We start from the raw sequence: 51,107 nt of genomic DNA, 5'->3' as shown, positions 1-51,107 counted from the left end.
AATCCACCAGCTTGCGGTCATCGGCCTGCTCGCCCACGTTCAGGGGCAGGGCGCCGAAGACGCTGCCGGCGGATACCCGCTGCAGGCCGTTGACGCGAATATCGGAGATGGTGAAGGACTCGGCGTGAACTTCGGTGATCATCAGTGCGGACAGCACCGCAGTAAGCAGCAGACGTTTCATGAAGTCCTTTCTTATTCCAACGGGCAATAAACAAACTGCCGCATAGGCGGCAGGTTCGCAATTGTGCGACTCATTACAACCGACCCAGGTCGTTTATCAGGGCGAGCAGCATAACGCCGACTACCAGACTGATACCGATCTGAACCCCCCAGCCCTGTACCCGATCGGAGACCGGACGACCCCTGACCCATTCGATCAGGTAAAACAGCAGATGCCCCCCATCCAGGACGGGAATGGGTAGCAGATTGAGAACCCCGAGGCTGATGCTGAGATAAGCCAGGAAATTCAGGAAATCCCCAAGGCCCGACTGGGCCGAAGCGCCCGCCACTTTAGCAATGGTTATCGGTCCACTCAAGTTTTTTACCGAGAGCTCGCCAAAGAGCATTTTCTTCAGCGAATCAAGGGTCAACACGCTCATCTCCCAGGTTCGCCGAGCGCCCTCCACCAGCCCATCGAGCGGCCCGAAGCTGATCTCGCGCAGCATTTCCGGGGGCCACGCTACGGGCGCTACGCCCGCGCCCAGGTAACCCGCGGCGGCTTCACCCTTGCCCTTGCGGGCCAGGGTAACCGGAACATCCAGGCGCTGGCCGTCGCGCTGTACTTGCAAGGTCACCTGGCGGTTGGCCCGCTGACGCACGGCGTCTACTACTTGCTGCCAGTCCGCAAGCGCTACCCCATCCAACGCCAGCAGGCGATCGCCAGACTTCAGACCGGCGGCGCCGGCCGGCCCTTCCGGATCGATTTCGGCCAGCACCGGCTCAAGCACCGGCCGCCATGGCCGAATGCCCAACGAACGTACGGGATCCGGCTCGTCGCTACCTTTGAGCCAGGCCACCAGGTCAACGGTGTGAGCACTGGTGCCGCCCTCCCCTGTCACCCGAATGTTCAGGCTACCGGTTTCACCCAGGCGGCGGACCAGTTCCATGTTGACACCTGACCACCCCGACACAGGCTCGTCGTCAATCTCGATGATTTCCTGCCCCGGCTGCAGACCGGCGCTTGCCGCCAGGCTGCCGCTTTCGACCGCACCAATCACCGGCCGGACCTGTTCGCTGCCAAGCATGGCCAGCACCCAGAAAAAGGCGATTGCAAGCAGGAAGTTGGCCACAGGGCCGGCAGCAACGATCGCGATGCGCTGACGAACGGGCTTGCGGTTGAAGGCCTGATCAAGCTGCTCGACCGGAACCTCGGCTTCCCGTTCGTCGAGCATCTTCACGTAACCGCCCAGCGGAATTGCCGCCACAACGTATTCCGTGCCCTGCTTATCGCTCCAGCGCAGCAAGGGTGTGCCGAAACCTACCGAGAAACGCAGCACCTTTACCCCGCACCGGCGGGCAACCCAGAAGTGGCCGAATTCGTGGAAGGTCACCAGCACCCCGAGTGCGACAAGGGTGCCGACCAGCATATAAAGTGCGCTCATAGGTTTCTCCGCAGCACCCGGGAGCAATTATCCAGACCCGGGGCGCACCAATCGGAACTCATCGGCCCCACCGAGTCAACCACTGCCCGGCAAGGTGACGGGCGCTGGTATCGGCGGCAAAGACCGCGTCGAGGTTTTCCAGCGGGCCTGCCGGGGACTTGCCCAGCACGGCTTCGATCATACTCGCGATCTCGGTATAGCGGATGCGCCGCTCGAGAAACGCCGCGACCGCCACTTCATTCGCCGCATTGAGCGTGGCCGGGGCACTGCCACCGGCTTCGGCGGCCTGACGCGCCAGCCTCAGGCAAGGGAAGCGCTGCTCATCCGGCGCCTGGAAATCCAGCCGTGCCACGGCGAAGAGGTCCAGAGGTGCCACGCCGGAGTCGATCCGTTCGGGCCATGCCAGCGCGTTGGCGATGGGCGTGCGCATGTCGGGATTTCCCAGCTGCGCCAGCACCGAACCGTCGACGTAGTCGACCAGCGAATGGATGACACTCTGGGGATGAACCACGACTTCGACCTGCGACGGCCGCGCGTCGAACAGCCAGCAGGCTTCGATCAGTTCCAGGCCTTTGTTGGCCATTGTGGCTGAATCCACCGAGATCTTGCGCCCCATGGACCAGTTGGGATGGGCACAAGCCTGCTCTGGCGTGACGGTTGCCAGTTCCGCCAAGGGGGTTTCCCGGAAGGGCCCACCGGAAGCGGTGAGCAGGATACGCCGTACGCCCACCTGAGCGAGCCCCTGCGCGTAGTTGCCCGGCAAGCACTGGAATATGGCGTTGTGCTCGCTGTCGATGGGCAACAGCACGGCGCCACTGTCCCGCACTGCCTGCATGAACAAGCCCCCGGACATGACCAGGGCTTCCTTGTTGGCAAGCAATACCTTTTTGCCAGCACGTACCGCTGCCAATGTAGGAGGCAGGCCAGCCGCGCCGACGATGGCCGCCATCACGGCGTCCACTTCGCTGGCCCGGGAGACCTCGCACAGCCCCTCCTCCCCATGCAGCACATCGGTCGCCAGCCCCGCGTCGCGTAACCGCTGGGCGAACTCACCCGCCTCGGCCGCGGTGGCGACCACAGCCAGCTTCGGGCGGTGCTGCTCGCAAAGGGTGAGCAGATCGCCCAGGCGGGAATGGCCGGTAAGTGCGTGTACTTCGTAGCGATCAGGGTGGCGCGCCACCACATCCAGGGTGCTACGCCCTATGGAGCCAGTGGCGCCCAGTACGGTTATACGCTGGCGCCCGCTCACATCAGGCTCCAGTTGGCGAGCCACAGCAGCACGGCGAACACAGGAATGGCCGCGGTAAGGCTGTCGATGCGATCGAGCACGCCGCCATGGCCTGGCAACAGCTGGCTGCTGTCCTTGATCCCGGCCTGGCGCTTGAACATGCTTTCGGTAAGGTCACCCACCACCGACACCAGCACCACGATTGCCGCGATCACCAGCGCACCGATCAGTTGCCCCGCAGCCCAGCCGCGAGCCAGCCCGGTGATCAACGTAACCAGCAAGGCGATACCCAGGCCGCCGTAGAGGCCCGCCCAGCTTTTGCCCGGGCTGACCGCAGGGGCCAGCTTGCGCTTGCCAAAGGCCCGGCCTGAGAAATAAGCGCCGATATCGGCCACCCAAACCAGCACCATGACCGAGAGGATCAGCCAGTTGCCCAGGCCCGATGGCCACTGCTTGAGTACCAGCAAGCCCTCCCAGGCTGGAAGCAATACCACCCAACCGATGATCAGTTTACGGGGAGTGCTGGACCAATGCGGCGTGGAGCCTGGGTAGGTCATGACCAGCCAGGTCGCCACGCCCCACCATACGATCGCCAGGCCGAGCAACCATGGCGCCAGGCCCGGCAAGGCATACAACACCAGTAGCGCCAGGGCCACTACCGCTGCGTAGCCCACCCTCGCCCCCTGGGCTTCCCAGCCGGCCAGCCGGGCCCACTCCCATGCACCCAAGGTAACGACTGCGCCGATGAAGAGCGCGAACCATCCGCCATTGAGGAGAAAGAACCCGATCAGAGCGACAGGCAACAGGACCAGCGCGGTCAAAATGCGTTGTTTAAGCATCAGGCACGGGCTCCGGCCTCGACCTGCTCGCTGGTTTTACCGAAGCGACGCTGGCGGGAGGCGAAATCGGCCAGCGCCGTGCGCATGGCCTCGTGTTTGAAGTCCGGCCAATACAGGTCGGAGAAGTACAGCTCGGCGTACGCCAGCTGCCATAGCAGGAAATTGCTGATCCGGTGCTCGCCGCCTGTGCGGATACACAAGTCTGGCAAGGGCAGATCACCCGTCGCAAGGCAACCCTGCAGCAGCGCCGGGGTGATGTCCTCGGGGCGCAACTTGCCGGCCTGCACCTGATAGGCCAGCTGCTGCGCGGCCTGGGCGATATCCCACTGGCCGCCATAATTGGCGGCGATCTGTAGCACGAAGCGACCAGGCCCTGCGGTCAGGGCCTCGGCTTCACGCATGGCGACCTGCAGATCGGGATGGAAACGGCTGCGGTCACCGATGATGCGAAGGCTGATGTTGTTGTCGTTCAAGCGGCGGGCTTCCCGTCGCAGCATCGTGAAGAACAGCTCCATCAGCGCACCGACCTCTTCGGCGGGCCGCTGCCAGTTCTCGCTGGAAAAGGCAAACAGGGTCAGCACTTCGACGCGCGCCTCGGCGCACACCTCGATCACCGCGCGCACGGCATCCACGCCAGCCTTGTGCCCAGCCACACCGGGCAGCAGGCGCTTCTTCGCCCAGCGGTTATTGCCGTCCATGATGATCGCCACGTGTCGCGGGACGGACACGGACGCTGCCGGCTTGATCTTTTCCATGAGCACGACGGTGTCCTTAAACGGCCATCAGGTCCTTTTCTTTTTCTTCCAGCTTCTTGTCTACTTCAGCCACGTACTTATCGGTCATTTTCTGGATATCGTCAGCGCCACGGCGTTCTTCGTCTTCGCTGATTTCCTTGTCCTTGACCAGCTTCTTGAGCTGCGCCAGGGCGTCGCGACGCACGTTGCGCACGGCAACTCGCGCGTCCTCGGCCACGGCACGGGCCTGCTTGGTGTAACCCTTGCGGGTTTCTTCGGTCAGGGCAGGCATCGGCACACGGATGGTAGTGCCGGCGCTGCTGGGGTTCAGGCCCAGGTCGGAGTTGAGGATGGCTTTCTCGATCGCCTTGCCCAGGTCTTTGTCGTGCGCAACGATCTTGAGGGTTCGAGCGTCTTCAACGGTAACCGAAGCAACCTGGTTGAGCGGCATTTCGCTGCCCCAGGCCGGCACTTTCACGCTTTCCAGAATGCTGGGGTGAGCACGGCCGGTACGGATGCCGCCCAGGTTATGGGACAGCGAGTTGATAGCGCCGTCCATGCGGCCCTTGGTGTCTTTCTTGATATCTTCGATCATTACATGCCTTCCTCGATCAGGGTGCCTTCGCCGCCGCCAACCACGATGTTGAGCAGGGCGCCAGGCTTGTTCATGTTGAAGACCCGCAGCGGCATCTTGTGGTCGCGGCACAGGCAGATGGCAGTAAGGTCCATCACGCCCAGCTTGCGGTCCAGCACTTCGTCGTAGGTCAGCCGCTCGAACTTCTCGGCATGCGGGTCCTTGAACGGGTCCGCGGTGTACACACCGTCCACCTTGGTGGCCTTGAGCACGATATCAGCGTCGATTTCGATACCGCGCAGGCAGGCGGCCGAATCGGTGGTGAAGAACGGATTCCCGGTGCCAGCGGAGAAAATTACCACATCGCCGCTGTTGAGGTGACGCACGGCCTTGCGGCGGTCGTAGTGGTCGGTCACGCCCACCATGGAAATGGCGGACATCACGATGGCCGAGATGTTGGAACGCTCGAGCGCGTCACGCATCGCCAGGCCATTCATTACCGTGGCCAGCATGCCCATGTGGTCGCCCGTCACGCGGTCCATGCCGGCCGCGCTGAGCGCCGCGCCGCGGAACAGGTTGCCCCCGCCGATGACCAGGCCTACCTGTACACCGATACCCACCAACTGGCCCACTTCCAGCGCCATGCGGTCCAGTACCTTGGGATCGATACCGAACTCTTCGGAGCCCATCAGGGCCTCGCCGCTGAGTTTGAGCAGAATGCGTTTATAGCGAGGTTGACGACCACTCACCTGCTGGGCCATTGCGTATCTCTCCTGCGGCGTTCTTGAATATTTCAGGCCTTGGCCTGTTGCAACCCGGGCGCTTCTGGCGCCCGCCGCGGGGCGCCTTGAGGCAAACCCACGGGGTATCACTTTGACAAAGAGGCTGCGCGCGTGAGCGGGCAGCCTCTTTGGGAGACAGCAGTAACCTGTCTTATTGCTTGCTGGCGGCAGCCACTTGTGCGGCAACTTCGTCAGCGAAGTTGTCGACCGGCTTCTCGATGCCCTCGCCTACCTTGAAGTAGGTGAAGGAAACGATTTCGGCGCCTGCTTTCTGAGCCAGAGCACCCACGGTAAGTTCAGGGTTCTTCACGAACGCCTGCTCTACCAGGCTTGCTTCAGCCAGGAACTTCTTGATGCGGCCAGCCACCATGTTTTCCACGATGTTGTCTGGCTTGCCCTTGATCTTCTCTTCGTTCAGCTGCAGGAATACGCCCTTCTCACGCTCGATGGCTTCGGCGGAGACTTGCGAAGGCAGCAGGAACTCAGGGTTGGTGGCTGCCACGTGCATGGCGATGTCTTTCGCCAGCTCGGTATCGCCGCCCTTGAGAACAACAACCACACCGATCTTGTTGCCGTGCAGGTAGGTACCGATCACGTCACCTTCCACGCGCGCCAGGCGGCGGATGTTGACGTTTTCGCCAGTTTTGCCAACCAGTACCAGACGGTCGGCTTCCATGGCTTCGATCAGCGGCTCGACGGTGGTCAGCTTGTCGGCGAATGCCTTCTGGACGCTGGCGGCAACGAATGCCTTGAAGTCGTCCTGCAGAGCCAGGAAGTCGGTCTGGGAGTTGACTTCGAGCAGCACGGCGGCCTTGCCGTCGTCCTGGATTGCGACCGCGCCTTCAGCAGCAACGTTGCCTGCCTTCTTGGCAGCCTTGATCGCGCCCGAGGCACGCATGTCGTCGATTGCTTTTTCGATGTCGCCGCCGGCCTTGGTCAGGGCCTTCTTGCAATCCATCATGCCTTCGCCGGTACGCTCGCGCAGTTCTTTGACCAGCGCCGCAGTAATCTCTGCCATTTCAAAATCCTCTCGAACAGGTTTTCGGCCATACCGCCCGCGTATGAACGGGCATTGAAATTCTGACCCGCGGGGCCGCTTCGGCCCCGGCGGGTGGCAAAAAGGGGGCCTAGCCCCCTTTTCGCTTACCGTGCCATTGTCAGGCGCGGTCGACTCAGCCTTCTACTGCCTCGCTGGTAGCGTCCTGGGCGAATTCGCCAGTACCGCCAGCAACGTTGTTGCGACCACGGATAACAGCGTCGGCCATCGAACCCATGTACAGCTGGATTGCGCGGATGGCGTCGTCGTTGCCCGGGATCACGTAGTCAACACCTTCAGGGCTGCTGTTGGTATCGACAACGCCGATGACCGGAATGCCCAGTTTGTTTGCTTCGGTGATCGCGATGCGCTCGTGCTCGACGTCGATGACGAACAGTGCGTCAGGCAGGCCGCCCATGTCCTTGATACCACCCAGGCTGCGATCCAGTTTTTCCAGGTCGCGGGTGCGCATCAGGGCTTCTTTCTTGGTCAGCTTGGCGAACGTACCGTCTTCGGCCTGGGTTTCCAGGTCACGCAGGCGCTTGATCGACTGACGAATGGTCTTGTAGTTGGTGAGCATGCCGCCCAACCAGCGGTGATCCACGAACGGCGAGCCGCAACGTGCTGCTTCTTCAGCAACGATCTTGCCGGCGGAACGCTTGGTGCCAACGAACAGGATCTTGTTCTTGCCCTGGGCCAGTTTCTCGACGAAGCTCAGCGCTTCGTTGAACATCGGCAGGGTTTTTTCCAGGTTGATGATGTGAATCTTGTTGCGCGCGCCGAAAATGAACTTGCCCATTTTCGGGTTCCAGTAACGGGTCTGGTGGCCGAAGTGCACACCGGCCTTCAGCATATCGCGCATATTGACTTGGGACATGATAGTTCCTTGATAAGTCGGGTTAGGCCTCCACGTATCCCAATGATCCAACCCATGGCCTTGCGGCCCGGGCACCCAGGTCATCGTGTCGATACGTGTGTGGGTTAAAGCCAAGCGGGGAAGCCCCCCGCAAAGCGGCGCACTTTATATCACACAACGCGGCAAAGAGAAACCGTGGCGCACCCCTGCCCCGGCGCACCCGCGTCGGCAAGGCCTTCCCGGGCACGGCTATGGTAGAATCGCCACTTTGTACATTTATACCCGCACCGATGGTGCCGAGAGAGCCTGTATGACCGTAACCATCAAAACCCCCGAGGACATCGAGAAGATGCGCGTCGCCGGCCGCCTGGCCGCCGAGGTGCTGGAGATGATCGAGCCGTATGTGAAGCCCGGGATCACCACCGATGAACTGGACCGCCTGTGCCACGATTATATCGTGAATGAACAGAAGGCCATCCCCGCCCCGCTCAACTACAAGGGCTTTCCCAAGTCCATCTGCACCTCGATCAACCACGTGGTGTGCCACGGCATTCCCAACGAGAAGCCGCTCAAGGATGGCGACGTCCTGAACATCGACATCACGGTGATCAAGGACGGCTATCACGGCGACACCAGCCGCATGTTCCATGTAGGCACGGTGCCCGAGTGGGCTACCCGGCTTTCCCGCGTTACCCAGGAATGCATGTACAAGGGCATCGAGGTGGTTCGGCCCGGCGCGCGGCTGGGAGACATCGGCGAAGTCATTCAGAAACACGCCGAGAAGAACGGCTTCTCCGTGGTGCGCGAATACTGCGGCCATGGCATCGGCAAGGTCTTCCACGAGGAGCCGCAGGTGCTGCATTACGGCCGCGCGGGCACCGGGATCGAGCTCAAGGAAGGCATGATCTTCACCATCGAGCCGATGATCAACCAGGGCAAGGCCGATACCCGCCTGCTGGGCGACGGCTGGACCGCGATCACCAAGGACCGCAAGCTGTCGGCCCAGTGGGAACATACCGTGCTGGTCACTGCCAACGGCTATGAGATCCTCACGCTGCGGCGCGACGACACCCTGCCGCGCACCTCAGCGAACTGACGGTTCAGTACGGCCCTATAGAAGGAAGGCGATCCGATGCCGCAGGTAGATCCGGAGTTGTTCGATCGCGGCCAGTTCCAGGCGGAACTGGCCCTCAAGGCCAGCCCCGTGGCTGCGTTCAAGAAGGCCATCCGCCAGGCCCGCGACGTGCTAAACGAGCGCTTTGCCTCGGGCCGTAACGTTCGCCGCCTGGTGGAAGACCGGGCCTGGTTTGTGGATAACATCCTGCAGCAGGCCTGGGCACAGTTCGACTGGAGCAAGGAAGCCGACATCGCCCTGGTGGCCGTGGGCGGCTATGGCCGGGGTGAGCTGCATCCCTATTCCGACATCGACCTGCTGATCCTCCTCGAGGACGCCGATCATGAAGTGTTCCGCGATTCCATCGAACGCTTTCTCACCCTGCTCTGGGACATCGGTCTGGAGGTAGGGCAAAGTGTGCGCTCGGTGGAGGAATGCGCCGAGGAAGCCCGCGCCGACCTTACCGTCATCACCAACCTGATGGAGTGCCGCACCATCGCCGGGCCGGAGCGGTTGCGCAAGCGCATGCTGGAAGTGACCGCGCCGGATCGCATGTGGCCAAGCAAGGAGTTCTTTCTGGCCAAGCGGGCCGAACAAAAAGCCAGGCACCACAAGTACAACGACACCGAATACAACCTGGAACCCAACGTGAAGGGCTCTCCGGGTGGGCTACGGGATATCCAGACCATCCTCTGGGTGGCCCGCCGCCAATACGGCACGCTCAACCTCCAGGCGCTGGCCGGCCAAGGCTTCTTGCTGGAGAACGAGGGTGACCTGCTTGCCGCTTCCCAGGAATTCCTCTGGAAGGTGCGCTATGCGCTTCACATGCTGGCCGGGCGCTCCGAGGATCGCCTGCTGTTCGATTACCAGCGGCGCATTGCCGAGCTGCTGGGCTACAAGGACAGCGATGCCAAGCTGGCCATCGAAGCGCTGATGCAGAAGTACTACCGGGTAGTGATGCGCATTGCCGAGCTGAGTGACCTGATCATCCAGCACTTCGAGGAAGAGCTGCTGGCCGATGAAACCGGCACCTGCGTCACGCCTATCAATGCGCGTTTCCAGTTGCACGACGGTTACATCGAAGCCACGGCGCCCAATGTGTTCCGCCGCTTCCCCTTCGCCATCCTCGAAATTTTCGTGCTCATGGCGCAAAGCCCGGAGATCAAGGGCGTTCGCGCCGACACCATTCGCCTGCTGCGCGAGCACCGTCACCTGATCGACGACAACTTCCGCCATGACATTCGCAACACCAGCCTGTTCATCGAGCTGTTCAAGTGCGAAATCGGCATCCACCGCAACCTGCGGCGAATGAACCGCTATGGCATTCTCGGCCGCTACCTGCCCGAGTTCGGCCATATCGTGGGCCAGATGCAACACGACCTTTTCCACATCTACACCGTGGATGCGCACACGCTGAACCTCATCAAGCACCTGCGCAAGCTGCAGTACACGCCGGTGTCGGAGATGTTCCCGCTGGCCAGCAAGGTCATGGGCAAGCTGCCCAAGCCGGAACTCATCTATATCGCCGGCCTGTACCACGATATCGGCAAAGGGCGTAATGGCGACCATTCCGAGCTCGGCGCCGTGGATGCCCAGGCGTTCTGCGAGCGGCACCAGCTACCACCGTGGGACAGCCGCCTGATCGTGTGGCTGGTGCAGAACCACCTGGTGATGTCCACTACGGCGCAGCGCAAGGACCTTTCCGACCCGCAGGTGATTCATGACTTTGCCCAACTGATGGGGGATGAAGCGCACCTGGACTACCTGTACGTGCTGACGGTGGCGGACATCAACGCCACCAACCCGAGCCTGTGGAATTCCTGGCGGGCCAGCCTGTTGCGCCAGCTGTACACGGAGACCAAGCGCGCGCTGCGCCGTGGTCTGGAAAACCCCCTGGACCGCGAAGAGCAGATTCGCCAGACCCAGGCGGCCGCGCTGGATATCCTCGTGCGCAGCGGCACGGACCCCGACGACGTGGAGCAACTCTGGAGCCAGCTGGGCGACGACTACTTCCTGCGGCATACCGCCGGGGACGTTGTCTGGCACACCGATGCGATCCTTCAGCAGCCGGCAGACGGCGGCCCGCTGGTGCTGATACGCGAAACCACCCAGCGCGATTTCGAAGGGGCGAGCCAGATCTTCATCTACGCGCCGGACCAGCACGATTTCTTCGCCGTGACCGTGGCCGCCATGGACCAGCTCAACCTGAACATCCATGACGCGCGCATCATCACCTCGAGCAGCCAGTTCACCCTCGATACGTACATCGTGCTGGACAACGACGGCGGCTCGATCGGCAATAACCCGCAGCGTATCCAGCAGATCCGCGACGGCCTTACCGAAGCCCTGCGCAACCCCGATGATTACCCGACCATCATCCAGCGGCGCGTACCGCGCCAGCTGAAGCATTTTGCCTTCGCCCCGCAGGTGACCATTCTCACCGACGCCCAGCGGCCGGTGACCATCCTGGAGCTCAGCGCGCCGGACCGCCCCGGCCTGCTGGCCCGCCTGGGGAAGATTTTTCTGGAATTCGACCTGTCGCTGCAGAACGCGAAAATCGCCACCCTTGGCGAGCGCGTGGAGGACGTGTTCTTCCTCACCGACGCCCACAACCAGCCACTGGCCGACCCGCAACTGTGCGCGCGCCTGCAGGACGCCATCGTCGAGCAGTTGAGCGTGCCCCAGGCGGGCGGCATTGAACTGTCTCGCCTTAGTATCTGACTTCGAGCTACCGATGAACCAAGCCCTGAGCCACTTGCAGCCCTACCCGTTCGAAAAGCTCCGCGCCCTGCTGGCCGGCGCCCAACCGCCGGAGGGCAAGGCACACATCGCGTTGTCCATCGGCGAACCCAAGCACGCGTCGCCGGCCTTCGTCGCCAAGGCGCTGGCCGACAACCTCGACCAGCTCGCGGTGTATCCGACCACGGCCGGCCTGCCAGCCCTTCGCGAGGCCATCGGCCATTGGTGTGCGCACCGCTTCGGTGTGCCGGCCAACTGGATCGACCCCGCACGCCATGTACTGCCCGTGAACGGCACCCGCGAGGCGCTGTTCGCCTTTGTGCAAACGGTGGCTGAACGGGACCGCGACGGCCTGATCGTGAGCCCCAACCCCTTCTATCAGATCTACGAAGGGGCGACGATTCTCGCCGGCACCCAGCCGCATTACCTGCCTTGCCTGGAAGCACACGGCTTCAATCCAGACTTCGACGCGGTCCCCGCGCAGGTATGGGACCGTTGCCAGGTGCTGTTTCTTTGCTCCCCGGGCAACCCGACTGGCGCACTGATCCCGCTGGACACGCTCAAGTCGCTGATTGCGCTGGCGGACAAGCACGACTTCATCATTGCCGCGGACGAATGCTACAGCGAGCTGTATTTCGACGAAGGCGCGCCACCGCCGGGCCTGTTGAGCGCGTGCGCGGCACTGGGCCGCTCGGACTTCAAGCGCTGCGTGGTGTTCCACAGCCTGTCCAAGCGCTCCAACCTTCCGGGGCTGCGCTCAGGGTTCGTGGCCGGCGACGCCGATGTGCTCAAGGCGTTCCTGCTGTATCGCACCTACCACGGCTGCGCCATGTCCATCCCCACCCAGCTGGCGAGCATCGCGGCCTGGAATGACGAAGACCATGTGCGCGCCAACCGTGACCTGTACCGGGAAAAGTTCGACGCCGTGCTGGAGATTCTGGGCCCGGTGCTCGATGTGCAGCGGCCCGATGGTGGGTTTTACCTGTGGGCAGGCGTACCCATGAGTGATGAAACCTTCTGCCGCGAACTCTTCTGCGAACAGCATGTAACCGTGGTGCCGGGCTCTTACTTGTCCCGTGAGGTAAACGGGGTGAACCCGGGCGCCAATCGCGTTCGTCTGGCCCTGGTTGCGCCGTTGGCCGAATGCATCGAAGCGGCCAATCGTATCCGCGCGTTCCTCGAGGCGCGGTAGCCCCCTGCCTTACGGCAGCGGCTGGAACTCGCCTTTGGCCAGCGAATGGACGTCGTTACCCAACGCGTCCTTCGCGTCCAGGTTTGCGCCCTTTGCCGCCAAGGCCGCAAGAATGTCCTGGCGCTGGAACAGCGCCGCGTACATGGCAGCGGTTTGCCCGCTGCGGTTACGTTGGTCGGGGGAGCAATCCGCCGCAACCAGCCGCCGCGCAATGGTCAGCTCTCCTTTGAAGATCGCCCCCATCAGGGCGGTATTGCCTCGCGCATCCTGAGCGCAAGGGTCGGCGCCCGCCGCCAGCAGTTGCTCCACGGCGCCCTGATGGCCGTGATAGGCCGCAAGAATCAGCCCGGTATAGCCCTTGTCGTCCTGGATATTCAGATCGAAGTGGGCCTCAATAAACGCACCCAACATGTCAGCGTTGCCTTCCCGAGCCGCTTCGAAGAACAAGGCTCGTAACTGAGCCTGGGTATCGGGTACGGCCGGCGCAGCCACCGCTGGGCCTATGAGGCCTGCAAGCAGCAGCCTCAAAAAAAATCTTCTCATGTCATTTCCCCTGCGCGAAGGCCCATGCCGCGAACGACATGGGCCTGAACGGGATCAGTCCTGCAGCTGGGCGGCGAGCGCCTTCACCTTGGCCAAGTCACCCTTGGCCACCTTGGTCACGCCGGTGCCGTACTCAGGGTCTGCCTTGTAGAGGAAGGAAAGCATGATGTTCTTGCTTTGCGCATCGGTGGTCGCGAGCGATTCACCGAAGCTCTGGATCAGGTCCTGGCGGTCCTTTTGGCTATACGAGCGGTACAGGTCACCCGCTTGTTTGAAGTTCTGCTCGCGCTGGATCTTCGCCTGCTGGGTGGTGCCGGTAAGCGGCAGCTGGCTGTAGCGGGCGCCTTCATCCGATTCGCGCGGGTTCAAGCGGCTTGGCTCGTAGTTCACGCCAGTGGTGGTATGGCCACCGTTCATGGCGCCGTCCTGGTTGCCGTTGTTCACCTCAACACGTGGGCGGTTTACCGGCAGGCTCAAGCCATTGGTGCCAACGCGATACAGCTGAGTATCGGCATAGGCGAACACCCGGCCCTGCAGCAGGCGGTCCTCGGACGGTTCGATGCCCGGTACCACGTTGGCCGGCGCCATGGCCACCTGCTCGGTTTCCTGGAAGAAGTTATCCACGTTCTTGTTCAGTACCATCTGGCCGATCTTGCGCTCGGGCACGTCAGGCCAGATCTTCGTCGCGTCAAGCGGGTCGAAGGCAAACTTTGCCAAGTCTTCCGGTTTAAGCACCTGGATATACAGGTCCCACTTCGGGAAGTCGCCCTTGCCAATGGCTTGTACCAGGTCGTGGGTCATGTGGCTGTAGTCTTTGGCCTGCACTTTCGCCACTTCGGCCGGGTCCAGGTTCTTCAAGCCTTGAAGGCTTTTCCAGTGAAACTTTACGTAGTGAACTTCACCCTTGGCATTGACCAACTTGTAGGCGTGTACGCTATTGCCGTCCATGAAGCGATAGCCCGCAGGCGTGCCTTCATTGGAGTACAACAGGGTAAGCGTACGCGTAGCCTCCGGCACATGGGAGAAGAAATCAAAGCGGCGGGAATCGTCATCCAGGTTGGTGCGCGGGTCCGGCTTGAACGCATGCACCATGTCCGGGAACTTGATCGCGTCACGGATGAAGAACGTAGGGAAATTGTTGCCTACCAGGTCCCAGTTGCCGTCGGCGGTATAGAACTTGGTGGCGAACCCACGCGGATCACGCAAGGTTTCGGGCGAGTGGTTGCCGTGTACCACCGCGGAGAACCGCACGAACACCGGCGTGTGCTCCCCGGCCTTGAATACCTTGGCACGGGTGAGGTCGCTGAGGTCTTCGGTGGCGGTGAACTCGCCCTTGGCACCCGTGCCACGAGCATGAACCACTCGCTCCGGAATGCGTTCGCGGTCAAACCGCTGCAGCTTCTGAATCAGTTGAACGTCCTGCAACACAGCAGGGCCGTTGGGGCCGGCGGTCTGGGAGTTCTGGTTATCCCCCACCGCCGCGCCGTTGTCGCGGGTCAAGGTGCTGGCAAATGCCGAAGTCATGGTCAGCGCGCCAAAGGCAACAACGCCCAGCGCCTGGCCACTCAGGCTGGTAAGTTTCATGCTATCCCTCTCGGATTTATTATGCTGAACAGCTACTGCGGTAGCTGGGGTGCAATCCTAGAGATCGAAACTTGTTAACCTGTAATTGAAAGACCCTATCGCACTAATAAATTTAAATTCAGCAACTAAACGCAGCAAAATTACTACAAGGCGCGTGCGAACTTTTGAATCACGCGCGAATACCATGCAGGCTTCTACTACATCAACTTCAAAGTGTAACCAATTCGAAATCATTTCCTGACGTCGCCGTTGTTACTTGAAGTGGTCGCACGCTTGCGACCACACAGTCATGGCGCGGACGGTAGCGATGCCGCATAATTCACGACCTTTCATTTTCCGGAGCACAGGCTGGGGCCCGCCGGGCCGCCGCTTTACCCACATGGCTTACACACTTTTCGGCATCAAGGCGTGCGACACCATGAAAAAGGCCCGCGGCTGGCTGGATGAACATGGCATCGCCTACAGCTTCCATGACTACAAGGCCCAAGGCATCGACCGCGAGCACCTGCAGCGCTGGTGCGAAGCCCACGGCTGGGAAACCGTGCTCAACCGAGCGGGTACCACTTTCCGCAAATTACCGGACACCGACAAGGCTGGCCTGGATCAGGCCAAAGCCATCGAGTTGATGCTGGCCCAGCCCTCGATGATCAAGCGTCCGGTACTCGACCTCGGCGACCGAACCCTCGTGGGTTTCAAGCCAGACCACTACGCAGCGGCCCTGAACTGATCAGCCGGCCCTGCCCTTCAAGAGGAACATCGCATGTCTAGCACACTGTTCAGCCTGGCCTTTGGCGTTGGCACCCAGAACCGCCAAGGCGCCTGGCTGGAAGTTTTCTACGCCCAGCCACTGGTTTCCCCGTCCGAAGCGCTGGTCACTGCCATCAGCGGGCCGCTGGGCTACACCGGCGGCAACCAGGCAATCACCTTCACCAGCACCCAGGCTTCGCAACTGGCCGAAGCGCTGAAAGCGATCGACCCGGCACAAGCTGCCCTGCTGACGCGCCTGGCCGAGAGCCAGAAGCCGCTGGTTGCCACGCTGCTGGCCGAGGACGCGGCGCTGACTTCCACGCCCGAGGCGTACCTCAAGCTGCACCTGCTGTCCCATCGCCTGGCACGGCCCCATGGCTTGAACCTGGCAGGTATCTTCCCCCTGCTGCCCAACGTAGCCTGGACCAGCCAGGGCGCGGTCGACCTCGCCGAACTGTCCGAGCGCCAGCTTGAAGCACGCCTGAAGGGCAAGCTGCTGGAAGTGTTCTCGGTGGACAAGTTCCCGAAGATGACCGACTACGTGGTACCGGCCGGTGTGCGCATTGCCGACTCGGCTCGGGTACGCCTGGGCGCCTACATCGGCGAAGGCACTACCATCATGCACGAAGGCTTCGTGAACTTTAACGCTGGCACCGAAGGCCCGGGCATGATCGAAGGCCGTGTATCGGCCGGCGTATTCGTGGCCAAGGGTTCGGACCTGGGCGGCGGCTGCTCCACCATGGGTACCCTCTCCGGTGGCGGCAACATCGTGATCAAGGTGGGCGAAGGCTGCCTGATCGGCGCCAACGCCGGTATCGGTATCCCGTTGGGCGACCGAAACACCGTGGAAGCTGGCCTGTACATCACCGCCGGCACCAAGGTAGCGCTGCTCGATGAAGCCAACCAGTTGGTGAAAGTGGTGAAGGCGCGCGAGCTGGCGGGCCAGAACGACCTGTTGTTCCGCCGCAATTCCGAAACCGGCGCGGTCGAATGCAAGACGCACAAGTCGGCCATCGAGCTTAACGAAGCGTTGCACGCCCACAATTGATGACTGCGACCGGGGTGGCCACATCCGCCGCCCCGGCGCCAGGGTCCCGAGCATGTCCGAGCCTTCTCCCTGGCGGGGGGATTTTCCCGCGGTCGCCGCGCTCGAGCGGCAACAGCAAACCTACCTGGACAGCGCCGCCACTTCGCAGAAGCCGCAGGCCATGCTGGATGCGCTGACCCACTATTACGCGCACGGTGCCGCCAATGTGCATCGCGCGCAACATTTGCCAGGGGCGCTCGCCACCCAGGCGTTCGAGGAATGCCGCGAGAAAGTCGCGCAGTGGCTGCATGCCGGTGCGCCTGCCCAGGTGATCTTCACCCATGGCGCTACGTCGGCACTGAACCTGCTGGCCTACGGCCTGGAACACCTGATCGGCAACGGCGACGAAATTGCCGTAAGCGCTTTGGAGCACCACGCGAACCTGCTGCCCTGGCAACAATTGGCCCTGCGTCGCAATGCCCGGCTGGTGGTGCTGCCCGCCGATGCCCAAGGGCGCATCGACCTCAACGAGGCCGGCGCGCTGATCGGGCCGCGCACGCGCATTCTGGCCGTTACCCAACTGTCCAATGTACTAGGCACCCAGCAGCCGCTGGCTCCGTTGCTCGCCCTCGCGCGGCAGCATGGGGCACTTTCGGTGGTCGATGGCGCGCAAGGCGTGGTGCACGGCCGCCAGAACGTCGCCGCGCTGGGGTGCGACTTTTATGTATTTTCCAGCCACAAGCTTTACGGACCCGACGGCGTGGGCGTGCTCTATGGCCGCAGCGACGCGCTGGGCAGGCTGCAGCACTGGCAGTTCGGCGGAGAAATGGTGCACCTGGCCGATTACGAGCAGGCCAGTTTCCACCCGGCGCCCCTGGGCTTTGAAGCGGGCACCCCACCCATTGCAGGCGTGATTGGCCTGGGGGCCACGCTGGACTGGCTTGCCTCCCTGGACACAGAAGCGGTGCTGGCCCACGAGCGTACGCTGCATCAGCAGTTGCTGCGTGGCCTGGGGGACCGTGAAGGCATTCGCGTGCTTGGCGCGCCCGACACGGCCTTGGCCAGCTTTGTGGTAAGCGACGTGCACAACGCTGACCTTGCTCACTTGCTCACTGACCAGGGCATCGCGGTACGGGTGGGGCACCATTGCGCAATGCCGCTGTTCAAGCGCCTTGGGCTCAACGGCGCGATCCGGGTGTCGCTGGCGATGTATAACGACTCAAGCGACCTGCAGCGCTTTTTCGAAGCGCTGGACCGCGCCCTGGAGTTGCTGCGATGAACCTTTCACCCGAAGCCGCCGAGGCGGCCGAACGCTTTGCCGCCTGTGCATCCTGGGAAGCCCGGGCGCGCTTGCTGATGCAGGAAGGCGACCGCTTGGCACCGCTGGCCCCGGAGGAGCGTACCGACGCCAATCGGGTTCACGGCTGCGAAAGCCAGGTGTGGCTGGTGGGCGAACGGCACGAAGGCATCTGGCAGTTTCGGGCCGCCACCGATGCGCGATTGCTGCGCGGCCTGTTGGCGCTTTTGCTGGTGCGGGCCAATGGCCTGGAGTCGCAGGCGTTGGCCGAGCTGGACCTGGCCCAATGGTTTGCGGGCCTGGGGCTGCAACGCCAGTTAACCCCTTCGCGCAGCAACGGGTTAAATGCAGTGCTGCAGCGCATCAAGGCGTTGGCTGCTTGATACCTGTTTCTGCCTTGGCCACCAGTTTGTCCACCACCCGGCTGGCGGCGACCATGCCGAAGGTGGCAGTCACCATCATCACTGCGCCAAAGCCGCCGGCGCAGTCCAGCTTCACGCCCTCCCCCACGAACGCTTTGGTGGTGCACACGCTGCCGTCCGCGCCTGGATAGCGCAGCTGCTCCGTGGAGAACACACAAGGCACGCCATAGTTGCGTGAGGTATTGCGCGAGAAGCCGTAATCCTTGCGCAACAACGAGCGCACTTTCGAGGCGAGCGGGTCGTTCCAGGTGCGGTTGAGGTCCACGATGCCAATCTGCGTAGGGTCTACCTGCCCACCGGCCCCACCCGTGGTCACGATCGGCAGCTTGCGCCGCTTGCACCAGGCAATTACCGCCGCCTTGGCGTTCACGCTGTCGATGCAGTCCACTACGTAATCAAGCCGGTCGGTCAGGTATTCGACCAGGTTTTCCTTAGTCACGAAATCCACCACCGCATGTACCGTGCACGCCGGGTTGATGGCCCGCAGCCGCTGCGCCAGCACTTCCACCTTGGGCTGGCCTACGTTGCCTTCCAGCGCATGGGACTGCCGGTTGGTGTTGCTCACGCACACGTCGTCCATATCGAACAGGGATATCTCGCCTATTCCCGTACGCGCCAGCGCTTCCGCCACCCACGACCCCACACCACCCACGCCTACCACCGCCACGTGCGCGGCCCGCAACCGGGCCAGGCCCGCCGCGCCATACAGGCGGGCTACCCCGCCGAACCTTGGATCATCACTGCTCATTGCCATACCTCGTCAAGCGAGCGGCAATTATACGGGCAGTCGCGGCCAGGCGAAGCCAAAGCCGATATTCATCACCGTAGGGCAACTTTCGGCGCCGTCTGGTTTCAGCTGTTGAGGAACTGCAAGGACGTTGTCATCAAATGCCTACCCGCAAGTTGGGCCTGAACCTGGTCACGGTGATGGCGATCGCCGCGCTGTTCATCGGATGCTGGGCCCTGATCAACCGCCCCGTTTCAGCGCCAGACTGGCCCGATCGGGTTTCGGGCTTTTCCTATTCACCGTTTCGCCTGGGCCAGAATCCTCAAGAGGACCGCTACCCTAGCGATGAAGAAATCCGCCAGGACCTGGAGCAGCTCAGCCACTACACCGAAAGCGTGCGCACGTATTCGGTGGCTGGCAGCCAGGCGGACGTGCCCCGCCTGGCTGAAGAAGCAGGAATGCAGGTCACCCTGGGAATCTGGATCGGTAACGACCTGGCGCGCAACGAACAAGAGATCGCCACCGGCATCGAGCTCGCCAATCAGTACCGCAGCGTGGTACGGGTGGTAGTGGGCAACGAGGCGCTGTTTCGTCAGGAAGTCACCCCCAAGCAATTGATCGGCTACCTGGACCGTGTGCGCGCGGCCGTGAAGGTGCCGGTCACTACCTCTGAACAATGGCATATCTGGAACCACCACCCCGAACTCGCCGGGCATGTGGACCTGATCGCCGCGCACATTCTGCCGTACTGGGAATTCGTGAAGATGGAAGATGCCGGCCGGTTCGTGCTGGACCGCGCCCAGGAGTTACGCCAGCAGTTTCCGAAAAAGCAGCTGTTGCTCTCCGAGGTAGGCTGGCCGAGCAACGGCCGCATGCGGGGCGGCGCGGATGCCAGCCAGGCGGATCAGGCGATCTACCTGCGCAAGCTGGTGAACACCCTCAACCGCCGCGGCTATGACTACTTCGTGATCGAAGCCTACGACCAGCCCTGGAAAGCCAGCGATGAAGGCGCGGTTGGCGCCTATTGGGGCGTGTTCAACGCGGCGCGGCAACCCAAGTTCAACTTTACCGGGCCAGTGGTGGCGATCCCCCAATGGCGCCTGCTGGCTACCGCTTCGGCGGTGCTCGCGCTAGTGGCCCTGGCCTTGCTGCTTATCGACGGCTCTGCCTTGCGCAACCGCGGCCGTGCCTTCCTGACATTCATCGCGTTCCTGTGCGGCTCGGTGCTGGTATGGATCGCCTACGACTACAGCCAACAGTACAGCACTTGGTTCAGCCTCACCGTAGGTTGCCTGCTGGCGCTGGGGGTGATGGGCGTGGCGACAGTGCTGCTGACCGAAGCCCATGAGCTGGCCGAGGCGGTATGGACGCGCAAGCGGCGACGCTCGTTCGAGCCGGTGACTGGCAACGACGCCTATCGCCCCAAGGTGTCGATCCACGTGCCGTGCTACAACGAGCCGCCTGCCATGGTGAACGCCACTTTGGACGCGCTGGCCGCTCAGGATTATCCCGACTTCGAAGTGCTGGTGATCGATAACAACACCGAAGACCCTGCCGTGTGGCAGCCGGTGGCCGCTCATTGCGCAGCACTCGGGCCGCGGTTCCGGTTCTTCCATGTGGCCCCGCTGGAGGGCTTCAAGGGCGGCGCGCTGAACTACCTGCTGGCCCATACCGCGAGCGACGTCGAGGTGGTGGCGGTGATCGACTCGGACTACTGCGTGGACAGTAACTGGCTCAAACACATGGTGCCGCACTTCGCAGACCCGCGAATCGCGATCGTGCAGAGCCCGCAGGATTACCGCGATCACCACGACAGCCTGTTCAAGCAGCTGTGCCATCTGGAATACCAGGGGTTCTTCCAGATCGGCATGATCACCCGCAACGATCGGGACGCGATCATCCAGCACGGCACCATGACCCTCACCCGGCGCAGCGTGCTGGAGCGCCTGGGCTGGGCCAAATGGTGCATCTGCGAGGATGCCGAGCTGGGCTTGCGGGTGTTCGAGGAGGGGTTGTCCGCTGCGTACCATCCCCACAGCTATGGCAAGGGCCTGATGCCTGACACCTTCAGCGCCTTCAAGAAGCAGCGCGTACGCTGGGCCTACGGCGCGGTGCAGATCCTCAAGCGCCACGCCCGGGCGCTGTTGCTGGGCCGTGAAGGCCATCTGAGCCGAGGCCAGCGCTACCACTTCGTGGCCGGTTGGCTACCGTGGATCGCCGACGGCATGAACATCTTCTTCACCTTCGGCGCATTGCTATGGTCCGGTGCGATGATCATCGTGCCCAACCGCGTGGAACCACCATTGCTGGTGTTCGCCATTCCGCCGCTGGCGCTGTTCGTCTTCAAGGTGGGCAAGCTGCTGTTCCTGTACCGCCGGGCAATGGGTTTGCCGCTGCGCCGGGGGCTGTGCGCGGCGGTGGCTGGGCTGGCGCTGTCGCACACCATCGGCAAGGCGGTGCTGTACGGGCTGTTCACCAAAAGCATGCCCTTCGTGCGCACCCCCAAGCTTGCCCAGGTGCATGGCGTGAGCATGGCGCTGAGTGAGGCCCGCGAAGAACTTTACGTGCTGGTTCTGCTGTGGGGCGCAGCCATCGGCATTTGCCTGGCCCAGGGCTTGCCCAACTCCGATGCCCGCTGGTGGCTGGTAATGTTGCTGGTGCAATCGCTGCCGTACCTGTCTGCGGTGGGGATGGCGGTGGTGTCAGCCGCACCACGGCTGCGGCGGGCGGCGAAGGTAGCGATGGGCGACGCCTGAGCGGGCGCGCCCCGTGGGCGTTTTTGCTTTACCATACGCAGCCTTTTTACCGCCTTGCCCGGAGTGACCCATGACGGCCGCCGCTGATCTTTCGCCCACCCTTGCCCTGGCCTGCGAGCTGATCCGGCGCCCCTCGATCACCCCGCTGGACGCCGACTGCCAGGGCCTGATGATGCAGCGGCTGGCGGCCGCCGGCTTCGCCCTCGAGCCCATGCGTATCGAAGAGGTGGATAACTTCTGGGCGCGCCACGGCCAGCAGGACGGCCCGGTACTGTGCTTCGCCGGCCATACCGACGTGGTGCCCACCGGCCCCGCCGAAGACTGGCAGCACCAACCGTTCGATGCCCTGATCGACGCCGAAGGCATGCTCTGTGGCCGCGGCGCCGCCGACATGAAGGGCAGCCTGGCTGCGATGGTAGTGGCGGCCGAGCGGTTCGTGAAGGATTACCCCGATCACCGCGGCGCGCTCACGTTCCTGATCACCAGCGACGAGGAAGGCCCGGCGCATCATGGCACCAAAGCCGTGGTAGAGCGGTTGCGCGCCCGCAATGAACGGCTGGACTGGTGCATCGTGGGCGAGCCTTCCAGCACCACGCTGGTAGGCGACGTGGTGAAGAACGGCCGCCGCGGTTCGCTCGGGGCCACCCTGAAGGTGCGCGGCAAGCAGGGCCACGTGGCCTATCCGCACCTGGCGCGCAACCCCATCCACCTGGCGGCGCCGGCACTGGCCGAACTTACCAGCGAGCACTGGGACAACGGCAACGCGTTCTTCCCACCTACCAGCTTCCAGATCTCCAACATCAACGGCGGCACCGGGGCTACCAACGTTATCCCGGGCGAGCTCACCGTGGTGTTCAACTTCCGCTTCTCCACCGAGAGCACGGTTGAAGGCCTGCAACAGCGCGTGAGCGCCATCCTCGACAAGCATGGGCTGGACTGGCACATCGACTGGGCGTTGTCCGGCTTGCCGTTCCTCACCCAGCCCGGCGACTTGCTGAGCGCGGTAGCCGGCGCAATCAAGGACGTCACCGGCCGCGATACCCAGCCGTCCACCAGCGGCGGCACCAGCGATGGTCGCTTCATCGCCACACTGGGCACTCAGGTGGTGGAGCTGGGGCCTGTGAACGCCACCATTCACCAGGTGGATGAGCGCGTGCTGGCCAGCGACCTGGACGTGCTCACTGACATCTACTACCGCACCCTTGTGAAGCTGCTCGCCTGATGCTGACCTGCCCGCTGTGCTCCGCCCCGCTTTCGGCCGCCGACAACGGTGTCGCCTGCCCTGCCGGCCACTGGTTCGACCGCGCGCGCCAGGGTTACTTGAACCTGCTGCCCGTGCAGCACAAGAACAGCCGCGCGCCAGGCGATAACCAGGCCATGGTGGACGCCCGCCGCGCGTTTCTTGATGAGGGCCACTATGCGCCCGTTGCCGCCAGGCTGGCTGAGCTAGCCCGTGAGCGGCAGCCGAAGCATTGGCTGGATATCGGCTGTGGCGAGGGCTACTACACCGCTCAGTTGGCCGAGGCCCTTCCCCGGGCCGGGGGCTATGCGCTGGATATCTCCCGTGAGGCGGTCAAGCGTGCCTGCCGCCGGGCCTCGCAGGTGACGTGGCTGGTGGCGAGCATGGCGCGCGTGCCGCTCGCCTCGGCCTCCTGTGATTTCATCGCCAGCGTGTTCAGCCCGCTGGACTGGAACGAAGCCCACCGCCTGCTGCGCCCGGGTGGCGGGCTGATGAAAGTAGGCCCCACCCGCGACCACCTGATGGAGTTGCGCGAGCAGCTGTACGATGAAGTTCGTGAGTACGTGGACGACAAGCACCTGGCCCTGGCACCAGAAGGTATGGTGCTGGCCCACTCCGAGGTATTGACCTACCGGCTGCGCTTGATCGCCGGCGACAGCCGCGCCAACCTGTTGGCAATGACGCCCCACGGCTGGCGGGCGAGCGCCGAGCGTCGCACCGCCTTGATCGAGCGCCCCGGCCCGTTCGTGGTAACGGTCGCCATGCGATACGATTATTTTGTCAATGAGCGCGGCGCTGCCCCGGCAGCCCCATGAGCCATCACACCAGCGAGCCGAGCATGCAGCAACCGGATATCGAGATTTACCTCAAGGACGCCGACGTGAACCACAAGGCAATCACCGCCTGGCTGACCGATGCGCTGGGCCCTTGCACCGCCTGGGCGCAGAAGGGCCAGGTGTGGAAGTGCCGCGCCGGCGACATTCCAGTGACCTGGGTGCCGATGGCCGTGGGCAAATGGAACAGCCTGTTCCTGGAAAGCGACCGCACCCCGTGGGCCGACGACCTGGCCTGCGCCCGCGCCGCCCATGCCGCCCTTGGGGTGGAAGTGCGCTGCGCTCCGGGTGGCTGGCTGGAAGAGGAAGGCGAGGAAGACGCGGACCGCTGGATACGCGTGAGTGCCGAGGGCGAGCAGGAAATTACCTGGCGGACCTGAATGGGTAATCCCTGAGGGAAGCGAACAAGGGCGTATAAGGCATTCCTGCCGTGATCTGTCACACTATGCGCTCGTTAACCTGAGCCTGCCCGAATGTCCTCCTCTGTATTGCACCGCGTCGTATCCAGTGCACTGCGTCGGATCCTTTACCTGTGGGTCCGCTCGGAAACCATCAATACCAATGTGGGAGCCGGCCTGGACCGCAGCCGCCCCATCGTGTACGTGCTGGAAAGCCCCGCCGCCACCGACCTCGCGGTCGTCGACCACGAGTGCAAGCGCCTCGGGTTGCCGCGGCCGGTATTGCCCGTTGCGCTTGGCACAATGGTGGAGCCCAAGGCGCATTTCTACCTTACGCCGGCCGCCGACTGGCTGGGCCGACAGGACAAGCGCGGCGCCCCACCCACACTGCAGCGGCTAGTGGCCGCCTGCGCGGGCAACCCGGGCGAAGACGCCTTGATCGTTCCGGTAAGCGTGTTCTGGGGGCTGTCGCCGGACAGCGAATCCAGCCCCTGGAAGCTCCTGTTCGCGGACAGCTGGGCCGTTACCGGGCGCCTGCGCCGGCTGGTCACGGTACTGATCCTGGGCCGTAAAACCCGCGTGCAATTCGCTCCGGCCGTCTCCCTGCGTACCCTGGTGGATGCGGGTAAAGGCCAGGAGCGGACGGTGCGCATGGCCCAGCGCCTGCTGCGGGTGCACTTCCGTCAGCAAAGAGCCGCCGTGATCGGCCCGGATATCTCCCACCGCCGCCACTTGGTCAAGGGCTTGATCCACGCGCCACTGGTGCGCGAGGCCATTGCCAAGGAAGCCGCCCGGGAGAAAATGACCCTGGAACGCGCCGAAGCCCAGGCCCTGCGCTACGGCAACGAGATCGCCTCGGATTACACCTACACCGCTATCCGCTTTCTGGAAGTGGTACTGAGCTGGTTCTGGAACAAGATCTACGACGGTATCAAGGTCAGCCAGATCCAGCAGGTGCAGGAAGTGGCGCCCGGGCACGAAGTGATCTATGTGCCTTGCCATCGCAGCCACATCGACTACCTGTTGCTTTCGTACCTGTTGTTCCGCAATGGCCTCACCCCACCGCATATCGCCGCAGGCATCAACCTGAACATGCCGGTCATCGGCAGCCTGCTGCGCCGCGGTGGCGCGTTCTTCATGCGCCGCACGTTCAAGGGCAACCCGCTTTACACCGCCGTATTCAACGAATACCTCCACACCCTGTTCACCAAAGGGTTCCCCGTAGAGTACTTCGTGGAAGGCGGACGTTCGCGCACCGGGCGGATGCTGCGCCCCAAAACGGGCATGCTGGCGATCACCCTGCGCAGCTACCTGCGCTCATCGCGCACACCCATCGTGTTCGTGCCGGTGTATATCGGCTATGAGCGTGTTCTGGAGGGCAGGACCTACCTGGGCGAGCTCCGCGGGGCCAGCAAGAAGAAAGAGTCGCTGTTCGACATCTTCAAAGTGTTGGGTGCGCTCAAGCAGCGCTTTGGCCAGGTGTCGGTGAACTTCGGGCCGCCCATAAAACTTACCGAATTCCTCGACGCTCAGCAGCCCGGGTGGCGAGCGGAACCCGCAGCCGCCGACTTCAAACCCGACTGGCTCAACCCCGTCACCAATCGCCTGGGCGAGCGGGTAGCGTGCAGCATCAACGAAGCCGCAGCCATCAACCCGGCGAACCTGGTGGCACTGGCGCTGCTATCCACCACTCGGCAGGCGTTGGACGAAACCGCGCTGGTGCGCGTGCTGAACCTGTTCCTTGGCTTGCTGCGCTCGGTGCCCTATTCGCCTTACACCACCTTGCCGGAGGGCGACGGCCAAGCGCTGATCGACCATGTGAAAGGCATGGGGCTGGTGGCCGAGCAAACCGACGCTCTGGGCCGCATCTTGTACCTCAACGAGCAGAATGCCGTGCTCATGACGTACTACCGTAACAACGTGCTGCATGTGTTCGCACTGCCCGCCCTGCTCGCCAGCCTGTTCCAGAGCTCGGCGCGGATCAGCCGCGAACAGGTGCTGCGCTTCGCCAGGGCCCTCTACCCCTACCTGCGGGCCGAGCTGTTCATACGCTGGTCGGTAGAGGAACTCGATGCAGTGATGGACCAGTGGCTGGAAGCCTTCGTCAGCCACGGCCTGCTGCGTCACGAAGCCGGCACGTACCTGCGCCCGGCACCGAGTTCGCGGCAGTTCGTGTTGCTTACCCTGCTGGCGCGTGGGATTACTCAAACGCTGCAGCGCTTTTACATGGCGATCGCACTGTTGCTCAACCATGGCCAGTACGGGCTTACCGCCGAAGCACTCGAAGACCTGGCCACGGTGATGGCGCAGCGGCTGTCGATCCTGCATGGCCTGAACGCACCCGAGTTCTTCGACAAAACGCTGTTCCGCCACTTCATCCAGGCATTGGTGGACACCGGTGTGGTTCATCGCAATGACGAAGGCAAGCTGGGCTATCAGGAAGGGCTGGGCGAGCTGGCCGAAGGCGCGGCCAAGCGCGTGTTGTCGGCAGAGGTGCGCTTGTCCATCCGCCAGGTGACCTTGCATCGCAACGAAGACCTGGCAGTGGAAGGCACAGGTGCCGTGCCTGAAGCCTTGTTGGCAGATGCCCCTGGCGAGACTGCTCCCGATCAACGGCACGCTCGCGACGATAAACTCAACGACGCGTAGGCGTGCAGCGGGCGGTGCAATGCCGCCCGGTTCGGACCCGCTTAGGACGTTCCCTCGCTGCGTATCCGGGCGGGATCCGTTACAGTGCCCCGGTACTTTTTCCGGAGCTGCCTGTGAAAACCCTCGCCGCCTTGTTCGTTTCCCTGTTGTTAGCCGGTTGCCATCATTGGCCAGCCGCCTCTGTGCTCAAGGGCGAAGCGTTTTACCTTCAGCGCATCGCCTTGCCGCCCACGGCGGTATTAAGCGTCACGCTGGCTGATGTGTCGCTGGCTGATGCGCCGGCCCGGCCATTGGCTCGCTATACCGGCGCCGCGGGGGCGCAGGTGCCCATCGCCTTTGAATTGAGCTACGATCGCGGCCTTGTTGCCCCCGGGCACCGCTATGCTTTGACTGCACGCATCGAGGCGGCCGGAGAGCTGCTATGGATCAATACCCAGGCGTACCCCGTGGCACTCGATGGCAGCGACGCGCAGCCGCTGCGCATCAAGCTCGACCCGATCCGTTGACCCTTCCACCGCCCATAAGGTGCCGCCATGTTCCGTAGATCCGCCTCCCTCGTTACCCTCTTCGCCGGCGCGCTGTTGGCTGTTCAGGCGTCGGCGCTGTCCCTCAGCGACCTGTCCCAGGCCGATGCCAGCGGCGGCTTGAAAGACGCCCTCAGCCAGGGCGCCCAGATCGCCGTGAAGCAACTGGGCACGCCCGGTGGTTTCAGCAGTAACCCGCAAGTGCGCATCGAGCTGCCGGGCAAGCTGGGCAAAGCCAGCAAAATGCTCAAGCAGTTTGGCCTTGGGCCGCAGGTGGAGGCGCTGGAAACCGGCATGAACACCGCCGCCGAAGCCGCAGTGCCACAGGCGCAGGCCATTCTGGTGGACGCGGTGAAGCAAATGACCGTCGCCGATGCCAAGGGCATTCTGGCCGGTGGCAACAATTCGGCCACCCAATACCTGGACAAAACCAGCCGCGAGCAGATCCGCGCCAAGTTCCTCCCCATCGTGAAGCAGAACACCGACCGCATCGGCCTGGCGCAGAAATTCAACGCAGTCGCCGGCCAGGCCGCAACCCTGGGCGCCGACCCCAAGGTGAGCAGCATCGAAGGCTACGTCACCGACAAGGCGCTGGATGGCCTGTTCGAGGTGATTGCCAGCCAGGAACAGAACCTGCGCAAGAACCCCGCCGGCGCGGCTACCAGCCTGGCGAAGAAGGTGTTCGGCAGCCTCTAGGGCCCGTCAGGGCTTGAGGGATTTGCGGGCATAAATGTCGTAACGGCTCGACTTGCCTTCGAGAGTAAACGAAGGCGCAGGGCCTTCGATCGGCGGCGCCTTGCGCGGGCGCTTCACCGTCACCCGGTGGGTGGCGAGGGCCAGGGCGGCTTCGAGCAGGGCCGGCGCGTCCAGGTCGTCGCCCACCAAGGGGCGGAACAGGCGCATTTCCTTCTTCACCAGCGCGCTTTTCTCCCGATGGGGGAACATCGGGTCCAGATAGACCACCTGGGGCGTATCACCTTGCCAGCTTCGCATCAGCTCGATCGCATTGCCGTGGTGCAGGTTCATGCGGGCAACGATGGCAGCCACCTCGGTATCACCACGGGCGCGCTCCAGGCCATCGCGCAGTAGCTGGGCGATGATGGGCTGGCGCTCGATCAGGTCCATGCGGCAGCCCAGGGTCGCGAGCACGAAGGCATCCTGGCCCAGCCCTGCCGTGGCATCCAGTACATGGGGGCGCACCCCCGGCTGCAAGCCTGCGGCTTTCGCGATCATTTGCCCGCTGCCGCCGCCGAACTGCCGCCGGTGCGCCGCGCCGCCCTGTAGAAAATCGACCCACACTGGCCCGGGTGCATCGGCGCCCAACTGTTGCAGCTGCACGCCGGCCGGCCCTACCTGCAGGGCAAATTCCGGATCGTCCAGGGCTAGCGGCAACCCAAGGTCGGCCGCCAGGGCCTTCGCCGCGGTAACGTAGGCCTCGCCCAATGGGGTTACCTGGATGCGGCATGCCGCCTGTCGCTCTTGCATGGGCTGTACTCGAAAGGGTTAAATCTTTGCCGCTGGCGGCCGATAGTCACTGTGTCCGGTATTTTGCCAGAGCCACGCAGCCCACTGAACGCCATGACCGATCTGATTTCCCCACCTGTTGGTTATTTGTCTCCGGTTGGCAACTACAGCCGGCGCAATACCCAGACCCTGGGCGGGGTGAGTCACCTGTGGCAGGATTTTTTCGCCAGCGCACTGAAGGCTGAAGGCGAAGCCAGCGAGGCCGTTGATAGCGAAGGTGTTCCCCTGCCGCTTCCCGCACCTGCGTCCGCCGAGAGTCAGGGAGCAGCGGCCACCGAATGGCTGGGCCAGGTGCACGAGCAACGCGAGTGCGAAATCGCCGACAACGTGATTGAACCGCCCAAGCCACTGTTCCTGCCGATCGCCGAATTCGAAACCGACCTCTTGCCGCCGGCGAACGTGCCGTACCCGCCCGAAGAAGTTCAGGCCATGCAGTACGAGCTGGACCTGGACATGGGTTGGCGGCGCCCATTGGTCATGGCCAATGGCAAGCCGGCGCCCGAGCCCGGCCCGGCGCCGAAACCGCGCGCGCTGTACCTGCCGATCGCGGAATTCGACACCGACCTGTTGCCGCCGCCGAACGTACCGTTCGACGAACAGACCGTCATTCATCAGCAACGCGAGTTCGATTTCGATACCGGCTGGGCGCGGCCGATCGTGTTGCAGAACCTGCGCGTCACCGCCTGAGCACCCGGCCGTTTCGTAAAGGGTCGGCTGTGCGACAATAACGCCACTGCTCCACGTCGCTACCGCCTCGAGATTACCCATGACGGACCCTTCCACCTGCCCCGCCTGCGGCGCGGCCAACGCTTGCGCAATGGCAACCGGTAACGCCACATCGTGCTGGTGCTTCGGCGTTACGGTCAACCCAAGTGCCGTGGCGGCGCTGCCTGAAGCGGCGCGGGGCACGGTATGTCTGTGCCAGCGTTGCGCCACGGCCTCGCCGGAAAACCGCGCAGTACTGCCTGAGGCAGGCGATGCGGATTGACCGCTTTGTCACCAACCTGCCAGGGTTCACTCGCCAGCAGGCGCGCCTTGCCCTGGCCTTTGGCGAAGTATTGGTCGACGGCCAGGCCGTTCAGGACCCTTGCCTGGATATTCGCCCGTTCAATACCGTGACGGTGCGCGGCGAGCAGGTGCAGCTGGGCTACCCCGCGCGGTACCTGATGCTGCACAAGCCGGCCGGTTGTGTGAGCGCCACCTCTGACCCTGAACATCGGACCGTGCTCGATCTGTTGCCTGGGGATGAGCGCGCTGACCTGCACCTTGCTGGCCGCCTGGACTACAACACCACAGGCTTGATGCTGCTCACCAACGACGGGCAATGGTCGCGACGGCTTACCCAGCCTGACAGTAAGCTGCCAAAGCTCTATTACGTGGAAACCGAACAGCCGATCGAAGCGCATTACTCCCAAGTGTTCGCCGCGGGCCTGTATTTCGCGTACGAAAACCTCACCACCCTGCCGGCGCAATTGACGGTGCTGGGCCCGCGCCAGGCACACCTCACATTGGTGGAGGGGCGCTATCACCAGGTGAAGCGCATGTTCGGGCATTTTCAGAACAAGGTGACGCGCCTGCATCGCCTGGCCGTGGGCCCACTCATCCTGGACCCTGCTCTCGAACCCGGCGAATCCCGGCCCTTGACGCCCGCAGAGCTGCAAAGCCTGTCAGCGTCCCCCGCCTGAAGTCACATTTGCACCCTACCGCTCGGCTGAAAACTATACCGCCGGGCTCGATTCGCTTTGCGGCACAGGGCAATGCCTGCTTGACTGCACCTCAGGCGGTCACCGGCTGACCGGCCAGTATTGGTTGTCTCTCCTAGAAATACCCACCGATTGCCATGCGCCGGCACTTCTCGCGCTATCGGTCCTGCCCTCCATAACAACAGCCGTCGGCTACTTGACCGACCTGGGCCCCTTTCAAAGGCAATTGCCTACCTGTCATGAACACCGTGCAAAGTCGATTGCGCGAGTACCCGTTTCTTTGCCAGGAGTCGACGACTATGAGGCCAGAAATCGCTGTATTGGATATCCAAGGACAGTACCGGGTTTACACGGAATTTTATCGCGCGGATGCCGACGCGCCGACGATTATCCTTATCAACGGTTCGTTGGCCACTACCGCCTCCTTCGCCCAGACCGTGCGCAGTTTGCAGCCCTACATGAACGTGGTGCTATATGACCAACCGTATGCGGGGCGCTCACAACCCCACAATACGTTTGATCGGCTGATCAGCAAGGAAGATGAAAGCCATATATTGCTCGAGCTTATTTATCACTTCCATGCCGAACACCTGATGTCGTTTTCCTGGGGTGGTGCCTGTGCCTTGTTGGCGCTGGCCCACAGGCCTGCGTCCATCGAACGCGCGGTTATCAGTTCGTTCTCGCCCCGGGTGAACGGTCCGATGCGTGATTACCTCGAACGCGGTACGCAGCATCTTCAAAGTTGCGCACGCAGCGAACTGGGCATGCTTATCAACGAAACCATCGGCAAGCACTTGCCTTCACTGTTCAAGCGCTTCAACCACAAATACGTGTGCGGCCTGGCCGAGCATGAATACCTTCAAATGGACCGGCATGTGACGGAAGTGCTGGCGCATAACCTGGGAGACGCGCTTTATCGCGCACGAGAAATCAAGGCACCGGTGATGTTCCTCAACGGCGAGCTGGATGAATACACCACGGTGGAAGATGCCAGGCTGTTCGCTGATCACGTGCCGCGCTGCAGCTTCCGCGCGATCACCGGTGCGGGGCATTTCCTTGATATGGAACACAAGCATGCCTGCGAAGCGACCCGCACCGCGCTCCTGGATTTCCTGTGCGCCAGGCCGCAACGCCAGAGCAGCTACGCCCAACCGGAAGGCCGAGTACTGGCGCTTTAGCCAGCCGCCCCGCCTTTGAAACACGCCCAAGTGCCCGCCCCGGGAGGGGCCGTGCGGGCCGTTTCGCCGCGCGGGCAAAAAAGAAGTTCTTTTTTCGAAGGCTTTCTGGTAAAAAGTACAGCCTCAAGCGGGTGTAGTTTAGTGGTAGAACGGTAGCTTCCCAAGCTCTAGGTGAGGGTTCGATTCCCTCCACCCGCTCCAGATTTTCCCTTCCTTATTTTCCTTCCGATCGTTGCGGTCATTTCGACCCATGACATTTGTTTTTAAGCTGACTGCATCTCACGAAGCTTGCGTAGTGGCTATTGTCGCCATTCGCGAGCTTACGCCCGCTTCCCACAAATTGAACGGACTGCACTGGCCCCTGTGGGAGCAAGCGAAGCCGCAGGCGGAGCTCGCGAATAAGGGCTCAAGTTCCCGGTCTTCGCATATTAAGAAAGCCGGGCGAATGCCCGGCTTCTTCATGCAAAACATTTCTGATCGCTATAAACGCGGTTACTCCTTCCCAGCCGCCTCAAGCTTGGCGAGGAATTCATCTTCCAGCATCGCGTCCACTTCTGCCGAGGAATCTTCCTGCACTTCGGGTGCGGTGATTTGGCCGGTGGACAGCACGGGCTCGTCCAGGCGGCCCATCAGGTGTTCCAGTGCGTGGCACATCTTGTCGGCTGCGCCTTGTACTGCCTGGTCGAGTGCTTCGGCCTTGTGGGTAACGGAGATAGGCGAGTGCCCCTTGGGCCGGGCTTCAATCTGGCAGCGCTTGTCCTGCGCACCCGCCTTGTCGGCGTTTTCGTCGCTGACGTGGATTTCCACTCGGGTCAGGAAATCGTCGAACCGTTCCAGGGCGTCTTCAACCGTACTGCCTACCCAATCATGCAGACCTACGCCGGCGGTGACCTGGTTGCTGTTGACCTGTACCTGCATGGGTGTTCTCCAGTGTTATTGCAAAGGCTTGTTTCCCTTAGAGGTACACCACAGGGCGATCGGTTCCCTTGGAGTGGCAGGCGTACTGCTGGAGGCCGACGGCACCAACCTGCGCGCGGGGAGTCTGTACTTCGAGGCCGAAGGAGTAATGAGCATGCCGGATTCGCTGCATCACGCACTGGAGAAAATCTACGAGAATCAGGTCGCGCTGGCTGCGGCAATCGAGGAACTGGCGCTGTGGATCGAGGTACGCGGTGACGATGCCGCCACCGCGGGAAGCGTGCGGGATGCCCTCGATACCCTCGAACGCAATGCCGAGCCGCTCGGCCGCTGGATCGCCGAACTGCACGGCATCTCGGGTCAGTAACCTTCGGCGGCTAGGATGTCCTGCACCGAGCGGTCAGCCGGGCGGCCATCGAACTTCAACAGCTCGGCGGCTCGGTTGGTGAACACACCGTCCACGCCCGCTTTTTTCACCTTTTCGAAGTCCACCGGGTCGTCCACGGTGTACACGTGCACCAGTAGCCCTTTGGCATGGGTGAGCTTGTTCATCCAGGGCTGCACCAGGTCCATGTAGCTTTGGTCGCCGCCATGTGTGAGCGCGGCGGAAGGGCCCGTGGCCACCGCGCCCTGTGCCTTGGCGAAATCCACCCACTTGGCGAACTCTTCCTTGCTGGCCGGGCGCTGGCTGGCGTAGTACGCCGCTTTATCCTTCATCCCGGAGTCGGCGAAGGCCACCTTGGATTCAGGTTCGATACTCCCCTCGCCTACCCACAACAACAGCACCTTGGGTACCTTTGGCATTTCCTTGGCCAGCAGTTCCAGGCTGGCTTTTTCGAAGGTTTGCAGCACTACGCGATGGCCAGGCGCAACGTCACCGGCAGGCGTAAGCCAGCCACGCGAGATGAGTTTGGCCTTGAGGTCTGCCTCGATCCCCGGGTAAAGATTGGGCACCTTGGTTTCGATATACAGCCCCGTGCGGTGGTTGGGGTCTGCATCGGCGATGTCGATGATTTCATCGAGGGTCATCACCTTGGCCCCTGCAAATCCCGCTCGCCCACGCTCGGGGTAGGCCACGTTGAACCAGCTGCCGGCATCCAGCTCGCGTAATTCGGAAAGGGTGAAGGCGCTGATGGGCCGCTCGCGGCGCTCCGGAAAACGCGCCGCCACGTCGGTGGTGCGCAGCAAGGTATCGTCGTGGAACGCCACAAGCTGGCCATCGCTGGTACGTTGCAGGTCCATTTCCAGGTAATCCGCGCCCAGGTCCCTGGCAGCCAGATAAGCCGGCCGGGTAGATTCTGGCGCGTCATAGCTGGCGCCGCGATGAGCGATCACGGCAGGCCAGGCAATACCCGCCTTTTTAGCCAACGCCTCGGGCGACGGCGCTGCGGCAAACGCCGACGGCGCGGCGAGCGCCAGGCATAACACTGCAGTGGTCCACTGGTGCATTGCGACCCTCTTCACAGGCTTCCCCTTTTCCACAGTTGAAGGTTGCACGCAGCATAGCTGCATACACCCCGCCAGCCAATGAGAGCAATGAATAGGGCAAACATTCCTGAACATATTTACACATTGAGATCGCCCCTTTACCTTGATTAAAAGATCCCTATAACACTCCCTGCACTTTTTGCACTTCTAATTTTCTCTGTTAAAGTCCACTAGCGTTCGGCGGACCGTCGACCCCACTGGTGCTCCACTGTTCTTTTTCGCAAACAACCAAGACGGTGAACTTATGACAAAATCTTTCTTTAATGGAGTAGCAAAAAGTGGGTGCAGACGACATTAAGACCACCCTGCAACTGGTTCAAAAGCTGCACTCGCTTGGGAAACTCACCAAAAAGATAGTTAAGCGAGGTTCACTTTCCTACAGGGTTCAGAGCGCCGGGCATGAAAATGCCGAGTATTACGGCTCCCCTGAAAAGCCTGAACAACTAGGTAGATACAATGATCGAAAGAAAGAAATCGGGATCTGGTACGGAGCTCAACACCCCAGCGGAGCACTTGCCGAGACCTTTGGAGGGCTCCGGCCAGCGGACCTAAAAGGGATAGGCATCTTCCTCAACGCCACAGACCTCGAATCACGAGACATGTGCGTGGTTGAGATGAGCCGGGACTTGAAACTCCTGGATCTGAAGCTTTGCCTGTCCAAGCTGGCCCGAACCGTGGATGAGGTCTCCGGCCCTGACTATACCCTGACCCAGGAAATTGTCGGGGCGGTGGCAAGGTTGCCGGGCAATCCATTTGACGGCATTGCTTACGAGTCGCGCCACCATCCGGACGGACACAGCTGTTACGCGCTGTGGACCAAGCCAGGTGAGGCTACAACAGTGAAGACCATTGAGATGACAAAGCTTTCGGAGTTCGAATACACAGGAGAACTTCCGGAGGGTTTTGAGGGCGACAGTATGGATGCGGAGGAGATCATGACCGAGATCCTCGGCTACAAGGTGCTTGGCTCCTGAGCTCGCTTACTACTCACACAGCGCCCCGCCCCTGGGTGCGCTGTTTTCTAGGCCGGCGTTGAAGTCATGAAAAGCGCGGCTTCGCGTTTAATAACGTCCAACTGCTTCTCACTGGCTCCATTTTTCAAGATAACGTAGGGTAGTTCCAACTTTCCATCAGTAAAAGCGATGGGGTTCAGGAAGAAAGTACATTGCGCCTCGGCGCTCACACTCTTCAGCAAACCCAGCACCTCTTCAAGATTAGCCAGTTTCTTTTCACCGATAAACTGAAATGCGGGGTACAAGTAATCGTTGCCTTCCTGTATCGCTATCAGCGTGCCTTTCCTGACATGATTATTAACTGTCTGCCGGGTAGTGCTCAGGATTTTAGAGACATCTTGGGTTTTTAAAACACCACCAAACTCTTTGAGTTGTTCAAAAAACTCGATTTTAGCGGCAACCCTTCGAGCTTGCTTCCGAGTCTCCCGGGTGCTCAGCGCTCCGGCAATAGCTCCACTGACCGCGAGTTTTTGCAAGAGCTCGGCATCTGTAAGAGCACCCAGGCTTTCGTTGTTTTTTTCCTCGGACCATCGCTCGAACACACTGGTCAGGATTTTCAACATGCGCACCGGCGCCCCTGCGGCATCCGGAACTCTCTCCATGGCAGCGGCAAGGGTATCAACGACAGCGTTCATAGGTCTGTGCGAGTCCACAAGGCACCTCCAGCATTTCCTGATTGACGATTCACTGTACCAACAGATAACTAAAATCGTCAAACACCAATACGTACCCTGACGACGGATGGGCCCGCGACATGGCCAAAACCATGAACGCAGACAGCAACGTGATACAGTCGCGCCAGCCTTGGTAACCGAATTGCTGCACCTATGGAACGAAACGACATCACCGCCGCCCTCCCCGCCTGGAAAGACACCCGCCTGGCTTCGCACTGCACCGGCTTGCTGCTGGGCAACGGGGCCAGCCGGGCAATCTGGCGAGGCTTTGCCTACGATTCACTATTTGAACTGGCGCAGAAAGTGCGCAACCGCCCCTTGGGCCAGACCGATCAGGCGCTGTTCAAGGCGATGGGTAGCGAAAGCTTCGAGCAAGCGCTCAGTGCCCTGAACACCACCACCCGGGTGAACGCGGCGCTGGCGATCGGCGCCTCCGGGCCGCTGAACCGCTATTACGCGATCAAGGAAGCGCTTATCCACGCGATGCGCAGCGTGCACCTGCCCTGGCGGCTGTTGCCGGCCACTACCCGTAGCGCTCTGAATGAGGCTTTGCGAGGGTACAGTCGCATCTATTCCGGCAACTACGACCTGCTCTGCCATTGGGCTGTATGGGAGGCGCCAGAAGGTTTCGACGACGGCTTGGACGTGGATGCAGGGTTCGATCCGCGCAGGCCCGCAACCGGGGATCACCAACTGTTCTACCTGCACGGTGGGCTGCACCTGCTCAAAGACCGCGACGGCGCCACCCGCCGACGTGTGGCTGCGGGCAGTGAGTTGCTCGATGGCTTTGCGATCAATACGCCCGGCGATGTGCCGTTGTTCGTCAACGAGGGCACCAGCGCGGACAAACTGCGCGGTATTCGAGGCTCGGATTACCTCACCCATTGCCTGGCATCGCTGGCGAGCCATCAAGGCCCGATGTGCCTGTTCGGCCATCAACTCAACCGGCAGGACGCTCACTTGCTGGCGGCCCTGCGCGCAGCCCCTGTCGAGCAAATGGCGGTGGCGATCTTCCCGCTCAGTGAACCCTGGATTCTGAGCCAGAAGCAGCACTACCAGCAGCTGCTCGGTGACCGCATGGCACTGGAGTTCTTCGACGCCACCAGCCACCCGCTGGGTGCCCCTTCGCTGAACATCCCCCAGGAAAAGCCCCGGGCGCGGCGTTAGTTCGAAGGCAGCAAGCCATCGGCCTGCAGCAGGCGTTCCAGGCAGTGTTCGCTCACGCCGTAGAACGCCTTGAGCGCCTGAATGCGTGCCAGGCGCGAGGCTACGTCCACAGGCGCCGAGCGCTTCACCGCCAGGATCATCTTGTTCTTGCTGGTGTGTTCCAGCGACACGAACTCGAACACCTTGGTCTCATAGCCGCAGGCTTCCAGGTACAGGGCACGCAGACCATCGGTCAGCATTTCGGCCTGCTGGCCCATGTGCAAGCCGAACTGCAGCATCGGGCCCAGGGGCTCGGGGCTGTGCATTTGCGGCCGCAGTTCCTTGTGGCAGCACGGCGAACACATGATGATCGCCGCCTGGCTGCGAATGCCCGTGTGAATGGCATAGTCGGTGGCCACATCGCAGGCATGCAGGGCAATCATCACATCGATGCGGGCCGGCACCACGGTGCGCACATCGCCATGTTCGAACGTGAGCCCGGGGTGATCCAGCTCGGCCGCCGCCTGGTTGCACAGGTCGACCATGTCCTGCCGAAGCTCCACGCCGGTAACCGAGGCCTCCCGGCCCAGCCCGTGGCGCAGGTAGTCATGGATAGCGAAGGTAAGGTAACCCTTGCCCGAACCGAAGTCCGCCACCCGCACGGGCGCCTCCGCTGCCAGCCCGGCCTGGGTGAACGCATGAGCGAACACCTCGATGAACTTGTTGATCTGCTTCCACTTGCGCGACATCGCCGGCACCAATGCGCCGTGGCGGTCAGTGACGCCCAGCGCGGCCAGGAAAGGCCGGTCGAGCTCCAACCAGCGTTGCTTGGCGCGGTCATGCTCGGCGCTGGCCGCTGGCTGCGGTTGCTGGGCCTTGGCACGGTGCAGGCGGGCCTTGCCCTTCTTGCCGAATTCGAGCTGCACGGTTTCATCCGTGGTTTGCAGGTGCGCGTTGCGGAACTGCTCCGGCAGTGCCGCTGCGATCTCGGCCAGGCCTTCTTCCACCGCATGATGGCGGGTGATATCGCGGGTACGGTAGCGCAGCACAAAGCCCAGCCGAGGCTGCCCCTTGACCGTAAGCGGCTTGACCGTAATGCGCTCCAGCTCCGCTTCCGCTCCCACATGACGCGCCAATACCAACTTTACCCAGCGGCCTTCATTCAGCGCCAGGCGCAAATGGTCGAGGAAAGCGGCCCGTGGGTCGTCGGTGGGCAGAGGCGAAGCGGGCACGGCAGGCATCAAGCGAATCTCGAGAAAACGGCGGGCGGCCATTCTAAGGCACACAGGCAAAAAGCGGAAAAACGCTCGCCAGCCGGTGCGCTGACTGGATCGCCCGGCAACGATGAGTTACAACGGTGCTCAAACAACAGTCACGGTTTTACCGCCTACCTTTGGCGACGCGTGTTCGCCGCCCCCTGCAGGGCCCCGCCCAGGAATGATTTCATGAAGAAGCTGTATCTGCTTGGCCTGGCCGCTGCCTTGGCCTGCCCTCCGATCCTTGCCGCCAGCACCGGCACGGATAGCGCCACCAAGGACGCATTCATCACCGACCTGATCAAGCGCATGACGCTGGACGAAAAGATCGGCCAGTTGCGCTTGATCAGCATTGGCCCGGAAATGACCCACGAGCAGATCCGCAAGGAGATCGCCGCGGGCCGCATCGGTGGCACCTTCAATTCGGTGACCCGGCCTGAAAACCGCCCCATGCAGGACGCGGCCATGAACAGCCGGCTGAAGATCCCGATGTTCTTTGCCTACGACGTGATCCACGGGCAGCGCACCATTTTCCCCATCAGCCTGGGCCTGGCTTCCAGCTGGGACATGGACGCCATTGGCGTGAGCGCGCGCACCTCTGCGCGCGAAGCGGCGGCGGACAGCCTGGACATGACCTTCGGGCCGATGGTGGACATTTCCCGCGACCCGCGCTGGGGCCGCAGCAGCGAAGGCTTTGGCGAGGATACCTACCTGGTGTCGCGCATCGCCAAGGTGATGGTAGAGGGTTACCAGGGCAAGGACGTCAGCGCCCCGGACAGCATCATGGCGGCAGTGAAGCATTTCGCCCTGTACGGCGGTGTGGAAGGTGGGCGCGACTACAATACCGTGGACATGAGCCCCACCCGCATGTACCAGGATTACCTGCCGCCCTACCGCGCCGCGCTGGATGCGGGAGCAGGCGGGGTGATGGTCGCGCTCAACTCCATCAATGGCGTACCGGCCACGTCCAATACCTGGCTGATGCAAGACCTGCTGCGCAAGGACTGGGGTTTCAAGGGCCTGACGGTGAGCGACCACGGCGCGATCATCGAACTGGTCAAGCATGGCGTGGCGCGGGATGGCCGCGAGGCGGCGAAGCTGGCGATCCGTGCTGGCATCGACCTGAGCATGAACGACATGGTGTACGGCCAGGAACTGCCCGGCCTGGTGAAAACCGGCGAGGTGCCGGAAGCCGAGATTGATAATGCAGTGCGCGAAGTGCTCTCGGCCAAGTACGACATGGGCTTGTTCGCCGACCCGTACCGCCGCCTAGGCAAGGCGGAAGAGGACCCGGCCGATACCAACGCCGAAAGCCGCCTGCACCGCGAGGAAGCCCGTTCGGTGGCCCGTCGCTCCATGGTGCTGCTCAAGAATGCTCGCGACACGCTGCCACTGAAGAAGGCCGGCACCATCGCCGTGGTCGGTCCACTGGCCGATGCGCCGATCGACATGATGGGTAGCTGGTCGGCGGCGGGGCAGCCGAAGCAGTCCATTACCCTGCTGCAAGGGATTCGTGATGCCGTGGGCAATCAGGCGCAGGTGATGTATGCCAAGGGTGCGAACGTCACCAACGACCGCAACAGCCTGGCGTTTCTCAACCGCATCATCTTCGACCGTACCGAAGTGGACGTAGACCCACGCTCGGCTCAAACCATGATCGACGAAGCCCTCAAGGCGGCCGCTGGCGCCGATGTGATCGTGGCGGCGGTGGGCGAATCCCGTGGCATGTCCCACGAATCCGCCAGCCGCACTACGTTGGAAATTCCGGCACCACAACGGGCCCTGCTCACCGCGCTGCGCGCGACGGGCAAGCCGCTGGTGCTGGTATTGATGAATGGCCGGCCACTGTCCCTGGTGCAGGAAACCCAGCAAGCCGACGCCATGCTCGAAACCTGGTTCAGCGGCACCGAAGGCGGCCATGCCATCGCCGACGTGCTGTTTGGCGACTACAACCCGTCGGGCAAGCTGCCGGTAACCTTCCCGCGCTCGGTGGGCCAGGTGCCGATGTACTACAGCCACCTGACCATTGGCCGGCCGTTCATTCCCGGCAAGGCAGGCAACTACACCTCGCAGTACTTCGATGAAGACACCAGCCCGCTGTTCCCCTTCGGCTACGGCCTGAGCTACACCACCTTCGATGTGTCCGACGTTCACCTTTCCGCCAACCGGCTCAAGCGTGGCGAAACCCTCAAGGCCAGCGTAACCGTGCGCAACACCGGCAAGCGCGACGGCGAAACGGTGGTGCAGCTGTACCTCCATGACGTTGTGGCCTCCATGGCCCGGCCGATCAAGGAGCTGAAGAACTTCGAGAAAGTGTTCCTCAAGGCCGGCGAGCGCAAGGAAGTTACCTTCGAGCTCCGCGAAGACGACCTGAAGTTCTACAACACCCAACTTCAGTACGCCGCCGAGCCAGGCGACTTCGATGTGCAGATCGGCCTCGACTCGCAAGACGTGAAGCAGGCTCGGTTCGAGTTGTTTTAAGGCCGGATCTGAATGGGCCGCTACGGAGGCGCCAGGCAATCCGTAGCAGCCGGCCTTGGCCGCGACCCGTGTTCGGCAGGCTGCTCGCCCAACCCGGAGGCCGCAATCAGCTCCCGGGTATAGGGGTGTTCCGGCGCGGCGAAGATCCGCCGCGCCGGGCCCTGCTCTACCACCTTGCCTTCACGGATCACGATCAGCTCATGGGCCAGGGCACGTACCACCGCCAGGTCATGGCTGATGAACAGGTACGTCAGCCCGTGGCGCAGCTGCAACGACCTGAGTAGCTCCACGATCTGCTTCTGCACCGTGCGATCCAGGGCGGAGGTGGGCTCGTCGAGCAGGATCAGGCTGGGCTCGAGCACCAATGCCCGGGCGATCGCGATGCGCTGGCGCTGGCCCCCGGAAAACTCATGGGGGTAGCGATGGCGAGTTTCAGGGTCCAGCCCCACTTCACCCAGCACCCGGATTACTGCGGCCTCCTGCTCGAGGGGGGTGCCGATGCCATGGGTAAGCAGGCCTTCGGCGATAATCTGTTCCACCGACATGCGCGGGCTGAGGCTACCGAACGGGTCTTGAAACACCACCTGCATCTGCCGCCTGAATCGGCGCATGGCAGCAGGGTTTTGCAGCGTGAGCTGAACGTTGCCGAAGCGCACGCTGCCCTCACATTCCACCAGTTGCAGGATCGCCTGGCCAAGCGTGGACTTGCCCGAACCGGACTCGCCCACAATGCCCAGGGTTTTACCCTTGAGCAGGGAAAAGCTCACACCGTCCACCGCCTTGATGTATGAGCGCTCCCGGCTGAACAACGGCTTTGGCAATGGGAACCATACCCGTAGCTCGTCGACGGTGAGCAGGTAGTGGTCGAACAGCACCGGCACCGGTCGGCCATCGGGCTCGGCCTCGATCAGCATGCGGCTGTAAGGGTGCCTGGGCTGAGCGAACAGATCGTCGGTAGCGGCCTGTTCCACGATCTCCCCACCGCGCATCACGCATACCCGCTGGGCAACCCGCCGTACCAGGTTCAAGTCGTGGCTGATCAACAGCAAGGACATGCCCAGGCGCGCCTGCAGATCGCGCAGCAGTTCGAGAATGCGCTGTTGCACAGTCACGTCCAGGGCGGTGGTGGGCTCATCGGCAATCAACAGGTCCGGCTCGTTGGCCAGGGCCATGGCAATCATCACCCGCTGCCGTTGGCCGCCCGACAGCTGATGCGGATATGCCTTCAAGCGCTTGGCGGGATCGCGGATACCCACCAGTTCAAGCAGCTCAAGGACCCTGTTTCGCGCCTCAGTGCCACCCAGCCCCTTATGTACGGCCAGCACTTCACCAATCTGCCTTTCCACCGTATGCAGCGGGTTGAGGGACGTCATCGGCTCCTGGAAGATCATCGCGATACGGTTGCCGCGCAATTCGCGCAAGCGCCCCTCGCTCGCCGCTACCAGGTCCTCGCCGTTGAAATGAACACAGCCCTGGGTACACACCTTCGCCGCAGGCAGCAGCCGCAGGATCGAGTGAGCCATCACCGACTTGCCCGAGCCGGATTCGCCCACCAATGCCAGGCACTCCCCCCGGCGGATGTCGAGGCTTACACCGTGTACCACCTCGCGCTCCCCGAACGCGACGCGCAGATTCCGGATTTCGATCAGGTTGTCGTGCATGTCAGCTCCTTGGGTCGAACGCGTCGCGGCAGGCTTCGCCGATGAACACCAGCAGGGACAAAATCAGCGCCAATACGCAAAACGCTGTAAGGCCCAGCCAGGGTGCCTGCAGGTTCTGCTTGGCTTCGCCCACCAACTCCCCCAGCGACGCCGTGCCCGCTGGCATGCCGAAGCCGAGGAAATCCAGCGCGGTGAGCGTAGAAATGGCGCCAGTCACAATAAACGGCAGGTACGTCAAGGTGCTGGTCATGGCGTTAGGCAGGATGTGCCGGCGCATCAGCGCGCCATCGGTCAAACCCAGCGCCCGGGCGGCTTTCACGTATTCCAGGTTGCGCCCACGCAGAAACTCCGCCCGCACTACGTCTACCAGGCCGAGCCAGGAGAACAACGCCATGATCCCCAGCAGCCACCAGAAACTGGGGACCACAAACCCGGACAGGATGATCAACAGGTACAGCACCGGCAGGCCCGCCCAGATTTCCTGTAGCCGCTGCCCGACAAGGTCCACCACCCCGCCGTAGTACCCCTGGATCGCACCGGCGAACACGCCGATCACTGTGCTGATAAAGGTCAACAACAATGCAAAGAGGATCGACACCCGCGCGCCATACAAGGCGCGGGCCAGCACATCCCGCGCCTGGTCGTCGGTGCCCAGCCAGTTCTGTGCGCTGGGCGGGCTGGGCGAAGGCGCGGTGAGGTCCCAGTTCACCGATTCGGGCCCGAACGGGATGGGCGGAAACAGCATCCAGCCGTGTTTGCTGGCAATCAGTTGGCGCACGTACTGGCTGGTGTAATCCGGCTCGAATGGCAGTTCGCCGCCAAAATCGGTCTCTTGGTAGGTATGAAGAAAGGGCATGTACCATTGCCCCTCGTAGCTCACCAGCAACGGCTTGTCGTTAGCCAGCAACTCCGCGCACAGGCACAGCAGCAACAGGCCCAGGAACAGCCAAAGCGACCACCAGCCCCGGCGGTTGGCCTTGAACGCCTGAAGGCGGCGTTTACCCAAGGGGGAAAGCGAGAACATCAGGCGGCCCTCCGGGCAAAGTCGATACGGGGGTCCACCAGCGTGTAGCAAAGGTCGCCCACCAGCTTGATCAGCAGCCCGAACAGGGTGAACAGGAACAGCGTGCCGAACACCACGGGGTAGTCCCGGGACACGGCTGCGTCGTAGCTCATGCGCCCCAGGCCGTCGAGGTTGAACAGCGTTTCGATCAGCAACGAGCCCGCAAAAAACACGTCGATCAGCGCCTGCGGGATGCCTGCCAGCACCAGCAACATGGCATTGCGAAACACGTGGCCATAAAGCGTGCGCCGTTCAGTAAGCCCCTTGGCCCTGGCGGTAGTCACGTACTGCCGGCTGATTTCGTTGAGGAAGCTGTTCTTGGTCATGATGGTGAGCGTGGCGAAACCACCGATCACCAATGCCCCTACGGGCAGTACCAAGTGCCAGAGGTAATCCAGCACCTTGCCGGTGAAGGGCAACTGATCGAAGCCCTCGGACACCAGCCCTTGCACGGGAAACCAGCTCAGGTAACTGCCGCCGGCGAACACCACGATCAGCAGGATGGCGAACAAAAACGCCGGCATGGCATAGCCGATGATGATCGCCGTGCTTGTCCATACGTCGAACCGGCTGCCGTGATGAACCGCCTTGCGAATGCCAAGCGGGATCGACACCAGGTAGGTGATCAACGTGGCCCATACGCCCAGCGATATCGTGGTGGGGAGCTTTTGCGCGATCAGTTCGGTCACCGGCGCGCCACGAAAGAAGCTGTTGCCGAAATCCAGGCGGGCGTAATGCTCGATCATCAGCCACAGGCGCTCGTGCATAGGCTTGTCGAAACCATAGTGCCGTTTGATTTCTTCGATCAGGGCGGGGTCCAGGCCCTGGCTGGAGCGGCTGCCCCCTCCCCCGGCCATTTCGCCGCCACCGCCGCCCACGCCTTGCTTGCTGGCGCCCTGCAGGCGAGCGATGGCTTGATCCACCGGCCCGCCGGGCGCGGCCTGGACGATCACAAAGTTCACGACCAGGATGCACAGCAGCGTAGGAATGATGAGCAACAGGCGACGCAAGATGTACTGCGGCATGTCAGTGCCCCTCCGAGTTGTGCGCCAGGGCGCTCATTTGCAAGGTGGTCAGCGGGGTAGCGCTCACTTGCCACCAGGTGTCCAGCCCCACGTCGTAGGCAGGCGGCGTGGCAGGCATGCCGAACCGGTTGAGGTACGCCACCGGGGTGCCTTCGCTGTAGTAGTTCTGGATGGCGTAATAGCCCCACTGCAGCACCCGATCGAGGGCACGGGCGTGATGCACCATGTCGCTGCGGCTGGTGGCGCTGACCAGGCCGTCGATCAGCGCGTCCACGGCGGGGTCCTTCAACACCATGAAATTGGAGCTTCCGGGTTGGGTTGCGCTGGCCGAGCCGTAGAGGTTGTAGAGCTCGCGACCGGGAGAAATGATCGGGTCGCCGCTGCGCGGGAAAGTCACCACGATCATGTCGTAGTTGCGGGCATTCATCAGGTTGTTGTACTGCGCGCCGTCGATGCGGCGCATTTCCAGCTCGATGCCGATCTGCGCCAAGGTGCGCTTCATGGGCAACACCAGCCGGTCGAAGCCGCCCTGCCCGTCCAGGAAGGTGAACTTCAGTTGTTCGCCCTGGGCGTTCACCAGGCGATTGTGATCCGGGTGCCAGCCCGCCTCGGCGAGCAATTTGAGCGCTTGCAGCTGTTTGTCGCGGATGTACCCGCTGCCATCGGTGGCAGGCGACTGGTACACCTGGGTGAACACCTCGTCGGGGATCTTCCCCCGCAGTGGTTCAAGGATCGCCAGCTCCTGGGCGTCGGGCAATTGCGTGGCCGCCATTTCACTCTTGGGGAAGTAGCTGCTCTGGCGCCGGTAGAAGCCGCGCATCATGTGCTGGTTCGCCCAGTCGAAATCCCACAGTAGTGTCAGGGCTTCGCGCACCCGCCTGTCCTGGAAGATCGGCCGTTGCAGGTTGAACACAAAGCCCTGCGCGGCCACCGGCCGGAGCTTGGCCAGGATAGCCCGTTGCAGGCGGCCGTCTGCGAGTGCAGGGCTTTCATAGCCCACCACGTAGCCACTGGAAGAAAACTCGCGGTTGTAATCGAACGCCTGGGCTTGAAGCAGCTGGCGCGCCACTTCGGTGTCAGCATAAAAATTCACGGTCAGGGTGTCGAAGTTGTACATCCCACGGCTCACGGGCAGGTCTTTGGCCCACCAATCCTTGACCCGCTCGAAGGTAATGCTGCGGCCCGGGTCTACCCGGCTGATGCGATAAGGGCCACTGCCCAGCGGCGGAGTGAAGCCGCCACCGCCGGCAAAATCGTGGTCTTTCCAGTAGTGTTCCGGCAAAACTCGCATGGATGCCAGGTCCAGCGGCAAGGTGCGGTTGAGGTTGCTTTTGAAGTTGAAGCGCACCTGCCGCGGCCCCTCTACCACCACGTCGGCCACATCGCCATAGAGCAGGCGATAGCTGAGGCTGGCCTTGGTGATCAGCTGATTGAAGGTATACGCCACGTCCTGGGCGGTAACGGGCGTGCCGTCATGGAACCGCGCACGCGGGTCCAGATAGAAGCGCACCCACATACCCGCAGGATCCTGCTCCATCTTTTCGGCAACCAACCCATACACCGTGTAAGGCTCGTCCAGGGAGCGGTAGGCCAAGGGTGAATACAGCCAAGTGTCCACCTGGCTGACTGCGGTGCCCTGGTCGTTGGTGGGCATGATGTAATTGAATTGAGCGATCTCCTCGGCGGAGCGGCTCAGCGAGCCGCCTTTGGGGGCCTGTGGGTTCACGTAGTCGAAGTGCTGAAAACCGGGCGGGTATTTAGGCGGCTCGCCATACACCGTCATGGCTGTCACGGGCATCGCCTGGGCGCCCGACACGTGCAGGTACAGCGCGGCTGCCAACAACAGCCAGCGCGGCAAAACAAAGTGCAGTTGCATAACCGGACGTCCTCGAACGCACACACATAGCGCCTGAAAAAAACCTGGCCGCCTGGCCAGGGATGCCGAATACAGGCAATCGAGCGGGCCGGAGCGCAGCCCGCCGAGGTGCTTCAGAAGTGGTAGGTCGCGCGGGCGAACAGCGTGCGGCCCAGCGGGTCGGTGTAGCGTGGGTCGTAGCCGCTCTGGAACGTGTAGTTCTGGTTGGAGAACGGCGGGTCGCGGTCGAGGATGTTTTTCACCCCCACGTCCACGTCCAGGGTTTTGGCGAAGGTGTAGCCTGCGGCCAGGTCCCAGAGCATGTACGAGGCCACATGGTCATTGGTGGTGCGGTCGTAGTCGTTGTAGCCCGAGGTGTAGCGGTTGGTGATCGAAGCGCGCGCCGGCCCGTAGGTCCAGGAGCCGGTGATGTTGTGTTTCCAGCGGGCCGCCACGCCGTAGCCCTGGAAGTCGCCCACCCGGTCGATGTAGGCGCCATCGATCGTTTGCTGGTAGTCGTAGCGGCTGACGTAGGTGCCTTGCAGGTCCACGCCAAACTGGCCGAACGGGGTGGCCGGGAAGCGGTAATTCAGGCTCACGTCCACACCGCTGGTTTTCACGTTACCCAGGTTGGCCAGGCCCGTGATGATGTGGTCGATAGAGCCATCCGCCGCCCGTACGATGCGATCGCCGTACAGTTCGGGATGCGCGAACACTTCGGACTCGGGAAACTCTTCGATCTGCCCGGCGATCTTGATCCACCAGAAGTCCAGGCCCATCGAGAGATTGCGCACCGGTTGATACACGAAGCCTGCGGTGACGTTACGGGCGGTTTCCGGTTTAAGGTCCTGGTTGCCCCCCGTGTTGTTGAGAAACTGCTGATTGCAGTCGCGGCCACCGTTGCCACCCGGTTGCAGCGTACCGCCCGTGCACAGGCGAGGGTCGTTGTAGTTACCTTGGGTGAAAGTGGTGTAGGTAGGGTTGTTCAGCTCATACAGCGACGGCGCGCGGAAGCCCTCGCTGTAGGCGCCGCGCATCACCAGCTCCTTGAAAGGCTGGAAGCGGAACGAGTACTTCGGGTTGGTGGTGCTGCCAAAGTCGCTGTACTTGTCGTGCCGCACCGCTGCGGACAATTCCAGGCTGTCGAACACCGGTACGTTGATTTCGGCATATTCGGCGCTGATGCTGCGATCGCCCGACACCGAGCTGTTCGGGTCTACGCCAAGGCTGGAAAGGTCGCCTGCGAAGTCTTCCACCGTTTCGTGGAATTTCTCCTTGCGGTATTCACCGCCCAACGCCAGCCCGACAGGGCCCGCGCCGAACCAGTCGCCGATTTCCCGGGTGAGCTTGCCGTCCATGGATGACACGCGCCCCGTGGAAACCGCATAGGTCCCGTGGTAGGTATTGGCGTCGATGTACGCCTGGCCGGCGTCGCTTTGAGGGCCGAAGGGGTTGAGCAGCCCGCTGTCCAGGCCGGCAATCATGGCCGAGTCGCTCACGTAGCCGTTGGTGACCTTGTTGTACACCTGGTTCTGGTTGTAACCAGCGCCCACGTTATAGTCCCAACCCGCCACCGTGCCGTCGAAGGTCAGCTGGAAGCGCTGGCTGGTGTTCTGGTCCTTCGATTCGCGGTCCCCGGCTGCGGTCTCGCGCCAGTTCACATCCACCGGCTGAGTGGGGTCCAGGGCGAAGTCCGTTGGCGCGGGTGTGATGCCGTTGCCCGGGTAATAGGGCGAAGTAGGTGACAAGCTAAGGCCGGTCAAGGGCGCGGGCGCCACGCTGGTGCTGTTGTTATTGCGCGACCAGAAGTAATCCAGGGTCACGTTATGGTCGTCTGCCAGTTTGCCTGTGGCCTTGCCAAAGAAGGACGTGGCTTCGGTTTGCGGCAGCAGGTCGATGGAATTGCGCGTGCTGTAGCGGCAGACGCCGTCGCTGGCGATCTGGTTGGCGCCACTGCACGCTGGCGCCAGGGGGTTGGTGGCATTGCCGTTCTGGCTGTAGTTGGCAGGGAAAGAGGTGCCAGAAGTGTTGTCCAGGCCACGGCCGGGCACGTAGTCCTTGTCGAAGCCCCGGTCATTGGCGTCCAGGTTCTGTTGCGTACGGTAGTTGAACACGCCCATCACGTTGAACCGGTCCTGCTCCAGGTCACCGTAGCCCCAGCTGCCGCTGATGTCCTTGCTGCCGCCGCCGCCATCCTGGGTGGGGGTTTCGCCGCCGAGGGTGAGCGTGCCGTCGGTGAGGGATTTCTTGGTGATGAAGTTGATCACGCCGCCGATCGCGTCGGTGCCATACAGGGCCGAGGCGCCGTCGCGCAGGATTTCTACCCGGTCGATGGCCGCGAACGGGATCATGTTGAGGTCGACAGCGCCGCCTTGAGAGGTGGTGCCAGACATGGCGTTGTTCGCCAGGCGCCGGCCGTTAAGCAATATCAGGGTTTTGTTGGCGCCGATGCCACGCATGTCAGCGAAGCTGGCGCCACCGGTTGCAGCGCCCACGGAGCCGGAGGAGTTGCTGATGGAGTTGCTGCCGGTTACCCGCTGCATCAATTCGGCGGTGGTGGTCACGCCCTGCTTTTCCAGGTCGGCGGTACGCAGGATGGTGATCGGCACAGCGGTTTCGGCGTCCACCCGGCGAATGGCCGAGCCGGTTACTTCAACCTTTTGCAGCTGGGTGGTCACCGGCGCCGGCGCTATCACCGCTGCTTGCGCGCTGTTGGTTTCTTCGGTGCTGTCAGCGGCATAAACGCCGCCCATGCCCATGGCCATTACGTAAACCGGCACCATGCGATGCCGTTGCAGGGTGGTGACCAGAGGCTTGAGGGTAAACCCGGGAAAGCTCATCAACATGTTAACTTCCGATTGTTCTCAGACGTTGATTGAAATGGCCTTGTGAGCCCTGTTTGCTCCGGGTAGGTTTTGCCGGCCCCGGAAATTTCCTTTCTTCAAACAAGCCGCTCCCCTGCAAGGCCCGGAAGGCTCGCACAGGGTTGCTGCTGGGTTACGGTTGCCCGAAGGCTTAACGCGTGGTCATCACCGAGATGCGGGTGATCCCGGAGCGCTCAATCGAAGCCATCGCCTTGGCCACCTGGCCGTAGTTCACGCTGGTGTCGGCCTGCAGTTGCACCCGTACCTCCGGGTCCTTGGCTTTTACGTCCTGCAGGCTTTTTTCCAGCAACTCGGGCGCAACCTCGGCCTTGGCGAGGAAGAACTTGCCGTCCTGGTCCACGCTCACCACCACCGGGTCCTTTTTCTCGGCGGGCGCCACGGCGTCGGTTTTGGGCAGGTTCACCTTGATGGCATTGGTCATCAGCGGCGCGGTAACGATGAACACCACCAGCAACACCAGCATCACGTCCACCAGCGGGGTGACGTTCATCTCGCTGAGTACTTCATCGCTGTCCTGGGTCGAGAAGGCCATGTCAGCTTGCCTCCCGCACGCCATGGGCATGCTTGTGAGCGATGGGCTCGCGGGTTACGGCAAAGGCGCTGCGCTGGGCGAGGCTGTCGAAGTCATGGGCGAAGTCGTCCATGTCTGCCAAGGCAAGCTTCAAACGTCGAAGGAAGAAGTTGTAAATGAGCACCGCTGGCACGGCGACCGCGATCCCTACCCCAGTGGCGATCAGCGCATGGCCGATAGGGCCGGCGACGGTTTCCAGGCTGGCCGAGCCGCTGGCCCCGATGCTTTGCAGGGCTTCCATGATCCCCCAGACCGTTCCGAACAACCCAATGAACGGTGACGTGCTGCCAATACTGGCCAGCACGGCCTGGCCGACTTCCAGCGCTCGACGTTCCCGCTGGATCTGCTGTCGCAGGTTACGTTCGAGCCGGTCCTGCCGGTTGATCGTGTGAGCCAGTTGCTGAGCGGTGCGCGGGCTGTCATCCACCGCCATGGCCTCGAAGCCGCTGTTGGCGATGCGCGCCAGCGAGCCGGGGTATTGGCTGGAGTGCTCTGCGGCAGTGAGCAGGTCGGGCGCCGTCCAGAACGCCTTGGTGAACTGACGGTTCTGCGACTTGAGGCGCAAGTATTGGGCGGACTTCACCAACAACAGCCCCCAGCTGAGCACGGAGAACAGGATCAAGGCCCAAAGCACGCCCGGTACAATCATTGCAGACAGTGATGCGTTCATGGCTTACCTCGTAACAGCTGAAATGTGTGAGTTATTGCGGCAATTTGAAGTCGATGGTCTGGGTGGCGAACCCGTCGATGGGCGTGTCCCCGCGCCTGGCTGGAATGAACTTCCAGTTGCGCACCGCAGCGACCGCTGCTTCGTCCAGTTGAGGCTTGCCACTGGAGCGGGTCACCTCCACCGTCCCGGCACGCCCATTGGCCAGCACCTGAATGCGCAGCACCACGGTGCCCTCCCAATTGCGCCGTAGCGCCAACGAGGGGTACTCCGGCGGCGGATTGCCCAGGCTTGCCAGGCCAGACACCGCAGCGGTTTCCTTCACAGGCGCAGGTACAGGCGCGGCGGGAGCAGCGGGGGCCGTTGTGGGAGCCGGCGGCGCTGGCGGCGTGGCTGCGGCGGGCGCCGGGGTTGGCGCGGGCGGCGTCGGCGCTGCGGGCTTTTTCACCGCCTGCGGCTTGGGCACTGGCTTGGGCTTCTCCACCTTTTTTTCCACCGGCTTGGGTGGCGGCTTGAGGGCGTCCGGGTCCTCCTCTGGCGCTGGCGGCGGAGGGGGC

At 62.5% G+C, this 51,107-nt stretch carries 46 protein-coding genes, 1 tRNA gene and 1 pseudogene; 23 read left to right on the top strand and 25 right to left on the bottom strand.

Going from position 1 to position 51,107, the window contains the following annotated elements:
* From G7016_RS23390 to rpsB, 9 genes and pseudogenes are all read right to left on the bottom strand, one after another.
* Positions 1–181: pseudogene (locus G7016_RS23390) on the bottom strand (POTRA domain-containing protein); the annotation flags it as partial.
* A gap of 73 nt (positions 182–254) precedes the next feature.
* Positions 255–1,601, bottom strand: coding sequence for an RIP metalloprotease RseP (rseP, locus tag G7016_RS23385; protein ID WP_181118187.1), 1,347 nt, complete (start codon positions 1,599–1,601; stop codon positions 255–257).
* A gap of 58 nt (positions 1,602–1,659) precedes the next feature.
* Positions 1,660–2,850, bottom strand: coding sequence for a 1-deoxy-D-xylulose-5-phosphate reductoisomerase (gene ispC / locus G7016_RS23380; protein ID WP_181118186.1), 1,191 nt, complete (start codon positions 2,848–2,850; stop codon positions 1,660–1,662).
* On the bottom strand, positions 2,847–3,668 hold the full coding sequence (locus tag G7016_RS23375) for a phosphatidate cytidylyltransferase (RefSeq protein ID WP_181118185.1): 822 nt from the start codon (positions 3,666–3,668) through the stop codon (positions 2,847–2,849). Before G7016_RS23375 ends, ispC begins: the two co-directional genes overlap by 4 nt.
* Positions 3,668–4,423 (bottom strand): polyprenyl diphosphate synthase, encoded by a 756-nt coding sequence (uppS, locus tag G7016_RS23370; RefSeq protein ID WP_181118183.1) that lies wholly within the window; start codon positions 4,421–4,423, stop codon positions 3,668–3,670. Before uppS ends, G7016_RS23375 begins: the two co-directional genes overlap by 1 nt.
* Positions 4,424–4,439: 16 nt before the next feature.
* Positions 4,440–4,997: a ribosome recycling factor gene (gene frr / locus G7016_RS23365; RefSeq protein ID WP_181118181.1), complete on the bottom strand. Its 558-nt coding sequence runs from the start codon at positions 4,995–4,997 to the stop codon at positions 4,440–4,442.
* Positions 4,997–5,737: a UMP kinase gene (pyrH, locus tag G7016_RS23360; RefSeq protein WP_181118179.1), complete on the bottom strand. Its 741-nt coding sequence runs from the start codon at positions 5,735–5,737 to the stop codon at positions 4,997–4,999. Before pyrH ends, frr begins: the two co-directional genes overlap by 1 nt.
* 172 nt (positions 5,738–5,909) lie before the next feature.
* The gene (tsf, locus tag G7016_RS23355; protein WP_181118177.1) at positions 5,910–6,776 is read right to left on the bottom strand and encodes a translation elongation factor Ts; all 867 of its coding nucleotides are present in this window, start codon (positions 6,774–6,776) and stop codon (positions 5,910–5,912) included.
* Between the two features lie 154 nt (positions 6,777–6,930).
* On the bottom strand, positions 6,931–7,671 hold the full coding sequence (rpsB, locus tag G7016_RS23350) for a 30S ribosomal protein S2 (protein ID WP_181118175.1): 741 nt from the start codon (positions 7,669–7,671) through the stop codon (positions 6,931–6,933).
* A gap of 289 nt (positions 7,672–7,960) precedes the next feature.
* Between rpsB and map the strand changes: the two genes are divergently transcribed.
* Genes map through dapC form a run of 3 tightly spaced genes read left to right on the top strand, consistent with a single transcriptional unit; the run spans position 7,961 to position 12,695 of the window.
* On the top strand, positions 7,961–8,746 hold the full coding sequence (gene map, locus G7016_RS23345; protein WP_181118173.1) for a type I methionyl aminopeptidase: 786 nt from the start codon (positions 7,961–7,963) through the stop codon (positions 8,744–8,746).
* Positions 8,747–8,782: 36 nt separating this feature from the next.
* Positions 8,783–11,485, top strand: a complete 2,703-nt coding sequence (locus G7016_RS23340) for a [protein-PII] uridylyltransferase (RefSeq protein WP_181118172.1) — start codon at positions 8,783–8,785, stop codon at positions 11,483–11,485.
* 13 nt (positions 11,486–11,498) lie between these two features.
* On the top strand, positions 11,499–12,695 hold the full coding sequence (dapC, locus tag G7016_RS23335; protein ID WP_181118170.1) for a succinyldiaminopimelate transaminase: 1,197 nt from the start codon (positions 11,499–11,501) through the stop codon (positions 12,693–12,695).
* 9 nt (positions 12,696–12,704) lie between these two features.
* Here dapC and G7016_RS23330 read toward each other — a convergent pair whose 3' ends face one another.
* Both G7016_RS23330 and katB read right to left on the bottom strand, forming a co-directional pair.
* Positions 12,705–13,238: an ankyrin repeat domain-containing protein gene (locus G7016_RS23330; RefSeq protein WP_181118168.1), complete on the bottom strand. Its 534-nt coding sequence runs from the start codon at positions 13,236–13,238 to the stop codon at positions 12,705–12,707.
* 54 nt (positions 13,239–13,292) lie between these two features.
* The gene (katB, locus tag G7016_RS23325; protein ID WP_225776264.1) at positions 13,293–14,762 is read right to left on the bottom strand and encodes a catalase KatB; all 1,470 of its coding nucleotides are present in this window, start codon (positions 14,760–14,762) and stop codon (positions 13,293–13,295) included.
* Between the two features lie 439 nt (positions 14,763–15,201).
* On the opposite strand from katB, the gene G7016_RS23320 reads away from it, so the two are divergent.
* Genes G7016_RS23320 through G7016_RS23305 form a run of 4 tightly spaced genes read left to right on the top strand, consistent with a single transcriptional unit; the run spans position 15,202 to position 18,276 of the window.
* A complete protein-coding gene (locus tag G7016_RS23320) occupies positions 15,202–15,549 on the top strand; it encodes an ArsC family reductase (RefSeq protein ID WP_181118164.1) in 348 nt (115 codons plus the stop codon).
* A 33-nt stretch (positions 15,550–15,582) separates the two neighbouring features.
* Positions 15,583–16,617 (top strand): 2,3,4,5-tetrahydropyridine-2,6-dicarboxylate N-succinyltransferase, encoded by a 1,035-nt coding sequence (gene dapD / locus G7016_RS23315; RefSeq protein WP_181118162.1) that lies wholly within the window; start codon positions 15,583–15,585, stop codon positions 16,615–16,617.
* Positions 16,618–16,669: 52 nt separating this feature from the next.
* Positions 16,670–17,875, top strand: coding sequence for an aminotransferase class V-fold PLP-dependent enzyme (locus G7016_RS23310; RefSeq protein ID WP_181118160.1), 1,206 nt, complete (start codon positions 16,670–16,672; stop codon positions 17,873–17,875).
* Positions 17,872–18,276, top strand: a complete 405-nt coding sequence (locus tag G7016_RS23305) for a SufE family protein (protein ID WP_181118158.1) — start codon at positions 17,872–17,874, stop codon at positions 18,274–18,276. The genes G7016_RS23310 and G7016_RS23305 overlap by 4 nt, the downstream gene beginning before the upstream one ends.
* On the opposite strand, the gene tcdA is transcribed toward G7016_RS23305, so the two are convergent.
* Positions 18,257–19,069 carry a tRNA cyclic N6-threonylcarbamoyladenosine(37) synthase TcdA gene (gene tcdA, locus G7016_RS23300; RefSeq protein ID WP_181118156.1) on the bottom strand — a complete coding sequence of 271 codons (813 nt, stop codon included), beginning with the start codon at positions 19,067–19,069 and terminating at the stop codon, positions 18,257–18,259. The genes G7016_RS23305 and tcdA overlap by 20 nt on opposite strands.
* 134 nt (positions 19,070–19,203) lie before the next feature.
* Here tcdA and G7016_RS23295 point away from each other — a divergent pair, with 134 nt between their 5' ends.
* The 7 genes from G7016_RS23295 (at position 19,204) to G7016_RS23265 (ending at position 28,138) form a co-directional block, all read left to right on the top strand.
* Positions 19,204–21,798: a glycosyltransferase gene (locus tag G7016_RS23295; RefSeq protein ID WP_181118154.1), complete on the top strand. Its 2,595-nt coding sequence runs from the start codon at positions 19,204–19,206 to the stop codon at positions 21,796–21,798.
* 70 nt (positions 21,799–21,868) lie between these two features.
* Positions 21,869–23,020 carry a succinyl-diaminopimelate desuccinylase gene (gene dapE, locus G7016_RS23290; protein WP_181118152.1) on the top strand — a complete coding sequence of 384 codons (1,152 nt, stop codon included), beginning with the start codon at positions 21,869–21,871 and terminating at the stop codon, positions 23,018–23,020.
* The gene (locus tag G7016_RS23285) at positions 23,020–23,853 is read left to right on the top strand and encodes a putative RNA methyltransferase (protein WP_181118150.1); all 834 of its coding nucleotides are present in this window, start codon (positions 23,020–23,022) and stop codon (positions 23,851–23,853) included. The genes dapE and G7016_RS23285 overlap by 1 nt, the downstream gene beginning before the upstream one ends.
* Positions 23,854–23,876: 23 nt before the next feature.
* Positions 23,877–24,251 carry a hypothetical protein gene (locus G7016_RS23280; protein ID WP_181118190.1) on the top strand — a complete coding sequence of 125 codons (375 nt, stop codon included), beginning with the start codon at positions 23,877–23,879 and terminating at the stop codon, positions 24,249–24,251.
* A 93-nt stretch (positions 24,252–24,344) separates the two neighbouring features.
* Entirely contained in the window at positions 24,345–26,918 is a 2,574-nt protein-coding gene (gene plsB, locus G7016_RS23275) for a glycerol-3-phosphate 1-O-acyltransferase PlsB (protein WP_181118149.1), read from the top strand.
* Positions 26,919–27,031: 113 nt separating this feature from the next.
* Positions 27,032–27,424, top strand: a complete 393-nt coding sequence (locus G7016_RS23270; protein WP_181118147.1) for a YbaY family lipoprotein — start codon at positions 27,032–27,034, stop codon at positions 27,422–27,424.
* 27 nt (positions 27,425–27,451) lie between these two features.
* Positions 27,452–28,138, top strand: coding sequence for a DUF4197 domain-containing protein (locus G7016_RS23265; RefSeq protein WP_181118145.1), 687 nt, complete (start codon positions 27,452–27,454; stop codon positions 28,136–28,138).
* A gap of 6 nt (positions 28,139–28,144) precedes the next feature.
* Here G7016_RS23265 and G7016_RS23260 read toward each other — a convergent pair whose 3' ends face one another.
* Positions 28,145–28,927 carry a class I SAM-dependent methyltransferase gene (locus tag G7016_RS23260; protein ID WP_181118143.1) on the bottom strand — a complete coding sequence of 261 codons (783 nt, stop codon included), beginning with the start codon at positions 28,925–28,927 and terminating at the stop codon, positions 28,145–28,147.
* Positions 28,928–29,020: 93 nt separating this feature from the next.
* On the opposite strand from G7016_RS23260, the gene G7016_RS23255 reads away from it, so the two are divergent.
* The 5 genes from G7016_RS23255 to G7016_RS23235 all read left to right on the top strand — a co-directional run bounded on the left by G7016_RS23255 (position 29,021) and on the right by G7016_RS23235 (position 32,048).
* A complete protein-coding gene (locus tag G7016_RS23255) occupies positions 29,021–29,653 on the top strand; it encodes an energy transducer TonB (RefSeq protein WP_181118141.1) in 633 nt (210 codons plus the stop codon).
* 79 nt (positions 29,654–29,732) lie between these two features.
* A complete protein-coding gene (locus G7016_RS23250; RefSeq protein WP_181118139.1) occupies positions 29,733–29,954 on the top strand; it encodes a cysteine-rich CWC family protein in 222 nt (73 codons plus the stop codon).
* Positions 29,944–30,651 (top strand): pseudouridine synthase, encoded by a 708-nt coding sequence (locus tag G7016_RS23245; protein WP_181118137.1) that lies wholly within the window; start codon positions 29,944–29,946, stop codon positions 30,649–30,651. Before G7016_RS23250 ends, G7016_RS23245 begins: the two co-directional genes overlap by 11 nt.
* Before the next feature lie 317 nt (positions 30,652–30,968).
* Positions 30,969–31,847 carry an alpha/beta fold hydrolase gene (locus G7016_RS23240; RefSeq protein WP_181118135.1) on the top strand — a complete coding sequence of 293 codons (879 nt, stop codon included), beginning with the start codon at positions 30,969–30,971 and terminating at the stop codon, positions 31,845–31,847.
* Between the two features lie 127 nt (positions 31,848–31,974).
* Positions 31,975–32,048 (top strand) — tRNA-Gly (locus G7016_RS23235).
* 291 nt (positions 32,049–32,339) lie between these two features.
* On the opposite strand, the gene G7016_RS23230 is transcribed toward G7016_RS23235, so the two are convergent.
* Positions 32,340–32,765, bottom strand: coding sequence for an HPF/RaiA family ribosome-associated protein (locus tag G7016_RS23230; RefSeq protein WP_181118133.1), 426 nt, complete (start codon positions 32,763–32,765; stop codon positions 32,340–32,342).
* Between the two features lie 154 nt (positions 32,766–32,919).
* On the opposite strand from G7016_RS23230, the gene G7016_RS23225 reads away from it, so the two are divergent.
* Complete coding sequence (locus tag G7016_RS23225; protein WP_225775135.1) at positions 32,920–33,132, top strand: hypothetical protein; 213 nt, start codon at positions 32,920–32,922, stop codon at positions 33,130–33,132.
* On the opposite strand, the gene G7016_RS23220 is transcribed toward G7016_RS23225, so the two are convergent.
* Positions 33,126–34,214, bottom strand: a complete 1,089-nt coding sequence (locus tag G7016_RS23220) for a glycerophosphodiester phosphodiesterase (protein ID WP_181118131.1) — start codon at positions 34,212–34,214, stop codon at positions 33,126–33,128. The two genes, G7016_RS23225 and G7016_RS23220, sit on opposite strands and share 7 nt — an antisense overlap.
* Positions 34,215–34,531: 317 nt before the next feature.
* Between G7016_RS23220 and G7016_RS23215 the strand changes: the two genes are divergently transcribed.
* On the top strand, positions 34,532–35,227 hold the full coding sequence (locus G7016_RS23215; RefSeq protein WP_181118129.1) for an RES family NAD+ phosphorylase: 696 nt from the start codon (positions 34,532–34,534) through the stop codon (positions 35,225–35,227).
* A 47-nt stretch (positions 35,228–35,274) separates the two neighbouring features.
* Here the strand turns inward: G7016_RS23215 and G7016_RS23210 are convergent, their stop codons facing one another.
* A complete protein-coding gene (locus G7016_RS23210) occupies positions 35,275–35,901 on the bottom strand; it encodes a helix-turn-helix domain-containing protein (RefSeq protein WP_181118127.1) in 627 nt (208 codons plus the stop codon).
* 192 nt (positions 35,902–36,093) lie between these two features.
* Between G7016_RS23210 and G7016_RS23205 the strand changes: the two genes are divergently transcribed.
* Positions 36,094–37,107, top strand: coding sequence for a DUF4917 family protein (locus G7016_RS23205; protein WP_181118126.1), 1,014 nt, complete (start codon positions 36,094–36,096; stop codon positions 37,105–37,107).
* Here the strand turns inward: G7016_RS23205 and G7016_RS23200 are convergent.
* Positions 37,104–38,327, bottom strand: coding sequence for a class I SAM-dependent methyltransferase (locus G7016_RS23200; protein WP_181118188.1), 1,224 nt, complete (start codon positions 38,325–38,327; stop codon positions 37,104–37,106). The genes G7016_RS23205 and G7016_RS23200 overlap by 4 nt on opposite strands.
* A gap of 204 nt (positions 38,328–38,531) precedes the next feature.
* On the opposite strand from G7016_RS23200, the gene bglX reads away from it, so the two are divergent.
* Positions 38,532–40,823: a beta-glucosidase BglX gene (bglX, locus tag G7016_RS23195; protein WP_181118125.1), complete on the top strand. Its 2,292-nt coding sequence runs from the start codon at positions 38,532–38,534 to the stop codon at positions 40,821–40,823.
* Positions 40,824–40,843: 20 nt separating this feature from the next.
* Here bglX and G7016_RS23190 read toward each other — a convergent pair whose 3' ends face one another.
* From G7016_RS23190 to G7016_RS23155, 8 genes are all read right to left on the bottom strand, one after another.
* A complete protein-coding gene (locus G7016_RS23190; RefSeq protein ID WP_181118124.1) occupies positions 40,844–42,484 on the bottom strand; it encodes an ABC transporter ATP-binding protein in 1,641 nt (546 codons plus the stop codon).
* A gap of 1 nt (position 42,485) precedes the next feature.
* Entirely contained in the window at positions 42,486–43,508 is a 1,023-nt protein-coding gene (locus tag G7016_RS23185; RefSeq protein ID WP_181118123.1) for an ABC transporter permease, read from the bottom strand.
* Positions 43,508–44,572, bottom strand: a complete 1,065-nt coding sequence (locus tag G7016_RS23180; protein ID WP_181118122.1) for a microcin C ABC transporter permease YejB — start codon at positions 44,570–44,572, stop codon at positions 43,508–43,510. Before G7016_RS23180 ends, G7016_RS23185 begins: the two co-directional genes overlap by 1 nt.
* 1 nt (position 44,573) lies before the next feature.
* Entirely contained in the window at positions 44,574–46,448 is a 1,875-nt protein-coding gene (locus G7016_RS23175; protein WP_181118120.1) for an extracellular solute-binding protein, read from the bottom strand.
* 113 nt (positions 46,449–46,561) lie between these two features.
* Positions 46,562–49,273 carry a TonB-dependent receptor gene (locus G7016_RS23170; RefSeq protein ID WP_181118118.1) on the bottom strand — a complete coding sequence of 904 codons (2,712 nt, stop codon included), beginning with the start codon at positions 49,271–49,273 and terminating at the stop codon, positions 46,562–46,564.
* Between the two features lie 169 nt (positions 49,274–49,442).
* Positions 49,443–49,844 carry an ExbD/TolR family protein gene (locus tag G7016_RS23165; RefSeq protein WP_181118116.1) on the bottom strand — a complete coding sequence of 134 codons (402 nt, stop codon included), beginning with the start codon at positions 49,842–49,844 and terminating at the stop codon, positions 49,443–49,445.
* Between the two features lies 1 nt (position 49,845).
* On the bottom strand, positions 49,846–50,553 hold the full coding sequence (locus tag G7016_RS23160; RefSeq protein WP_181118114.1) for a MotA/TolQ/ExbB proton channel family protein: 708 nt from the start codon (positions 50,551–50,553) through the stop codon (positions 49,846–49,848).
* A 31-nt stretch (positions 50,554–50,584) separates the two neighbouring features.
* Positions 50,585–51,107 (bottom strand): energy transducer TonB (locus tag G7016_RS23155; protein WP_181118112.1); only part of this gene is annotated, 523 nt, incomplete at its 5' end.

Source organism: Pseudomonas japonica (assembly GCF_013522925.1).
Classification (GTDB): Bacteria; Pseudomonadota; Gammaproteobacteria; order Pseudomonadales; family Pseudomonadaceae; genus Aquipseudomonas; species Aquipseudomonas japonica_A.
Note: the sequence above shows the minus strand (reverse complement) of the source record. Positions and strands in the feature narration are given on the sequence as shown.

Coding starts and splice junctions, on each gene's coding strand:
- G7016_RS23160 (WP_181118114.1), bottom strand. CDS start 50,553: ATGAACGCATCACTGTCTGCAATGATTGTACCGGGCGTGCTTTGGGCC.
- bglX (WP_181118125.1), top strand. CDS start 38,532: ATGAAGAAGCTGTATCTGCTTGGCCTGGCCGCTGCCTTGGCCTGCCCT.
- G7016_RS23305 (WP_181118158.1), top strand. CDS start 17,872: ATGAACCTTTCACCCGAAGCCGCCGAGGCGGCCGAACGCTTTGCCGCC.
- G7016_RS23170 (WP_181118118.1), bottom strand. CDS start 49,273: ATGTTGATGAGCTTTCCCGGGTTTACCCTCAAGCCTCTGGTCACCACC.
- G7016_RS23295 (WP_181118154.1), top strand. CDS start 19,204: ATGCCTACCCGCAAGTTGGGCCTGAACCTGGTCACGGTGATGGCGATC.
- tcdA (WP_181118156.1), bottom strand. CDS start 19,069: ATGGCAATGAGCAGTGATGATCCAAGGTTCGGCGGGGTAGCCCGCCTG.
- dapC (WP_181118170.1), top strand. CDS start 11,499: ATGAACCAAGCCCTGAGCCACTTGCAGCCCTACCCGTTCGAAAAGCTC.
- G7016_RS23180 (WP_181118122.1), bottom strand. CDS start 44,572: ATGCCGCAGTACATCTTGCGTCGCCTGTTGCTCATCATTCCTACGCTG.
- G7016_RS23225 (WP_225775135.1), top strand. CDS start 32,920: ATGCCGGATTCGCTGCATCACGCACTGGAGAAAATCTACGAGAATCAG.
- G7016_RS23175 (WP_181118120.1), bottom strand. CDS start 46,448: ATGCAACTGCACTTTGTTTTGCCGCGCTGGCTGTTGTTGGCAGCCGCG.
- G7016_RS23280 (WP_181118190.1), top strand. CDS start 23,877: ATGCAGCAACCGGATATCGAGATTTACCTCAAGGACGCCGACGTGAAC.
- G7016_RS23240 (WP_181118135.1), top strand. CDS start 30,969: ATGAGGCCAGAAATCGCTGTATTGGATATCCAAGGACAGTACCGGGTT.
- G7016_RS23220 (WP_181118131.1), bottom strand. CDS start 34,214: ATGCACCAGTGGACCACTGCAGTGTTATGCCTGGCGCTCGCCGCGCCG.
- G7016_RS23200 (WP_181118188.1), bottom strand. CDS start 38,327: ATGCCTGCCGTGCCCGCTTCGCCTCTGCCCACCGACGACCCACGGGCC.
- rseP (WP_181118187.1), bottom strand. CDS start 1,601: ATGAGCGCACTTTATATGCTGGTCGGCACCCTTGTCGCACTCGGGGTG.
- rpsB (WP_181118175.1), bottom strand. CDS start 7,671: ATGTCCCAAGTCAATATGCGCGATATGCTGAAGGCCGGTGTGCACTTC.
- G7016_RS23330 (WP_181118168.1), bottom strand. CDS start 13,238: ATGAGAAGATTTTTTTTGAGGCTGCTGCTTGCAGGCCTCATAGGCCCA.
- G7016_RS23230 (WP_181118133.1), bottom strand. CDS start 32,765: ATGCAGGTACAGGTCAACAGCAACCAGGTCACCGCCGGCGTAGGTCTG.
- katB (WP_225776264.1), bottom strand. CDS start 14,762: ATGACTTCGGCATTTGCCAGCACCTTGACCCGCGACAACGGCGCGGCG.
- G7016_RS23205 (WP_181118126.1), top strand. CDS start 36,094: ATGGAACGAAACGACATCACCGCCGCCCTCCCCGCCTGGAAAGACACC.
- plsB (WP_181118149.1), top strand. CDS start 24,345: ATGTCCTCCTCTGTATTGCACCGCGTCGTATCCAGTGCACTGCGTCGG.
- G7016_RS23310 (WP_181118160.1), top strand. CDS start 16,670: ATGTCCGAGCCTTCTCCCTGGCGGGGGGATTTTCCCGCGGTCGCCGCG.
- G7016_RS23375 (WP_181118185.1), bottom strand. CDS start 3,668: ATGCTTAAACAACGCATTTTGACCGCGCTGGTCCTGTTGCCTGTCGCT.
- G7016_RS23190 (WP_181118124.1), bottom strand. CDS start 42,484: ATGCACGACAACCTGATCGAAATCCGGAATCTGCGCGTCGCGTTCGGG.
- G7016_RS23185 (WP_181118123.1), bottom strand. CDS start 43,508: ATGTTCTCGCTTTCCCCCTTGGGTAAACGCCGCCTTCAGGCGTTCAAG.
- G7016_RS23265 (WP_181118145.1), top strand. CDS start 27,452: ATGTTCCGTAGATCCGCCTCCCTCGTTACCCTCTTCGCCGGCGCGCTG.
- dapE (WP_181118152.1), top strand. CDS start 21,869: ATGACGGCCGCCGCTGATCTTTCGCCCACCCTTGCCCTGGCCTGCGAG.
- G7016_RS23210 (WP_181118127.1), bottom strand. CDS start 35,901: ATGAACGCTGTCGTTGATACCCTTGCCGCTGCCATGGAGAGAGTTCCG.
- G7016_RS23245 (WP_181118137.1), top strand. CDS start 29,944: ATGCGGATTGACCGCTTTGTCACCAACCTGCCAGGGTTCACTCGCCAG.
- frr (WP_181118181.1), bottom strand. CDS start 4,997: ATGATCGAAGATATCAAGAAAGACACCAAGGGCCGCATGGACGGCGCT.
- G7016_RS23255 (WP_181118141.1), top strand. CDS start 29,021: ATGACCGATCTGATTTCCCCACCTGTTGGTTATTTGTCTCCGGTTGGC.
- G7016_RS23285 (WP_181118150.1), top strand. CDS start 23,020: ATGCTGACCTGCCCGCTGTGCTCCGCCCCGCTTTCGGCCGCCGACAAC.
- tsf (WP_181118177.1), bottom strand. CDS start 6,776: ATGGCAGAGATTACTGCGGCGCTGGTCAAAGAACTGCGCGAGCGTACC.
- G7016_RS23320 (WP_181118164.1), top strand. CDS start 15,202: ATGGCTTACACACTTTTCGGCATCAAGGCGTGCGACACCATGAAAAAG.
- G7016_RS23260 (WP_181118143.1), bottom strand. CDS start 28,927: ATGCAAGAGCGACAGGCGGCATGCCGCATCCAGGTAACCCCATTGGGC.
- G7016_RS23165 (WP_181118116.1), bottom strand. CDS start 49,844: ATGGCCTTCTCGACCCAGGACAGCGATGAAGTACTCAGCGAGATGAAC.
- pyrH (WP_181118179.1), bottom strand. CDS start 5,737: ATGGCCCAGCAGGTGAGTGGTCGTCAACCTCGCTATAAACGCATTCTG.
- G7016_RS23250 (WP_181118139.1), top strand. CDS start 29,733: ATGACGGACCCTTCCACCTGCCCCGCCTGCGGCGCGGCCAACGCTTGC.
- uppS (WP_181118183.1), bottom strand. CDS start 4,423: ATGGAAAAGATCAAGCCGGCAGCGTCCGTGTCCGTCCCGCGACACGTG.
- G7016_RS23340 (WP_181118172.1), top strand. CDS start 8,783: ATGCCGCAGGTAGATCCGGAGTTGTTCGATCGCGGCCAGTTCCAGGCG.
- dapD (WP_181118162.1), top strand. CDS start 15,583: ATGTCTAGCACACTGTTCAGCCTGGCCTTTGGCGTTGGCACCCAGAAC.
- map (WP_181118173.1), top strand. CDS start 7,961: ATGACCGTAACCATCAAAACCCCCGAGGACATCGAGAAGATGCGCGTC.